The sequence below is a fragment of the Chryseobacterium cucumeris genome, assembly GCF_001593385.1.
Taxonomy (GTDB): Bacteria; Bacteroidota; Bacteroidia; order Flavobacteriales; family Weeksellaceae; genus Chryseobacterium; species Chryseobacterium cucumeris.
On sequence record NZ_LUVZ01000004.1, the window covers coordinates 1 to 57,671 of the forward strand.

A 57,671-nucleotide genomic window follows, 5' to 3' on the forward strand; every position below is an offset into this window, starting at 1 on the left:
CAAGTGCATATGAAAAATAACGTAAAATTAAAAACATACAAAAAACAAAATCAGAATAGGAAAATTCCTACTCTGATTTAAGTATATTTGAAATATTAAACTAGTCAACCTTTTTCAGGACTAGTCATTTATTTTTCTTTTTCTAACACATCCAATCTCTTCTTTATTGATTTAATTGATCTAACAAGATAAATTCCTCCAATTAATATAGCGATGTATAAAATAAAAGTTAAAGTTTGAATAATTATAACAACAGTACCTGGTGATGAAATTGTAGTTTCCATGTTAAAGATTTTAATTTGGTAAATCTATGAAAGTTGCTGAAATTATTTGACCTGCAATTAATCCAATTCCTGAATTTATTTCATTTGTTTCCACACGTTTTCTATCTTCGAATTCGTAGATAATATCTCAGTATATAAATTAGCAATACACTGACAAGACTTATAATGGAAACATAAAGAGATACTGTTAATAATTTATCATTTATATCTTCGGAAAAAGGATTCATATATCTAATGATCAGATGAATTATGAATGCTATGATAAAAACAATGCGTAATAAAAATATATACTTATTCATAATCTTATAATTTTAAAAGGAAAATGTTGAACCAATAATATTTCCATTATTAGGATTGATAATAATAGTAATTTTTATTGGGGTATCAATTGTAACATTTAAACCTTGAATACTTACACCTTTTTTCACAATTATATTTATGTTAATTTTAGCATAAACATTCCCATTACTAACATAAGGAAATGGACCATCCCATTTATTGTTAGGATCTTCATATACAAAGCTCCATAATGATGTTATTCCATACTGATTCATAACTATATCATGAATATTAAATGAGCTTGTACCTAAATTATAACTTCGTACTTTAATACTAACACCAGAATCATTAAACTTCATAAATCTTAGTTTTACTCTCGAATTTGTTATTGGATATGGATCACCTGTTTCAGCATTATTATCATTTATTCCAAGTTCAAAGAGTGAATTGCCCATTGTAAATCCATTATTCTGTGTATTAAAAAATTCTTGCCAAGAGTTATAATGTTCAGTATTATTGCTGTTTAATGAATTGTCAAAATGTATCTTAGGTGTCCCATCAGAGTTTAAAAACCAATTCTGAAACTGTTTATAAGCTGCATTAGGAGATATATTGGGATCAGCATAATTCTTAAAATAATTAATGCTCCAATGTAAAAACTGTGAATTATTTTGATTTATATTATTATAAAAATACGAAAGCAGCTGTCCTCCAAAATATTGGTTATTCTGGATATATGCATATTCATCAGGACTAAGTTCAGGAAATCCTGCCTCACCGAGCATATAATTAAAACTGTCCTGAATTGTCATTTCATTGGTAGTGCCACCACCTGTGCTACTACCTCCACCGTCATATGTTCCCATATTGGGAAATCCCTTGGGAGGCTGCCCTCCTCCTGAACATACTTCTGTAATTTCTACAATATAATAAGGTTTCTGACTTGCTGTACATTGGGCTATTTGGCTTGGACTGTGATGTTCGCCATTACATTCTACCTCAATAAGTCTGATGCTAAACGAGCAATCACCAGCTTTATTCATAGAATTCTTTGATGCAGTTACCTTATCAGGAAGTGGTGTTCCGTTAGAGAGTTCTTTCACTCCCATTGGTTTACCATCCATTGCTGTAAATTCCACAGTTCCCGTAAAGTTATCAATATGATAGTTCTTAGTTCTGTCTTCAGGAGTGTATTTTGCAGTAAACCCAATGCTTTTGTTTTCATTATCAATACTATACACCAAAACATCTGATGATCTGTCCAAATGTCTGATTACGGTACTGTAAGAAGTGACATTATTCTGAACTATAATGGTTACTGTACTTTCATCAGATAAAGCAGAAAAGAAATCTGCATTTTTATTGTAAACCTGTGAGGGATTACTTTTAGCTTCTGTAAGATAGTTTTTGAAAGCTAAAGCTTCTTTAAGCTTGACTGTTTTTCTGTAATCAGATTGGGAAATATGGGAGTCAAAATTATCAGAAAGTTCTGTCCTACATCCAAACAGAAAGAATGCTAATGCCATGAGCATTAATAATTTAGTTTTTTTCATCATGTGTTGATTTAAAATTTAATATTTCAAATATAAAATTTATCCCAGTACCTTATTGCTCTATTTTCGGGAATCTCCTCCCTTTTTTCGGGAGAAAGAATTTTTGTGAATTGGAAAGAGAGTTTTTGTTACTTTTGTTATAAATAAATTTATTACACATTGCTATGAATATTCAGATAGGAAGTAAAATAAGAAGATTGAGAGAAAATAAAGGCTTTTCGCAGGAAGAAATGGCTGAAAGATTACAAATTTCCCGTTCAGCATATAGCCGTATAGAAAGTGGTGAGACAAACTCTTGGGTTAATCATATTCAAAAACTGTGTGAAAATTTAGATGTCAAACCTGAAGATTTTTTTATTAATTCTGATAACAATATAAATACAAATCAGGATAATGCTTCTGCGGTTCAAACCAATACACATCATGATACTCATATAACCATCAACCAACTCTCGGAAAAAGTAATTGAATTATATGAAGAACGCATCAGAGAGCTAAAAGAACAGCTAGAATTCTGGAAAGCAAAAAACAGCTAAAAACCTAATGAAGATCGTTATACAAAGAGTCTCCGAAGCCAGTGTAAAAGTGGACGGAAAAATTGTTGGAGAAATCGGGAAAGGGCTTATGCTGCTGGTAGGTATAGATGAAAATGATGAAAAGACAGATGCGGACTGGCTTGTACAAAAGGTTTTAAACCTGAGAATCTTTGGAGATGAAGATGACAAGCTTAATCTTTCCGTGAAAGATATTTCAGGAGAAATTCTTTGTATCAGTCAGTTTACATTGATTGCAGATTATAAAAAAGGCAACAGACCTTCTTTCATAAAGGCTGCAAAACCGGATAAAGCGGTGCCACTTTTTGATTATTTTAAGGAAGAAATCACCAAATCCGGATTAAAAACAGAAAGCGGAATTTTCGGAGCAGATATGAAGGTTTCCCTGATCAATGACGGACCGGTTACCATTGTGATGGATTCTATCACCAAAAGCTAAGCAGAAAAAGACAAATGTGTAAAATACACCCGATACGCTTCAATTTATGAAGCGTATTTTTTTGATGAGTAAGTATCAAATATGTGCTCTTAAATCTCATAGGTTTTGAAAACCTTTGAGATAATCACTCAAAACAAAAAAAATCCCTTATATAAAAGAAAAGAGTAAAAATTTAAAAAATAAAATCACAAAAAAGTGATTTGTTTTCATTTTATTATTATTTTTGATATAAATCAAAACTGATTTACAACCATTTAACAAAATTATATGAAAACAAAAATCAACCTTTTCGCATTATTTGCGTTCTGCTCTACTCTGTCTTTCGGACAGGACAGTCAGCCCAAAATGGCTAATGATCAAAATTCAATTATTTACGTCTGCTTTTCAAAAGGCATCAATTCAGAAAAAACGGCTTTCAGCAGAAACGCTGATCTGGAAAGATTCTCAAGAGAAAACCACATTTCATTTAAGTATGATCTGGACTTTACAGACAGCAAACTTGATGAAATGGCCAGAAGCAGCAAAGCCATCGGTAATTCCGGAGAGTCTGTGGAAAAGCTGAAAAGAATCTATAAGGCTGATATTCCTCTTCAAAATAAAGAAGTTTCAGAAAAAATTATCCGTACTCTTGAGAGATTTCCAGAAATAGAATATGTATCTGTAATGAGTGCCGAGCCTATTGAACCTCCTTTGGTAAATGCTTTTGTAGCGACTCCTGATCTGGAAAGCCTGCAGATCTATCTGAATGACAATCCTGGAATCAACGCCAAATACGCATGGTCAAGAGGAATCACAGGGCAGAATATCCGTGTGCGCGATGTAGAATATGGTTTCTATAAAACTCACGAGATGCTGTCTAACCAAAATTCAATTCAACTTGAACCCGGCTACTCTCCTAATGCAGGATTGGCCAATAATAACTATCGTGACCATGGAACTGCTGTAGTAAGTATTTTAGGTTCTATAAAAGACAATATAGGACTTACCGGAGCTGCTTATAGTGCTTCTGAAATAAAAGGTTATATGGAATGGACTACTGTGGGATACAACCGAGCTTCTGCTGTAAGCAGATCTATCAATGCATCTCAGGCCGGAGATATTATATTATACGAAATGCAGACTGGTGGAAAAGACGGTCAGTATTGCCCTGCGGAATATGATAAAGTAATCTGGGATCTTACAAAAGCTGCTACTGATTCAGGAATTATTATCATTGCAGCAGCGGGTAATGGAAATCAGAATCTGGATGACCCGTTTTATGCCACCTATCTTGCGAGAGGAAACAGCGGTGCTATCATTGTAGGAGCAGGATCTCCTAATACTACCCATTCGAAATTAAGCTTCAGCACTTTTGGTAGCAGAGTGGATGTTCAGGGTTGGGGAAGCAGTGTGATGGCTGCAGGTTATGGATCTTATGCGAAATACGACAATGACAACAACAGAACTTATAATTATTTCAGTGGTACAAGTTCTGCAACACCGGTGGTTTCTTCTGCTGCTATTTTAATCCAGTCTTTCTATCGCCAGACTACAGGTCAATATTTAACACCTTCGGCGATGAAAAACCTTTTAATTTCAACAGGAATTCCTCAGGGAGGAACAGTGACGGGCCAAAAGATCGGACCTCTTCCTAATGTTAAAAATGCTATCCTTCAACTGGAAAGTAATTTTACAGCACCTGTTAAGACTTTACCATCATTAGAGGTTAAAATTTATCCTAATCCATCCAGCAGTTCCATTGCTATTCAAAGCAATGAAAATAAAAAACTGGATGTAGAGATTATTAACCTTCAGGGACGTACAGTGATTAAAAATTCCGTTCTACCAAATGAAAAGATTGATATTTCGCAACTTCCTACGGGACAGTATATCATCAATATTAACGAAGGCCAGAGGAGAGTTGTTGAGAAATTAACCAAATTCTAGAATACAAGATTTTTTATACATTTATTTCACATCAAACCCTCTTTCAGAAAAATGAAAGAGGGTTTTTATTATCAATTTTTATTGATTTTATTTTGCCGGAACGCTGCTGAAATTAAGCGCTACTTTGATGTTCATATCTGAAGAAGTCTGATTCTTCAATTCATAAACGGTTCTTACCGTTAACCCTGAACTTTTTACAATTTCGTCCAGGAATCCTGTATCATTAAGATCAAGATTTAAGCTGGAAGAATTGGTGGAGATATTGGAACGTGAAGCTACTAATCTTTCTCCTGTTCCGTTAGAAGAAACGTATATTTTTACCGTTTTGAATGCACTCAGATTTCCTCCGGAAGGAGAAGCCACAGAGATTTTCGCATCTGAAATTCTTACATCTTTAATTTTTGCATTATTATTTCCTCCGAACCAGGTCTGTACATTGGTAGCCGTTGCAGTGGAAGAAACTTCTTTATCCGCAGGAACTCCTGTAGACACTAAAACATTCGTTGTGTAGGGAAATGTATTCTGAACCAGCGACTGTACAGTTCCGCAACTTACAAGTACAGCTGAAGCGGCCATTGCTGTTAGAACTATATTTTTCATAATTTTAAATTTTAAACTTCAAAATTTAGTTTGCAGAAATTGTACCAAATTGATTGGGTCTTATTCCACAGTCACCGTAAAACTTCCTTTGGTATTTCCCGAAGCCATGTTACTTTTTCCGATAATTAACCATACTTCACCTTGTCCGGGAGTATCATAAGTAATTTCTCTTCCAAAAGGTCCGTCGTAGTTCCCGTTTGGAAGTCTGATCTGATTGAAACGGATATTAAAATCTTTCTCTTTTGTTGAAATTTTCGCTTTGATATTGGGACGATCATAACGGGTCAGTTTTAAAATCAAATCCTGATCATCCTTTGTAAATTCTTCTCCAATTGTAAAAGGCAACTGGTTGGCATCTGCCGTTCTTATGATCTGGCCGTCTTTTTCATCTCTCATTACGCCTTTGCGCAATACTTCCTTAGTGACCGGAGCGTTGTTAATAATTGAATCTTTTTTCCTTGATGCTACAGAATCTTTTTTTACCACAGAATCAGGCATTTCTGTTACCACTGTAGAGTCCTTATCCGCGACATTTGTCACAGCAGGTTCTTTTTTACAGGCAACAATTATCAAAGGAATTAACAATAAGCTTTTTTTCATAATAATTAATTTTAAGAATGGATCAGCATCTATTATGCTGAGCTCATTGAAATGCTAAAATTGTTCCAATCCGTTGAATGTTTTATTTTCCGTTTGTAATTCTTTTTCATCATTTGTTCCTGCCCATTTAAATGTAAAGTACATAAAGTTGAGCAATACTCCCATCAATAGAGTAACACCCCATGTTTTGGTATATTCCATAGGATAGATGAATCTCACCACAATATCCGAGAAGAGACCAAAGGGATTGTTGAGAATATCCCAGCTGTTCCATCTCAGAAAACGGCCAAGATAGACTCCAAAGCTGCTCATAAAAAGAAAAAGGACAACTAACCCGCTGATGATATTTCTATTCATATAATCAGAAAGCCTCTTTTCAATATCATGAAGACTTATAAAGCCACAGATCAGTCCTGTCCAGGCATAGGAAAGAATCACAATGAGGTCATACCAGATCGGTATCTCATTTCTTGCTCTGAGGTGAAAAAGATCTGTAAGAATGTAGGGAGAATTGGGAAAGAACAATATCCACACTATTACTATAAGGATCAATGAAGTTTTGCTTTTAATATTAAAGGCAAGAATAAAAGAACTTAGTAATAAAGGAATCCACGCAAGAAAAAGATTCCAGTTGAGAAACAAAAACACTTTTGTATCGCTGATATAATATCTGAAAGCTGAAAGGCTGAAACAGAATATGGTCATCATTATCAACAATAGATTAATTTTAAATCTAGAGGATTCCACTAAGTTTTTCATGATATTTTATTTGATGGTATGATAATATATGATCTTTGAAAAGAATGTTTTTGATGTTTCATTTTTCACTTTATCCTGCAAGGTCTTTTTAAGTTTCTGATCATTTTTTTCATCCGCATATTTAAGAAGTGCTTTTTCACTAAAATTGATGGAAGTTACATGATAATTGACCGCAAAATCCTTTCGTTCCATATTCTGGGAAGTAATAAAACCACCCCAGTTGAAGTAACTGCACGCGAGAACAGTTCCATAAAAAAACCAAATCATTGTATTGATAAGGAAAATGTTTCTTTTCTGTTTTTGGATTTTAATATAAGTAAGAACCAGGCCAACTAACGATAATAACAGAAAAGCAAAAACCCCCAACCTTTTATAGGTGAATGCATAATTAACAATATACTCATAGTTTTTAAGGGCTGCGGAAACCACAAGAATAGCATTGAGGAATATCCAGATTTTGGCTAAGATTTTCAACAAACCTGCTTTTGGATCAAAATTAAATCCGGCTTTAAAATAAAACATGATCACCAAAATAGCCATGACAATAGACATAATTACTGCATTTACTCTTTCATGGGTTTCTTCTGAAAGCTGAACCGGTGTTTTTATGGCTTCATAAAACTGTTCATAATTGTAAGTAATAATAAAGAACACCAATAAAACATTCAACAAGACAAAAGAGATTACTCCACTCATTCGTTCTGCAGCAAGGTCAAGAAAAGAATAAGTAGCCTTTGGAACCCGGGAATCTTTGCGGAAATCATTATCCAGAACATGATTATTTTTGTAAATGAGTTTTTCCACCGCATAATTCCAATAATTAAAAGCAATAAAAAATCCTAAAACCGAAAGACAGAATACCTGCCAAATATTAAGATCCAACTCATAATCTGTGAAAAGGGCTGCAAAATGATTACTTCCTGCGGAATAAATTCCAAAGAAAACAGAAACAAGTACCAGCGGAATCAAAATGAAAGCCAATGTCTTTTGCCATAATCCGGGAACATTCTTTTTAGGCAGCCATTCATCAAAGCTGAAAAAACGGCAGAATGAAGTACAGCAGTTTATCATAAAAACCGGAATTAAGAATAAAATTTTCAATCTTCTGTTCTTCGATTTATAGCCAAGCAAAAGCAGTGAGCTTGCCACCGCAATAAAAGAGGTAAAATCTCCGAACCACGCAAATGCAACACCAGACAGAATACTTGTTGTAAAAAGGACATATAACGTTCTGGTTTTATTTTTTTCCGGTGTTCTAAACAGCGTTAGTACGGCATAGACAATTCCCAGAATTCCAAGGTTCAGCCCTATGTCCTGATCATAAAAAACGATGACAAAAAGAAGGGCTGTAAGAAATATATAATGATGTGTTTTCATGAGGTTTATTATTTAATATTTAAAAATTTAAAGGATTGAAAGATTTAAATTTTGAGAACCGCTTCCAACCAGGGAAACTGTGTCATTATATAGAGGTATAAGGTTGTAATCGGAATATTGACAAGCAGGAGAAGGACCGAATTACCAGAAGCTTTCTGTTCTGAAACATCAGTAAGATAAATAATCAACTCGTGCAGAAGGATAAACATATTAATCACGGCAGTTACCAATACATAATAAAAGCCAAGCTCAAGAAGAAATTCTGCTCTTATCAACCAAAATGCAAACAGCAGAAGGGTTCCCAGCAGAAAAGAAACAATGAATGATCTTTTCCCTAGCGGACTGAATTTTATTTTTCCCATGATCTTTAGTTTTTAATGAAAAACTGCCGTTTCTTTTTGTTGAATAAAGTCTTTTACATGTTCAAAATTCTGCCATAGCAATTCTTCAAAGTCCCAATGATGGAAGGTTCTCATATTTTGTCCCTTTTTATAAGCTTTGATATAAATTTTCACATATTCAGGAAGGATAAGTGTTCCTAATACGATAGCTGCCAGAAGATGCGCATTGAGCTTACCGTTTCCCAGAAGCAGGTACTGCATGGCAATTTCATCTTCGAAGTTGGTTCCACAGCCCGTAATCAGGTGGTGAACATCATGGTTTTCCATCTTTGGAATCATTGAGAAGCCGTGTTTCCTGTAAAATTCACCCAGTTTTCTGCCTAAGGAATCTTCCTGAAATTCCAGCAATTGTTTTTCATTGAACTGCCATTGTCTTTTTTTCTTTTTGAAATATTTTCTGTATAACTTTTGAGTTTTATCGTACACAAAAAGCAGAAACTGAACACGTATTTTTTTCATACCGTATTATTTAAAAATTAGATATTGATGAATATTAATTATTGAAAAAAACTAAGACCTATCATGGCGTACAGAAATGCGATGGGAATATTAGCAGTCAAAATAAGTATGGCTATCATACATTCTATAAATTTTGATGTATTTAAAACACCATATATCAAAAGCCCCAATATGCATAATAAATTGACTGGCACTCCGAAAACGATCAGCAGATACCCTGCTAAGGCAAACCCGTCATTTTTTGTAATAAGAGCTCCTAAAAGACAAAGAGTTCCAATTGAAAAAAATACTCCGAATACTGTCTTGCCCAGATCTATTATTTCTGAATCTTTCATTATTATTTAGGATTAATCACAAACCAAGTTTTAGCTTCCGGCAAACGGACTCCCGAAAATCCCTACTGCTAATTCAATCCATACCAATGCTATAGTCAGCACAATGAAAATACATATCATCACTTTCTGACTTTGTTTTTTAATTCTGTTTCTGATCAGATTGATGAGAAAACCGGTTGTAAAAAGCAAAGCTCCTGCAATAAGAAAATCTGCTCCTGACCAGTTCACTTCCTTAGAAAATAGATTTCCAACCAAGGGAATACTGAGTAAAGCTAATGGAAGGGCATAAATTGTGAGTGTTTTTTGTTTTTGTGTCATCATTTTATTTAATTTTATTATATAAAGTACTTTGTAATTCAAAGTTAATTTTTAAAAAAATATAGGACTATCGCCCCAATAATTTTTCCAGTGCATTCAAATGTTCCGTAAAAGCTTGCCTTCCACTTTGTGTAACACGATAAGAGGTTTTAGGCTTCTTACCTACAAATTCTTTTTTCACTTCTATATAACCAGCTTTCTCCAGTGCATTGCTGTGGCTTGCCAGATTCCCATCGGTTATTTCGAGCAGGTTTTTCATTTCGGAAAAATCAACCCAGTCGTTGACCATAAGAACGGACATAATGCCCAGTCTTACACGGCTTTCGAATTCTTTATTGAGCTGATTTATTTTGATCATAATTTCTTAATTCTTATTAGGAAAACACTGATTTCCAATTGCACCTCCTCCATATTGAAGAGCCAAAGATCTATTTACCAAGATATATTGACATCCATTATTGTACTCTCCCCTGTTGGTACCTGCCTTTTGAAAAATATTAAAAGAAAACATTCCCATTCCACTTCTTTTAAATCCAATTTTTAAAGGCTCTCCATCTTCTACAGAGATACAATTAGCCTTATCTAATTTACTTTTTAAAACTCTAACCTCTCTTTCTTCCCATCCTACTAAATCTCTAATTTTTTTTGATTGTAAAACATTGGAACCTACATTCCAATTTTGATACATAATTTTTGTTGAATCTTTAGTTGTTATCGTTAAACGATTCAATACTTTATCACTTTTAAATTCAATATTTACAGAATAGTTTTCGGGCTTAATTGCATTATAATATTTAATTAAATCTGCGATTTCAACTTCTCTCAAGTAATACTCTTCTTTCAGTTCAGAAACTGAATAACTCTTATCAAAACTTCCAAAAGCATAACCAATCATTAAAGTCACTGCAATAAAACCTACTAAAAACAAACCTCCAATGGCACAAAGTATTATAATGAAATATTTGAATATTTTATTCATTTTACTATTTATACTTCTTATGCATGATCAATCCATAGACAATATGCAGAACACCGAAACCAATGGCCCAGAACAGCAATCCCCATCCTAAAAAGAACAAAGAAATAAGTCCTAAAATAATTTCAAGATATCCTAAATACTTTACATCTTTTAATGTATATCGTTCTGCAGCTACCAAAGCTAATCCATAAAAAATAAGAGTAGCCGGAGCAATGAAAACAAAAAGATGATGATAAAGCAGAGCGAGACAAAAGACACCGCCTGCTAACAAAGGTACTGCAAAGGTAATCAAAAGTCGCTTTGTCGTGGCATCCCAGATCTTCAAACCTTTTTTTTTGCTTTTGTGGGCAGTAAAAATATAACCACTAAGAACAGCTACAACCAAAATAGCAATCCCAATCAGAACAAGTTCTTTAACCAAGGCAGGTCCCAGAATATTTCTGTCCCCATCAAGATAGTTGATCCCTTCTCTCTGAAAAACAAAATACACATATACGACTCCAATAATAGCCGTTAAACCCGCAACAACTCCGGATAAACCACTTAGCGAAATAAATCTGGAGGACCGTTCCATCATAGAACGGATATGGGATAAGTCTTCGTGATAGTTTTTTGAATCCATAAAAAGAACTTTGAATTACAAAGTTATAATTTATTTTGAATTTCCCTACTCTTTATTTTAAATTTTAAAATATTTTTTACTAAAAACCTCATCATTACTAACAGAAGTAAAAAAAGAGAACCCTACTAAAGCAGGATTCTCAATCATATATTAAAATCTGTACGTGTTATAATGGATTCTGAACAATCAATGGGTTAGCATTGATTTCAGTTCTTGGAATCAGGAATTCCCAACGTAAGTCTGTATTAGCTACTGTCATTACATTATTAGTCACTACTGAAGAATGATTAGCTCCTGTTCTGTCCAAACCTAAATTCAATCTCTTAAGATCTAAGAATCTGAAACCTTCACCCCAGAATTCAAGTCTTCTACTGTCAAGAATTTCTGTGATATAAGCAGCACCTGTTGTGGTAGCCCCAGGATATGATGGGTTTCTGTTTTTAGCAAATACGTTGAAAACGGCTTTAGAACCAGCTTCGTCTCCAGATCTTGCCAAAGCTTCTGCTTCAATAAGATACATTTCTGCAGATCTCATATAAGGAACATCTACCCTGCTGTCTGCTTGGCTTGCAGCAAGAAACTTCTGTCCTGTATACGGGAATTTAGCATATGTTGAAGGTAAAGCAAGTGCTGTATGTGCACCCGTTGGATCAAAATTCTTAGTTCTGATATCTGTAGATGGGAATGATAAAAACAATTTACTATTAATTGCTTTAGGGGCCTGACGAATATTGGTGGAGTTAAAGTTTCTTGACATATATGCTCCAAAATTCGAAAATGTGTCTCCCTGATCTGCTATAATAGTAGCACCCCACATCCATTCAGAAACACCTGCTAAATTATTAAATCCTGCGGTATAGGTTGCATTATCCATCAGAGCAAATCCTACACGTGCTGATTGAGCTGCTGTTACAGCAGCAGCATAATTCCCCTGCGTTAATGCAATTCTGGCTTTTAATCCTAAAACTACTTTGTCATTAAAATGCGATTTTGTAGCTCTGGTTATTCCTGTAAGCCTTGTTGATGCTTCATTAAGGTCTTTATTGATCTGAGTATATACTTCTTCTACTGTGTTTCTTGCCAAAGGAATTTCATTCGCTACCAATCTGATTGGAACTCCAAGCTGAGTATTGTTTGTACCTGGCACATATCTTTTACCATAAATTTGAACTAACATATAGTAACAGAAAGCTCTGAATGCATAAGCCTCACCAATAGCTGCTTTAATGGTAGTAGCATCAGCAGCAGTAGGTGCTGGAACTGAAGGGCCATTTGCAATAACCAGATTTGCATTTCTGATTAATGCATAATAAAACTGATAAGGATAAAAATCATTAGCGGCATTATCATTTACCTGATCCTGCCATCTCACCGTTGAAATATACCAACCGTTTCCTGTAGAAGGAAATACAAGATCATCTGCTAAAGCATCCATCATGATCATAATTCCACCCTGACCATTTTGTCCCTGATTATCATTTTGTCTGAAATACATATCTCTATGCATCCCGTTTACAATAGCCATAAGGTTGGCAGCACTTGAATAAGCTGCTTCCTCAGAGGCCGCAGTCGTAGGATCCGTTTCAAGATAATCACTCTCACATGAAACCGTTCCCGCAAAGACTGAAAGAACAACAGCCCATTTTATATATTGTTTTGCTATATTTTTCATTACTTTAATTATTTAAAAAGATACATTAAATCCTATTGTCACCACTCTCGCCGGAGTATACCTGTTTGATGCCGTACCGTTGAATGCCTGAGCTGGCTCCAACCCTTTTCTTGCTGTTTTACTCCATAAATTTTCACCTGAAACAAGGATTCTTAATCCTGAAACCCCCAGCTGAGATAAAGTTTCCGGAGTAAAGCTATAACTTAAAGTAGCTTGCCTAAATGTAAGAAAATCTGAGCTTACCAGCCATCTTGATGAAGCAGCATTAGAACTTGTATATGTTGAAGAGTTCAATGCCGGAATATCTGTGATTTGTCCAGGCGTTGTCCATCTATCCAGAATATCTGTACTTAAAGCTCCTCCCTGTGAGTAACTAGACATCAAAGCAGCATAGTTGGAGTCATATGTTTTTCCACCTAACTGATAGGTAAACATTGCTGATAGTGACCATTGTTTATAGGTAATTGTAGTTCCGAAACTTCCAAACAAGTCAGGAATTGCTGTGCCAGAATAGTCATATTTTGCTTTATTGAAGTTGGTAGTAACTTTTTGACCATTTACCGTTCTGATATCTGCAGCTGTTGTATTAGCATAAGCATCAGCTACCAGGAATAAAGGTGAACCATCCGCAGGATCTACCCCATACCATTGTCTCAACCAATAATCATACACTGAGTGTCCTACAGAAATTTTCTTAGTTCCATTGATAATTTCCGTTATCCCATTGGAAAGTTCTGTAATCTGATTTTTAAGCGTAGAGGCATTGGCATTAATATTCCAGGTAAAATTTTGATTTTTAATAACATCAGCATTAATACTGAATTCAAATCCGCGGTTATACATAGTTCCTACATTTCGACTAATTGTATTATCTGGAACACCTGAAGAAACCGGAACCGGAACCGGGAAAATCAGATCTTCAGTCACTCTGTTATAATATTCTACAGACCCTGTAATTCTATTATTTAAAAAGCCAAAATCAATTCCTACATCGGTTTGTTTATTAGCTTCCCAGGTAATGGTAGGATCTGCTAAAAAACCAAATAAGATTCCAGGCTCCTGAGCATTATTATATCCTAAAGTATATGTACTTTTATACATGTAATAACTGTCTGTTCTGTCATTCCCAACTTCACCATATGACGCTCTCAATTTCAATTCACTGATAAGATTAGAATTACTTAAAAATTCTTCTCCTTTCAGTCGCCATCCTGCACCGAGAGACCAGAATGAATCCCATCTTACATCTTTGGCAAACCTTGATGAACCATCCCAGCGGATAGAACCTGAAAGTAAGTATTTTGATTTGTAATCATAATTCAATCTTGAAAATACTCCTTCTTTTCTATAGTTGTCTGAACGTGAAGTAAGTGATGATGGAGTCACAAAGTTAACCAACTCATCATTATCATCTACGATCTGACCTTTTTTATACCCATAAAGATATTCATACATGAATTTATAATTTTCATGTCCTAAAAGGAATTCAAAATTATGATCTCCAAATTTTCTTTTATAGTTTAAGAGCTGGTTCCAGGTAAAGGTTTGCTCTGTAAAGCTAAATTTTTCCGCTGAACCTCCCGGAGCTGCATCTCCAATAATTTTATTTCCATAAGTACTTCTTCTGTTATTTCTGATATCATACCCTACATTGGTAGACAAAGTAAGATAAGGATCTACTTTGATTTCAGCATAGGCTCTGGAAATAATATAATAGTTTTTAGAAAGGTCTTTATTTAAAAGTGTTTCCTGAATTACGTTTCTTCCAGCCGCCGCATCAGCACCCCTAGCACTTCCAGCATCATACATGATATTCCCGGCACTATCGTAAAGTGTAGCAAATGTAGTAGGATCATGAGCATACGGACTGTAAATAGGTCCCATTGTTCTTGTCCATCTGTATGGGTTGATATAAGCAGAATTATTATCTACACCTTCTACCGAGTTATTTCCGTTAGAAGATACTCCACTGATACTACTCCCTAATTTCAACCAGCTTTTAACCTGAGAATCTACTTTTAATCTTGCCGTAAATCTTTCAAAATCTGATTTGATAAGATATCCGGTTTCATTGGTATATCCTACTGAGGAAAAATAGGTTGTTGTATTACTTCCTCCACTGTAATTTAATTCATAATTCTGTCTGAAACCTGTATTCATCAATGGTTTTTGCCAATCCAGGTCTGTATATTTTAACTGAGCATTTGAGTTCAAAAGTCCATTGACAACCAATTGATTATCCGGCACATTAAAAACATTGGTCTTAAGAACACCTGAAATCAATTGTGTAGTAGCGTAAGCATTGGCATCCGCCACACTAGTACCTGGTACAGAAGTCATTCTACCGTTTCTTATTGCCTCCCAAACAAGAGGATAATATTGATAAACATTTACTCTGTCATATTCCGGGATTGATCTTCCTACCGCTCCGGTACTCATGCTAAAGTTAAATGCATCTTTTCCTTTTCTACCGGATTTTGTAGTGATCAAAACAACACCATTAGCAGCAGCAGAACCATACAAAGAAGTAGAAGCAGCATCTTTCAGGATATTGAATGATGCAATATCATTGGGATTAATTGCCGCAAGAGATCCGGTATACACTGTACCATCAACTACATATAACGGAGCAGTTGTAATTCCATAAGAGCCTATCCCACGGATCTGGATACTTGGTGAGCTTCCCGGCTGTCCTGTTCCGGTACTTACTTTTACACCAGCACTGGCTCCATCCAAAGCCTGCCCGATACTTGTTATCGGTCGATCGGCAAATTGTTTTGCTTTAATTTCTGTATTGGAGCCAACCATTGTTTCTCTTTTCTGGCTTCCGTAAGCAACCACTACAATTTCATCAATCTTGGTATCCTGCGGTATGGTGTCGCGCTTAGCCTTTTGGGCTTCTACCATGTGTCCTCCTACAAAGAATAGCACAGCAGTACTTAATATTAACTTCACTTTCATATTTAACATATTTTAACAGTATGAATGCAAATATATGTAACAAAAATTAATAAAAAGGCAATAAAAAAGATAATTAAATAAATTAACCGCAAATGATTTATATTTTTAATCAATTAATCAATATTAATTAAAAATATAAGTTAAAATTGAGTTAATTTAGTTTTAAAAATATTAAACAATTATTTAAAATTAGTTAAAACAATGAAAATATTATACTAAAATTGTCATTTTATTGACACAAAAAAACAATTAGATAAAATAATACATGAATAACACAATATAAAAAATACAAAGAAAAATGCTAGATTTCTATTAAAAACATTAGAATCTAAGATTAAGATAAAACATAAAAAATCCGGAAAAACAAATGTTTCCCGGATCATATTTAGACAAAATACCTTTTTTTAAAACAATTAAAAAATTACTTCACTCTTAATCTTTCTTTAATAGACTCAATATTTTTCTTTGCAGAATCTTCAAGAATAAGGCTGGCACTCATATGAATCCTTGCCGGCATCAGCTCATTAAAGTGGTCAGTTCCTTCCCATGAAACTTTTTTGATTAATGCTAGAGCATCGCTGCTTCTTGATGCTATAGTATGTAAAAACTTCTCCAGCTTTTCATCCATTTCTTCAATAGTATCTGAAACAGAATGGTAAATATTATGTTGCTCAGCCCATTCTGCAGATCTGAAATCTGCATCAATGGCCATAGCGGAGAATTGTGACTTACCTATTTTTCTTTCAACATAAGGCCCAATTACAAAAGGTCCGATGCCAAGATTGATTTCAGTAAGTGCCAGCGCTGAATCTTTAGTAGCAAAACAATAATCTGCTCCGCAGGCAATTCCTACTCCTCCACCGGTAGTTTTCCCCTGTACTCTTACCACTACAATTTTTCCGCAGTTTCTCATTGCATTTAAAACTTTAGCAAAACCTCCGAAAAATTTTGTGGAAGCCTCCAGTTCCTCAATGGCTAAGAGCTCGTCAAAACTTGCTCCTGCACAAAACGCTTTCTCACCTGCACTTTTTACTAAAATAGCCTTCACTTCTTCTTTTGCTCCTTCTTCAAGGATGGTTTCTGCCAGCTTTTCTAAAATTGCCCCCGGAAGAGAGTTGCTTTTGAGTGTTCCGAAAGTAATTTCGGCAATATTATTTTTAATTTCTGATGCTACAAATTCGCTCATTTTTATTTTTATTGGATTCTTACAAAAATACGAAATACAGCTCGTTTAGAGAAACTTAAAGTATAAATTTTCTTTTTAAACCTGCATATTTCACAACATCTATTACGTAGAAATACGGAGTTTTTAATTTGGTATTTTCTACTCTAGCACCACCCTACTATTAATCGTTCCTTTGAACTGAGAATACATAATAATCAAAAGGCGGATTCTGAAAAGCCTGCAAGAGAGTAAGAATTTAAAAAAACTAAAAACATTTTATCATGGACGAGTACATTGGAATTGTAAAATTATTTGCAGGAAATTTTGCACCTAGAGGCTGGATGTTTTGTGACGGAAGTCTGATAAGCATTTCAAGAAATTCTGCCTTATTCTCTATTTTAGGAACAACGTATGGTGGAGACGGTATTACTACTTTCGCTTTACCTAACTTAAAAGGGCGTATGGCTCTAGGAGCAGGAAATGTAAATGCCAACCAATTTTATCCTTTGGGAGTAGTGTCCGGAACTACACAAAATACACTTTTAGCATCCAACCTTCCAAGTGTGGGTGCAGGATTTCAGCTTAAGGTAGCTAATAAAAATGCTAATTCATCTACCCCTACAGCCACTTCAACAATTGCGATCTCAGGGACACAAGTGGGAAGAGATTTCAATGCAGTACCTAGTTTCGTGAATGATGCCAACCCTGATACGATTATTAATAATCAAAGTATTGCCTTCATAGGACAAAATCTGCCTGTGAACAATATGCCACCTTATCTAGGTTTAAATTATATCATCTGTGTTGAAGGTATTTATCCTCCAAGAGATTAATAGCTATACAATAACCTAACATTTAAAACAAAAATCATGAAAAGCACTACTTTTTTAGCAATCTGTAGTCTGCTCATTTCAATTTTCTCATTCGGGCAGACCAGTACGGAACAATTTGAGACAGAATCGAACGGGAGTACAAGCTTCACCGATAATGGAGTCATTTTCAATATCATTTCACATGTAAGTGTTTTTGATATTCAGGGGAATTTCCCGGGAACTGGCTGGAGTGGAACAGCTAATGATAACAGATACATTGATAATTCTAACAATACTCAATCTCCGCCATCATTCAGTATAAAAACCACTTCCAATTTGTTTAAAGTAAACAGATTCTGGATGTATCTTTCTGCATTGAACCTGGATCTTAATGTAGCAGGAACACTTACTGTAACCGGAAAACTAAGCGGTGTAACAAAATTTACGCAAACAAAAACTACCGGATTTGCAACCAGCTTAGGCAGCACAAATGGATACACCTTAATTGATCTTACCAACTTAAATGGTCAGAATTATTCAAACATTGTGATTGATGAGTTACAAATCACCGCGAACGGAGCTTTCCGATATGTAGGTTTGGATGCTTTCACTTGGGTGAAAGACAGTAATCTGGTACTGGGTACTTCAGAAACTAAAAGCATTAAAAAAGACCTGACTGTTTATCCTAATCCAACCAACGGACCTATTTCTATTACTACAGAAAAAGCCAGTGAAGCTAAAATCTATAGTCTGGATGGTAAAATGCTGAAAACTATACAAACTCAAAAAGGGAATAATGAAATCAATATTTCAGAGCTTCCAAAAGGAGTTTATATTATTAAAACAGCAACAGAATCTACGAAAGTTATTAAAAACTAATCGTAAGAAATTTCACAAGTTCCATATTCCCATAAAGATTCTAATTCATGAATGACAAATCCCTTTCGACGAAGGGATTTTGTCATTTTACCGGGTCCATTTGTGGAGATGCTCTATCCTTCCGTTTCTATTAAGTAAAGCCTGGAATCTCAATTTTAATAAGATTTTACGTCCCTCGATAGTTCTTGTGAAAACTATCTCAGATTTCCCTATCATTTTATCCCATAGTTTTTTAAAAAGTTCTGCATTTTTTTTATTTTTTGCAAAAATTTCAGGTATAGGATAATAAATATCTTTTTCCAAAAACAATAAACCTCTTTTTTGTTTCAATAGATATCTTGGGTTATCTATTTGTGATACCAATTCCTGTAAAGTTTGTATAAACTGGGCATTTTCATATTGACTTCCTCCATCCAGATAACAAAATGCATTTTTATTTCTGTCTGAAGAACTTACAATTCTAAGTTTTTCAATAGAGGTACGGATTACTTTCTCATGAATCAAGCCATATAGGATTATTTCAGCAAGGGAACTAAGCTGTCTTCCAACATTTTTACATCTTAAATACTGTTTTGTAGACCTATACAGTTTTCCGCCATAAACAACTATACCTGCAATACCAAATAGAGAAACCAATAATGAAAAACTTTTTATAGATTTAATTTCATCAATATTTCTGAGAAGCCCCATCAGAAGATCCTGACAAAATAGCAATAGGGAAGAAACCATTATTTTTGCAAAACTCCCACTCATTTTACCCAGATAATCCATCCGCATTTTCCCCATACCTGTCATATTCACTGAAGGGACCTCAATTTCTTCCACCAAAACACTTCCTTTATCAAGAGCAGTTTTCCATCGCTGAGCAAGAGCAGTTCTATCTTTTGCCCATGCAAAGAATATCTGATTAATTTCTGGTAATTCTTCTTTACATTCTATCGTTTTAATATTAAGTCGTTCAATATTATTTTCAATGGTAACCTCATCTTTGTAGGAAATCCCAACAAAAGTTTTAAATCTTTTTTTTATATTACTGAAATCCTGTCCTCCATCAATATCACAGGAATCAAAACATACCAGGTGCCAGATATTTCCTGTTTTGTTTACATTATCTTTATCCGTTCTGATAACTCTTCCTCTCATTTGATTAGAGACCACGAAAGAACTTACAAAACTGGCCAGCACAAGACTATTCATTTTGGGAGCATCCCAACCTTCTCCTAACAAAGACTTTGTACCAATTAAGACCTGAATTCCTCCACATTGAAAGATCTCAGTTACTATATGAACTACATCATGCTTTATCTGATCTGTAAGATTAATTATCAAATAACTCTGATCACATAAAAGAGCAGAAAAAGATACTCCAGATATACTCTTTTTTACACAAAGCTGATCAAACATATCCTTTGCACTCGAAGGGATGAGCACCAAACTACCTGTAAGAATTCCTATTTTTTTATTCTGTGAATTTTCTCTTCTAAGTTTTTCAAATATTGGAATTGCTCCAATCTTATCAAGATTTAATATATTCTCGGTGCTATTGTTCAGATATTCTTTTTTAATAAAATCCGTGAGAATTACCATTCTGAGATCTTCTTTAAGAACTGAAAATTCAAAATCTGCAATTTCCTTTATCCCTTGAAGCTTACCAATACTTGAATTAAGAATCTGATTTACATTTTTACTATTATAAAAACTAATTGTTCTTTGTTCAAGAAACCCCAATCTTCTGAGTCTGTTTCCTAGATCTGTCCGGTGATCTTCATATTTTTTAAAATTAATATCATCCAATAACAGATAAAAATCAAGAAGTTCTTCCATCCAGAAGAAATCAAATTCAGGAACATAATTTTGCTCATCTCCAATGATATTAAAATGGATATCTGAAATCTCTTTTCCTCTGAAATGAAGATAAACAAGTCCAGAGGTATATGATGATATATTTTCATAAATCCATTCCAAATGTAAATCAGGATTCAGGTACACAGGATGCTGTTCAAGAGCTTCAAATAATGTATCATCATTTTGAACTTCTTGGAAAAATGTAGCTGCCTGATGATGATAGTATTCAATTTTTTTCTCCTCTTCTTTTGAGGGTGAAGTAAAATAAACCAAATCCTGATGAGGGCAAAGATCTCCTTCAATCATCAATTCAGGAACAGAAATTTCTACATCTATAGGGCCATTCAGTTGAATATATTTTTGCCATTCGGAACCAGAAACATCAAAAGGAGGAGTCGCAGTAAGAGCAACAACTGTAGGACTGATCTTATTTTTCAATTCCATTAGACTTCTCCACCAGGCATTTTTCAAATGATGCGCTTCATCCAGAATAAGAGTGCCCACTTTTAACTTCTCTAGCCTTTTAACAATTTCAGCAACTGAGATTTTTGAAGTTTTTTTTATCAGATCTTCGTCTTGTTCATCCACACCAGAGGCAGAATGAATACCCTGATAAGTGGTAACAGTTAAAATTCCTGGTTTTTTAATATCAGAAGATATCCATTCAGGAATAGTTTCTGTATCCAGAAAAAGCTCACAAAATCTCTGAATCCATTGGTTTTTGATCGCCAGCGTGGGAGCAACAATCAATGTTGGCTCACCGAGTCTCAGCATTATTTCCAATCCAAGAATAGTTTTCCCAGAACCAGGAGGAGCCGAAATATGAAGATGATTATCATGCAGATAGTCATCCATATTGTCTAAAATTTTCTTCTGATAAGTTCGCCAGTCGTATTTAAAAGTTGTGTTTTTAGGGAAAACATTCATAATCACAATTTAATAAAACTAAACATACAATCTTAGAAAATCATCTGATCTCATGTTTTATTTCTGCAAAGCTAAAATGTACTTGTCTATATAAAGCTGTTTTTCTTTCAATTTGTACTGCTGGATATATCTTGGATGTTCCAACACCGTCATTGTATCAAACAATTTTGCTTCTTTATTTAATTTTGAAATAAAATCGGCATTCTTCTTACCAAGAACAAAAACTTCTGAAGTATCGAGATTAAGACTGATATGCTTATTCAGAGATTCTATCATAAAGTCTTTTACCGCTTCGAAAAGTTTTTTATCATCATAGTAATTAGCATTAAGCCATCCGTTTTTTGTTTTCCTTACGATAGCCAACGGAAATGGAGAGTTGATATAAATATCTTTGTAAAAAAGATCAGCTCCACCATAGCTCTCCATCATGTCATACATAAATACGGAAGAAATTTCATGGGTATGGGCAGATTCCATTTTGATTCCGCAGACACTTTCCAATCTTTTGGTATCGGTAAACGGAACTCCTGTTACTCCAGCTCCATGACGGCTTGGATTGATTCCAATGATAAATTTTCTTCGAGATGAATCATTATAATATTTATGATAAAACTTCTGCATTACCATCAATGTTTCAGGATTTTCCAGATACGGATTCAGAACATCAAAACCTTCAGGTAGATTCCCGATATAGTTCAGATTTTCATTGAATGTAATAACATGGTCTGCAAAAGTTGTATTCATATTTAGTTTTTAGAAAAAATAAAATTTTCAGGCTGATCATCATCAATATCCTCATCTTCATCTTCTTCACTTAAAGCCAGTTCAATATCAATAAATTGAATATATAAACCACATATCTCTCCATTGCCATCATATGCAAAATAAACAGGGTAGCTGCCGTCACCAAAGCCGCTGGCAAACATCGGAATCTGATAGTCGGTACCTGGAACCGTCCAGTTGATCCAGTCTCCTGCTTCTCTCTGATTGTTGGGATAATCTTTATAGCTTTGTGAGAAAAGCTCTGCAAAATAATCATCATAAACATTGTCGACATTTATTTCATCAACAAATTGATCTACAAAAGGAAGCACTTCTTTATCTGCAATACAACCTAAACCAGCATCCACCTCAAAACCAAAAAAATCATCATCGGTTACGCCTTCCAATTCTTCAATCCCGACCAATGCTTCTCTATAAATAACAGGTTTTTCTTTGGTAAATTCAACTTTTATAACAGCATATCTATCTCCCCAATCTTCGGATTTTACTACAGCAATAGCTACAGGAAAATTCCCTTTCGGAGCCTGAATAAAATAAGGTGATTGATTGCCATTCAGGGATACCAGCGGATCTCTTACCACCACTTTTCCGGAAGGAAGAGAAACATTTCCAATTTTCATGGTCTCCATTTTCAGCCCCATAATTTCATCAGAAATAAAATAGGTTTCCAGATCTGTAGGACAAACCAGAATATTTTTTACTTCTTCCCATTTTTGCATCCAGTTTTCGTTCATTGCTCTCGATTTTATGATTGAATTTTAAAATTAGTACTTTTTTACAAGAGAAAGAAGAAGCTGAAACTAAGAATATGTTAAAACTTAATCATTCACTTAAATAAATTATCGATCAAAAAGAAACTGAATTATCATATTTCATGATCCTCTTCCTAAGTTTTAATTCATATTATTTTTTTTATTAAATTCGTTTTCAATGAAATAGCGATTTCACCTAAAACTTTTAACCTATGATCGGAATTATCATTGAGCTTATCATTTCATGGCTTCTCCTTAAGTTTATAGCAAAAAAGGATCTTTCTGTTTTAGGATTTAAGCCTAATTCAACAAGGCTGGCTCATTGGAGCATTGGTCTTCTTTTGGCTGCTGCTATTTGCAGCCTTTATCATATCATGACAACTGCATTCATCAATAATGGCTGGATTCTGAATAAGCAGCTTACATTATCCGCTGCATTAATGGGTATATGGTGGGTTCTGAAGTCTGTATTGTTTGAAGAATTACTTTTCAGAGGAGCTTTGCTTTATCTTGCTATAGAAAAATGGGGTACGACAAAAGCCTGCCTTTTATCTGCTGCGTGCTTCGGAATCTACCATTGGTTTTCTTATAATGCATTTGGAAATCCTTTTCAGATGGGAATTATTTTTGGAATGACTGCTATCTTTGGGTGGATGCTGGCTGTATCTTTTGCTAAAACTCAATCTCTATATCTTCCTATAGGTCTCCATCTGGGCTGGAATTTGTTTAATATTATTGTATTTTCAAATGGTCCGTTAGGCAAACAGCTCTTCATGAAAGCCAATATAAACCATTTGGAAGGAATCCCTTCATTGCTTGTTTTTTTGTTTCAGATATTCGCGTTACCCATTTTAATGTACGGATATTTTAAGTTTAAGAAAAAAATATAAAAAAACTGCCAATCACGAGGAGTAGCAGCTTTGTGTATTGTTTTAAGTTAAAAAAGTCTAAGAATCCGCACAGATATAACATGCTCTGGCAATATCAGGCCATCTTCCAGGAAGACAACAGCTTCCGGGAGGACAAGGATTAAGGGTGCAAGACCAGTTTGGCCCGGCTCCTTTAAGAGATCTCAACTCATGTCTTGAAAGTTTTTTTAAGTTTTTCATAGTGGTTTGTTTTGATGTTCTCTCCTACTCTATATGCTTTTCGGATTTCGCCTATTAAAGTTAGTAATTTTTCAAACAAAAAACCATAACTAACTGAAATAATGAATATTTCAATTTATACAAGACTAATATTCTAAAGGCTTATAATTTCTAAAAACCTTATAGAGATCCTTATCATTTCCTTTGAATACTTTTTCTTCAATAACCTTAAACTTGCCTGTAGAATCTTTTTCTTCCACCACTATTTTATCAGAAACATCCACTCTGGCAAATTCTTGAAGAGAGTCTTTTCTGATTGTAAGAAAGGATGTGATAGTAGAGCCAGTTAAAATCAGTGAATTAATACAATTTAATTTAGGATTATAAGTTAAGTTTGGATAAGATTCAGAATTTTTGATGTGGATGAAATCTTTATTCTCAGGATCATAAACAAATAATGTCATCACTATATTTCCTCCTCTTCCTGCGATTCCACTTTGATAAGTCACATCATTAAAGCCATCATTATTAAAATCACCAATTTGAACATCTAAACCCGTTACTCCATCTTTGATAAATTTAAAAGTATTTTTTAATTCCCAGGTATGAAACATAGATCCTTTACTTTCCACCCAAATATCTTTTAGATCATAAACATTCAAGGTAACAAATACATCACCATTCTTAATATGTCTAAATTTTTCAAACTCTACTTTAGTTTTACCTTTTCTTCCCACATTCAGACTGTCAACAAATTTTTCTTCAGAATAATAGCCGTCTTTATCTTGTTTTAGATTTCCTGAACAGGAAAAAAGAAATAAAATTGAGAAAGCGCAAAAGACAATGTTAAAAGAAGTTTTTAATGATTTCATGATTAAAAATTTTCAAATTTTATTACTTATGTTAAGGTTTCAAACCTTGGCAGGAGTTATTAAAAAGTCCCTTTCAGTTTAAACCGGAAGGGACTCTAAATTTATATTTTATTTTGAATTAAATCAATCCAAATTGTTGGAAGTGGTGTGTAAAATGCTTTTTGTGCATCAGTTCCCACATTTCTTTATTCAGCTTTCCGAAAACGTAATTCATGTGCTCTGCCTGCGGGTTTTCCTTATAGTAGATCACAAACTTCTTCAGGTTATCCATGAATGACAGTTTTGCTGCTTCCAGATTTTTATGTTTGGGTTCCGGAAGTGAACCGTCCTGCGGAAGGAATGGAGCTGTAAATTCTTTTGGCATTGCTCTGTGGTTGTAAAGAGAATCCTGCCATTTTTCAAGATTTTCTTCTGGAGTAAAGCATTTTTCTGCTTCAGGCTCTCCAAAGCTTACCAATACCGCCTGTTCAAGATGTTCTAACATCTGCTGAGGAGACATTTTTCCCCAAAGTGCAGGTGTACTTTCTGTTAATCCATTCAGTATTTTCTGAACATTTTTCAAATTCAGATCAATGAAAGGAGATTGTTTTGCTACCAGTGTTAAAATTGTTGCCACGCAAACTACCTCATCTCTTTGGTTTACAACTTCAACCAGCCATTTTACAACACCTGAAGGAATATTTCTTCCTTTTACTCCTCTGTTGATTTTCTCTTTTGCTGTCAGATAAACAGTGATCGTATCTCCGGCATATACAGGCTTGAAGAAACTACATTCTTCTAATCCGTAATTGGCAATAACAGGCCCTTTTTTACCTGAAACGAATAATCCCGCTGCTGCTGAAAGAATGAAATATCCGTGAGCAACAGTCTTATCGAAAATAGTACCTGTTAAACTTGTAGCATCTGTATGGGCATAGAAATGATCCCATGAAACATTGGAGAAATTAACGATATCTGCGTCAGTAACCGTTCTTCCTGCTGTTTCCAAAGAATCTCCTACTTCCACTTCTTCAAAATATTTCTGGAAAGGATGTTTATCTGAGAATTTTTTCTCTGCTCCCTGCTGGTAGATCTTAGTAATAGCTTTCAACACATCCGGTGATCCCTGAATAGCTGTTTTCTGTAAGAAGAAATGAAGACCGCTAAGTCCGCCCATTTCCTCACCGCCACCAGCTCTACCAGGACCTCCGTGCATTAATGTCGGAAGTGGAGAACCATGACCTGTGCTTTCTTTGGCGTTATCTCTGTTCAATACAAAGATTCTTCCGTGCTGGGAAGCCATTTTCCATGAAGTCTCTGCGATAAAGTTCTCATCGTGAGAAACAATAGATCCTACCAGACTTCCTTTTCCTCTTTTTGCCAGTGCAGCTGCTTCTTCAGCATCTTTATACGGCATCAATGTAGATACTGGTCCGAAAGCTTCTACATCATGAGAGATATTTTTTTCAAAAGGCCTGTCGTTCAGGAATAATTTCGGGCTCATAAATGCACCATTTTCATAGTTAGCATCTATCAGTTCGTGTTTACCGTCATAGACAAGTTCTGTTTCTGATTTTAATAGGTTTACTTTTCTCAGAACTTCTTCGTACTGCTGTCTTCCCACCAAAGATCCCATTTTGGTTTCTCTGCTTAATGGGTTTCCGATTTTTGTTTGATCTAAAGCTTTAGATAAAGCATTCTGAACATCACCGATTAAATGCTCGGGAACGATGATTCTTCTGATCGCAGTACACTTCTGCCCTGCTTTTGTCGTCATTTCGTTACGAACTTCTTTGATGAACAGATCGAATTCAGGAGTTCCCGGTTTTGCTTCCAATCCAAGAATTGAACAATTCAGGGAATCTGCTTCCATGTTGAAACGAACCGCATTTCCTGCAATAGATGGCAGTGATTTTAATTTTCTTCCTGTATTGGCTGAACCTGTGAACAATACAGAATCTCCATCCTGTACATAATCTAAGATATTTCCTGGTTCTCCGCACACTAACTGAACAGCTCCTTCAGGTAATACTCCACTTTCAATCATATCCTGGAATACAGCATTGGTAAGGTAAGACCCGAAAGGAGATGGTTTTACAATAGAAGGCACACCCGCTAACAATGAAGTTGACAATTTTTCCAACATACCCCAAACCGGAAAGTTATAAGCATTGATCTGTACCGAGACTCCTTCACTAGGCGTTAAGATATGTGTTCCCAGGAAAGTTCCGTTAGCAGAAATCTTCTGGGTATCACCATCTACCCAAAATGAAGTATTCGGAAGCATTCTTTTTGCCAATCCGGAATAGGTAAAGAAAGTTCCGAAACCTCCTTCAATATCCACCCATGAATCTATGTGGGTAGCTCCCGTCTTGTATGATAAGTCGTAGTATTTTTTCTTTCTTTCCAGTAAGTAAAGTGCTACTTTTTTCAGCATTTCTCCACGGTCGTAGAAAGTCATTGAAGAAAGGTTTTTGTACCCTACGGTTCTTCCGTAGTCAAGAGCCTGTTCAAAATTAAGCCCTTCTGTATCGGAAACAGCTACCTGTTCTCCTGTAACGGCGTTGTACAAAGGAACTCCGTTTCCGGTACCTTCTACCCATTGTCCGTAGATATAGTTTTTTAACTTTTCCATAAAATATTTAATTTATCAATGTAGAAGTGTAACAGTTTACCAATAATTGTTTGCTGTGGATTTATTGTTACATTTTTACATTGGTATATTGTTACATTTATTTTTATTTCGGTTCCTGATAAGGAAACAATTTCACTAATCCTTCATACAAACTTCTGTGAAGAATGGTTGCATGATTGTCTGTTTCCATCATTTTATATTCTAATGTCCAGTTTTTCTTTCCTGCTTTTTTCAAAACATCATAGAAAACTTCTGCATCTTTTATCATTACCGGATGTTCACCTTTTCCTACAGAAACGTAGACAAACTTTTTAGTGTCCGGGGATTTTGAAAGCAGTTGTGGAGCTTGTTTTAAAAGGCTTTCATCATCCCACCACAAACTTGGACTGATAATAAAATAGTTATTGAACATTTCCGGCTTTTTTAAAAGGATTTCCGTTGCCAATAGTCCTCCCAAAGACTGACCGAAAAGGTATTTATCTGTAGTTTTAAACTGACTTTCCACGTAAGGCTTTAGTTCTTTTTCAACGAATGCAATAAACTTATCTGAATGTCCTGTTGTAGGATAGTCTTTTTGTAAGTCTTTCAAATCCGTATGAAAGGTAAAATCTCTTTTTCTGTCTACATTAGCAACTCCCACCACAATGGTTTCCGGCATGGAATACATCTGATTAAAGAATTGTACTAATCCTGTAACGTGAATAAAATCTTCGTTCATACTTCCATCTAATAAATAAATTACCGGGTATGATTTTGTTTTATCATATCCCTGTGGAAGATATATATTCAGCGTTCTGTCTTCATTTAAGGTTTTGGACTTAATGGTCCTCACTTCTCCTATTGTAAGCGGTTTTGTAGCAACAGTCTGTGCTGATAACGTACACCCCACCGCAAACATTATGCTGCATGCAAGCGCAATTTTTTTAATCATATTTAATTGTAATGGTTATTATTTTATATCATCCCAAATACTGTAATCCACAATTTTAGTTGGGATCTGCTGAACATATTCTGTAAACGGTTCGCAAGGTAGAATAGCTTCTTTTCCTTCTCTTGCCAGCTCCTGATATAATTTTGTTCCTTCTGTTTTCCAGTGAATCATTTCATCAGAAACATCACGGATCACTTTTGCAGGACTTCCTACCACCAGTTTTCTGGGTTCACATCTGAAATTGGCTGGTACAAAAGCTAATGCTCCGACAATACTTTCGTCGCCGATATAGGCTTTGTCCATTACCACAGAATTCATTCCAATCAGACAGTTTTTTCCAATGTGCCCGGAATGAATAATCGCGCCATGTCCGATGTGTGCAGATTCTTCCAGGATCGTTTCTATATTTGGGAAAACGTGAAGGGTACAGTTTTCCTGCACATTAGCTCCGTCTTTAATGATAATTTTTCCCCAGTCACCGCGAATGACCGCATTGGGACCAATATAGACTTCCTCACCTATCTCTACATTCCCGATAATGACTGCCTGCGGATGAATATAAGCAGAAGGTTTTATAATGGGACGAATCCCGTGGTATGAGTAGATGTTCATATTTTTTAATTTGAAAATCTGAGAATGGAATAATTTGAAAATTAATAATGGTTTTAAACGTTTTCAACTTCTCAAATTAACTCACTTTCAAATTCATTATACTTTTTCGATGACCATTGCATATCCTTGACCTACACCGATACAAAGGGTACACAATGCATATTTTTTATCCTGCTTCTGAAGTTCTATTGCTGCAGAACCTACGATTCTTGCTCCGGAAACTCCCAGTGGATGACCGATTGCAATTGCACCTCCGTTCGGGTTTATTCTTGCATCGTCATCTTTCAACCCAAAGCTTCTTGTTACAGCCAATGCCTGTGCTGCAAATGCTTCGTTTAGTTCAATAATGTCTATATCTTCAAGAGAAAGATTTAATCTCTTTAATAATTTCTGAGTAGCTTCTACCGGTCCGATTCCCATAATTCTTGGTTCAACACCTGCCACGGAAGATCCCAGAATTTTTGCTTTGGGTTTCAACCCATATTTTTTAACGGCTTCTTCACTTGCTAAAATCAAAGCAGCGGCTCCGTCATTCATTCCTGAGGCGTTTCCGGCAGTTACCGTTCCTTCTTTTCTGAAAGCGGGACGAAGTTTGGCCAACCCTTCCATCGATGAAGTTGGTTTAATGAATTCATCTTTTTCGAAAACGATCGGATCACCTTTTCTCTGAGGAATTTCAACTTTTACAATTTCTTCTGCCAGCCTTCCGCTTTCCTGAGCCTTAGTTGCTTTCTGCTGAGACCAAAGGGCAAATTTATCCTGATCTTCTCTGTTGATCTGGTGAATATCCGCTAAGTTTTCAGCTGTTTCTCCCATTCCATCAACGCCGTATAATTCTTTCATTTTAGGATTGATGAAACGCCAACCGAAAGTAGTATCAAACATCTGGCTGTCTCTTCCGAAAGCTGCGCTTGGTTTTGACATCACATAAGGAGAACGCGTCATATGCTCTACTCCTCCTGCAATATAGATTTCTCCTTCTCCTGCAGCAATAGAACGGAACGCATTCGCTACAGCAGACATTCCTGAAGCACACAATCTATTAACAGTCTCTCCTCCAATTTTGTAAGGAAGACCAGCTAATAAAAGCCCCATTCTGGCAACATTTCTGTTATCCTCCCCCGCCTGATTGGCACATCCGAAAATAACGTCTTCAATTTCCTCAACTGGAACTTCAGGGTTTCTTGCTACCACTTCTTTGATCACAATAGCAGCCAGGTCATCTGCTCTTACTTCTGATAATCCTCCCTGCAGTTTTGAAATGGGAGTTCTGACATAGTCTATGATGTATACGTTGTTCATTTTTATTTGATTTAGGCTTTAAGCTATATGCAGTAGGCTCTGTCAGCTTCAAAAAAGCTTACTGCCTATTGCTTCAAGCTTACTGCTTATTATAATTCTGTTACTTTTTTCCCGATTTTGTAAACTGTTCCTACAAATTTTGCAATCAGCTCTTTATTTTGATTGGTAATCTGAATGTCATAAACAGCTGTTTTCCTCGTATCATTGACCAAAACACTTTCTGCTCTGAAAACATCACCTTCCTTTCCTGCTTTGGTAAAATTGATGATACAGTTCAATGCTACAGCTGCATCTCCGGTATTATTAGAGGAAAATGCCAGCGCAGAGTCTGCAAACGCAAAGGTAACTCCGCCATGAACTGTTTTAAGCCCGTTCAGCATGTCCTTCTTAATTGGCATTTCTATTAAACAGTAATTTTCTTTTACTTCAATCATCTTAATATTCATCCACTGGGAAAAATAATCCTGATTGAACATATAATCTGCTACTTGTCTTGGATTCATTTCTGTTAATTATATGTTTATTATTTCTTCATACAGCTCATCTGATAATCTGTCGTAAACACTCATGGTTTTCCCAAGAATAATCTGCCCGTATGAAAGGTTTTCTGAGTCTGATGAATTTTCAGAGGGATAGGATTCGTTTAAATCAATTCCATTTTCGTTGGCCAGTCTTTTGATCAGCTCTTTATATTTTTCATTAAATTTTCCTAAAAGCTCAAGTCTTTCATGCTCATCAACGGAGGAAGCTTCCTGAGTTAAATACTGTTTCTCAATTAAAAGTCTGGTCTCCAGCTCTGCCCTGAATTCATCTATATTCATGATAATGACTTAATTTTACTTATTAATAATCCTATTCAAATCTTTAATTCCATTTTCATAAGATTTTTTGAAATAAAATTTAATTAAGAAATAGATTATTGTATAAAATATAGCAATTGGTAATAATAATGCTAATGCTATTGCTCCACTTTGAAAACAATTAATAATTATCGCAAAAACTGGAAGAATACCCCACACACATAATATTATTCTAAAAGTTTTATGAAATTTTGAATTCAACTTTATTATTGTCTCATATTCCTTTTGGACCAATTGACCTTCAAAAACACAAAAAGCTCCCAATGGTACTTCAGCACTTATTACTTTAAAAAAATTTTTATCTGTATATCCTCTTAAGAATTTATTAGTGCGTTTCATCGTTAGAGAATAACTTTTATCACTATTGCCATTTATATTAAATAAAATCTTTTCAACAGAGTTTAAAGATTTTATTTCATCATATCTTTTAGGAAAATATCTCATATTACATTTTCCTTAGCAAAGGGCTTTGTCTGTATCTTTCTTCCTGATATTCTTCATAAAGATTCTGAAGGGTTTCGGAGATTTTTGCATACCCGATTTCTTTCCCCCAGCTTAATAATCCTTTCGGATAGTTAACGCCTTTTTGCATGGCCAACTCGATATCTTCGTCATTGGCTACTCCTAATCTTTTTGCTTCAACAGCCTCATTGATCAACATGGAAATGATTCTTAAAAAGATCTGCTGGTATAAAGCATTGTCTTTCTGAGCTACAGGTTTTTCTGCTCCTTCGCTGTAATCGTAGAACCCTTTTCCTGTTTTTCTGCCGTGAAGTTTGGCTTCAGACATTCTTTGCTGTAATAAAGACGGCTTGTATTTCGGATCGTAGAAATAATCTTTGTACACAGTAGTTGTTACCGCAAAATTCACATCCACTCCGATAAGATCCATCAGTTCGAAAGGTCCCATTTTGAAATTCCCCAGCGTTTTCATGGCTTCATCAACCTGTTCAGGTGTTGCAATGTTTTCTTCAACAATCCTAAGGGCTTCCCCATAGTAAGGTCTGGCAATTCTGTTGACGATAAACCCGGGAATATCTTTGGCAATAACAGGAGTTTTCCCCCATTCTTTCATGAGGTTGTAAATTTTTTCTGCTAATGTTTTTTCTGTTAATAAGGATGGAATAACTTCCACTAAAGGCATCAATGGAGCCGGATTAAAAAAGTGAATTCCGATGAAACGCTCCGGTTTTTTGAGTTCTGCACCCAGAGAGGTGATAGAAATAGATGAGGTATTGGAACTGAGAACACAACTTTCTGAAACATAGTTTTCAAGCTCTGTAAACACTTTGGTTTTGATCTCTTTGTTTTCGATAATGGCTTCTATAATCAGCTCACAATCTTTGAAATCTTTCAATTCGGTAGCAATGGAAATATTAGCTAAAATTTCAGTCATTTTCTCTGCCGAAATTTTTTGTTTATCAACCAATTTGGTCAAGGTTTTTTCCAAACCTACCGTTGCCGTTTCTACTTGTTTTGCGTTGGCGTCATAAACCCATACTTTGCATCCGTTCGTTGCGGCTACTTGTGCAATGCCGATTCCCATGGTTCCGGCACCGATAATTCCTACATATTTCATAATGTAACAGTGTATCAATGTAACAATGTAACAATCATTGTCATGCTGAGCTTGTCGAAGCATCTCATTGATAAACTGCTACATTGGTACATTGTTATATTAGTTCTTATTTTCCTTTATAATTAGGTTTTCTTTTCTGTAAAAAGGCATTTACTCCTTCAATGAAGTCTTCTGTTTCTGCAGCTTCCTGCTGAAGATCACCTTCCAGTTCAAGCTGTTCTTTCAATGTGTTGTTATAAGAATTGGCAAATGCTTTTTTCGTAAGCTTGATGGCTGCTGTCGGCATGTTTGCCATTCTTTCAAGAATTTCCATAGATTTCGGCACAAATTCTTCTTCAGTGAACACTTCTGCTACAAGGCCATGCGCTTTAGATTCTTCTGCAGATAATTTTTTACCTGTAAATGCTAAATAATTGGCCAATTGTCTACCTAGAAGTTTCGGTAAGAAGTAAGTTCCTCCTGTATCAGGAATCAAACCGATATTTGAAAATGCCTGAGCAAAATATGCTTTCTCATTCGCTAAAACGAAGTCAGAGATTAAAGCCAACATTGCTCCAGCTCCTACTGCAGGACCGTTTACTAAAGCAATAACCGGTTTTTTGCAACGGGTAACTTCCATTACCAATGGATTATAATAGTCTACCACAATTTTTCTGATGATGTCATGATCATGGTGTTCTTTGCCTACTACAAAAGCTTCATCCAGATTCTGACCTGAGCAGAATGCTCTTCCTCTTCCGGAAATGGCAACACATCTTACCGTTTCGTCTTCGCTGCACTCTTTAACAAAGTCTCTAAGATCTGATAAAGCCGGTTTTGTAAGGGCGTTCATCGTTTCCGGTTGGTTAAGATATGCGATTTTCAGCTTTCCGTCAAAATGCGTTTCAATATCAAGTTGTGTATACATAGTTTTTATTAATTTATTATTTAACAACGCACTAATTTAACAATATAAATCAATGTAACGGTCTAATAATTTAACATTCTAACAATTCCTTCGTTATGCTTTGCATAGCCGTAAAATTTGTTGTGTATGGGTTGATTATTCATCAATGACATTTAAAATAATCAAATGGCTCCAGGCAGTCTAAGCATTGATAAGAGGCCTTACACAAAGTAGACCCAAATCTGCTGATCTGTTTGGTATGCTCGGAACCACAGCGCGGACATTTTTTCGGTTTTCCGATGTGGTGTTCGTCTGCTCCTTTTTCGGGAGGAGTGATTCCGTAAACACGGAGCTTTTCTCTCGCTTCATCAGTAATCCAGTCTGTTGTCCAGATCGGAAACATCTTGGTGACTACTTTTGCATCCCATCCGTTTTCTTTCATCATTTTGATAATATCCTCCTCAATGGTAAACATGGCAGGACAAGCGGAATAAGTAGGTGTAATGATCACTTCACAGGTATTTTCACCTGTAATCTGTGCATCTCTTACAATTCCTAATTCCACAATATCAATGACCGGAATTTCCGGATCGGGAATGGTTTTTAATAAATCTAAAAGCTGATTCATATTTTATTTTTTATCAGAATCAAGGATTATTTTCATTGCTTTCTGATAATCTAAATTATCTGTTATGCCGTTGTGATACTGATCTTTTAATACAATCAGACGATCACCTTTTTTAAAGTTATTTTTAAGTTTTAAAGAGGCTTTATAGTTAATAACTTCATCTTTATCACCGTGAAAAATAACGACTGGTGACTTAACGGTTTTTAAATATTCACAAGTCTCAAAATTATATTTCAGTAAAAACTTTGGAAGGAGTGAAAATTTCTGATTCATTTCATCTTCCATACTGTAATATGGTGCCTGTAAAATCAATAATCCTGCATTATGCATGGATGCTAATTTTGCAGCTAATCCTGTTCCTACAGAATATCCCAAAATAATAATTCTATTCTCAGGATATCGTTTTAAAAGCTCTTTGTAAGCATTCTCAACATCCGAAAAAAGCTGGTCTTTACTGTTAATTTTATCTTCGCTTTTTCCATATCCTCTGTAATCAAGTATAAACGTATCATAGTTCATACTCCGATATAATGGAGCTACTTCTCCCCAACCTTTTATCGATCCTCCGTTTCCATGAAGATAAAAGATGACTCCTTTTGGGTTTTGTGCTTTGAATAAAACAGAGCTCAAATGCTTTCCATCCTGCATTTTAATGGGTGCTTCTTCAAAGTCACCATCAAATGTAAACTTGTAATTTTCGGGTAACTTTTCAGGATAAAAAATAATTTTCTCCTGATAGAAATAGATTCCAACACATAGTATCACATAGGCTGCAAGAAAAAAAGCCAATATCCCAAGAAGCAACTTCTTCATAATTTACTACCACGTACAGCCAGGATACGCTCTCTGCATATACTGAAGCTCACAAAGGATATATCCGAAATACTCTGTATGATATCCTGTTCTTGATTTGGGCTGCATGAAATGATTTTCCGGATATTCTAAACCAAAATCTGCAAAATCTTTCTTGGTAATCGCAAGAAATTCTTCGTAAAGCGCATCTGAATTGGGAGCAATATTCAAGGCAACAAGATCATCTTCACCTTCTGCTTTAGCAAAAAGACCTTTCGTATATTCCCAGATATTTTCTATAGCTTTTACCAGACGGGACTTACTTTCTTCTGTTCCCTGAGCAAAGATTTTCATCCAGGATGCAGCGTGTGTATAGTGATATCTTACTTCTTTCAGTGATTTTTGAGCAATGGCAGCCAATTCTTCATTAGCAGAGTTTGATAAAGCCTCATACATCAGTTTCTGATAGACAGATAATACGTATACTTTAAGAATAGTCTGTGCATAATCTTCATTAGGAAGTTCTACCCAATGGGCATTCACATATTCATGCTCATATCTTAAAAATGCGATATCATCTTCACTTTTTCCGTTGTCAATCACTCTTGAAGCGTAAACGTAAAAGTTATTCGCCTGACCTAGTTCATCCAACGCAATATTTGTCAATGCAATATCTTCCTCTAAGTAAGGACCTTCACCGCACCATTCAGACAGACGCTGTCCCATAATGAAACTGTCGTCTGCAAGTTTTAATAAATAATTATATAATGGGTTCATTGTTTAGTAGATTTCAGATTTCAGATGCTAGATTTCAGATTGACAAAAAAGTCTAGTATCTGAGATCTCACATCTCGAAGTCTTTATTAATTACATATTTTTTACGTCGTTAGGAATCTCGTAGAACGTTGGGTGACGGTAAAGTTTATCATCAGCCGGATCAAAGAATGCTTCTTTATCTACTCCTTCCGAAGTCACAATATATTTACTTGGAACAACCCAAACAGAGGTTCCTTCTTTTCTTCTTGTATAAACGTCTCTTGCGTTCTGCAAAGCCATTTCTGCTGTTGGTGCCTGTACAATTCCAACGTGTTTGTGAGATAATCCCGGTTTAGTCTGAATAAACACTTCCCACATATCTAATTGACTCATTATCTATTTTTATTTTTTTAATTTAATTTGATATTGAAGCTATCTTCAACATATTTTAAAATTTTCATGAAACTTTCATATTCATCAATCCCTGGGTACTTATCTAAATAGACTTGGGGACTAAGATAATGAAACTCATTCTGTCTATTATAAGACTTATATTTCACTAAGAAATCTGCACCATCTAAGACACTCATCTCCTGCGACATTAAAACAAAATCTTTTTCATCCTCATCAAAAATAACTTCTCGTTTTGATTTTTTATAATTAAAAAATGTTTCTTTCGGAAGATCTCCAATATTTAATGCTTCAAGATTTAAAAAGACTTCTTTTAATGGAATCTTTGATTTTGGCTTTGTTACAATAGGAGGAATTGATTGAAATTCATCTTCACTTATCTTTTTTGGAAAAAACCATTGTACTAATTCGACATTCCATTTTTTATTTTCGTTAAGATAAATTCTAAAAACTTTTCCACTGTTTGTAATTCCATTACCAACGTAAATTCTTACTTCATTTTCTCTTTCAAGTTTTAAGGGTATGTTTGCAAGTATATCAACACTTTGACCTTTAAAAAAAGAAATAGCCAATAATAAAAATATCTGAAGTAAGGTTTTCACTGATTTTCTAGTTTACTTTTTCGTTCTGTTTTTCTGCAAAAGCCGCCGCAGCTTCTTTTACCCAAGCATTCTCTCTTTGAGCTTTTCTCTTCGTTTCGATACGCTTTTTGTTGCAAGGACCGTTTCCTTTTAAGATTTCCATGAATTCATCCCAGGGAAGTTCTCCGAAATCGTAATGCTGTCTTTCCTCATTCCATTTCAGATCTTTATCCGGAATGGTTAATCCTAAGAATTCAGCCTGAGAAACGGTAACATCGATAAATCTCTGACGAAGACTGTCATTACTTTCTCTTTTTACTCTGTAATTCATAGAGATTTTAGAGTTGGGTGAGCTGTCATCATTAGGTCCGAACATCATCAGAGCTGGCCACCAGAAACGGTTTAATGAAGCCTGAGCCATTTCTTTCTGTTGTTTTGTTCCACGGCACAATGCCATAAGAATCTCATACCCTTGTCTTTGGTGGAAAGATTCTTCCTTACAGATTTTCACCATCGCTCTTGAATAAGGACCGTAAGAGTTCCCCATCAGCATTACCTGGTTCATAATAGCAGCACCGTCTACTAACCAACCGATGGCACCGATATCAGCCCAGCTTAGGGTAGGATAGTTGAAAATACTTGAATATTTTGCTTTTCCTTCCAGCATATCATCATAAGTAGCATCTCTGTCTGCTCGGATGCTTCCGTCTCCCAAAGTTTCGGTGGCAGAATAAAGATATAAGCCGTGGCCTGCCTCATCCTGAACTTTCGCTAAAAGAGCCATTTTTCTTCTCAATGAAGGTGCTCTGGAGATCCAATTGGCTTCCGGCAGCATTCCTACAATTTCGGAATGGGCGTGCTGTGAAATCTGACGAACCAGTAGCTTTCTGTAATCATCTGGCATTACATCTTTTGGTTCTACTTTATTTTCTTCGTGAACGTATTGAACAAATTTTTCTAAGTCCATAATTTTTTCAATTTAACAATGTATTAGTCTAGCAATGTACCAATGATTGTTATATTGATACATTGTTATATTGTTACATTAATTTTTAAACATCATAATTAAGCATCACCACATTCGTTGTAGGGTGACATTGGCAGGTAAGAACATAGCCTCTGGCTACTTCTTCTTCGGTAAGCGCATAGTTTTTCTCCATGAAAACCTCTCCTTCCAGAACTTGTGCTTTACACGTACAACAAACACCTCCTTTACATGCAAAAGGTACAGGAAGGTTGTCTTTCAATGCTTTATCTAAGATACTCTCTTTTTTAGAATTAAGGTGGAACGAATATTCATCATCATCAATGATAACCGTTACCATACTTTCAATATTGGCAATGGCTTTGAATTCATCGCTCATTTCCTCCGTATTTTCTTCATCCGGAGCGGTGAAATATTCAAATAAAACCTGAATAGCAGGTACTTTTTTATCTTTTTTCAGATAGTCTGCAATCCCTTTAATCATTTCTGAAGGGCCGCAAATAAAATAAGTAGCTTCTTTTACATCAATATCTGTATATCTTTCAAACAGCTGCTCTAATTTTTCTGACGAAATTCTTCCTTCAAAAACAGGGTCCTCGTGTTTCTCACGGCTTACCAGGTAAATCACTTTAAGTCTTCCGTTGAAGTGCTCTACAAGTTTATCAATCTCTGCCTTTCTTAAAACATGATTCATGCTTCTGTTACTGTAAAACAGATAAGCGTTACTGTTAGGTTCCTGATAAAGGCTTTCTTTAATATTGGATAATACAGGCGTAATTCCGCTTCCTGCAGCCAGGCCAACGTAAGTTTTCACATTGCTTGGGTGATATGAAGTATTGAAACCACCCATCGGAGGCATTACTTCCAGCACTTCATCCATGTGAAGGTGTTCATTGAAATACCCTGACACCTTTCCGCCTTCCAGCAATTTCACCAATACTTCCAGCGTGTTGCCTTTTTCACTTGGAGCATTACAGATAGAGTAAGAACGTCTTTCTTCATTTCCGTTGATCATCATTCGGAAATTCAGATATTGTCCCTGCTTGAACCTGAACTTATCTTTCAGTTCTTCAGGAATTTCTACCGCCACATTCACTGCTTCGGAAGTATCTTTCTGAACTTTAACTGTTTTAAGTTTATAAAATGAATTCATTATTTTTTAAGTATTCTATTAATTTTTCCACCTTCGCACTTTGGCAGGCTGTCCTGAGCATGAACTTTTACTTTCGTTGTGATTCCTACTCTCTTTTTTATTTCGTTTTCTATATTTTTCCCAAAGTTGCCGACAAAATTAAAATAATCATCGGTATTTGATTCTATTTTTTGAGATTTTACCAATTCATCATCGATTTCAACATCAATATCCAAAGCAATACACATATGTTCTTTCTCTACAGGCGTAAGATAGTAGTTTGGAACCACTCCTTTTACATAAGAAAAAGCATCTTCAATCTGACTTGGATAAACATTGACTCCTCTTACGATCAGCATATCATCTGCTCTCCCGACAATGGGTTTCATTTTTACCATGGTTCTTTTGGCATTTTCATCGTAGTAAAGGCTTGTGATATCATTTGTCCAGTAACGTAAAAGCGGCATTGCTTTTTTGGTTAAAGTGGTAATCACCAATACTCCTTCATCTCCGAAAGGAACCGGCTGTTTGGTCACCGGATCTAAAATTTCCGGATAAAAATGATCTTCCCAGATATAAGCGCCTCCCTTCTCTTCAAAATCCTCCATGGAAACTCCGGGACCGATAATTTCACTTAATCCATAGATATTGGTTGCATGAACGCCTAATTTTTCTTCAATATGGCCTCTGATAATTTCCGTCCATGGCTCTGAGCCTAACACAGCATATTTGAGACTGATCTCTTCTGCAGTAATTCCTCTTCTGGCAAATTCATCCGCAATCGTTAAAGCGTATGACGGTGAACAACAGATCACTTCAGGTTTGAAATCTATAATCAGGTCTACCTGTCTTGCCGTCATCCCTCCGGAAATAGGAAGAACACTCATCCCCAACATCTCGGCTCCGTAATGAAGGCCTAAACCTCCTGTAAAAATTCCGTAGCCATAAGCATTGTGCAATTGCATTCCCGGTCTTGCTCCAGCAGCATGTAAAGATCTTGCCACCACTTCACTGAAAATATCTACATCTTCTTTGGTATACCCTACCACAGTCGGTTTTCCTGTTGTTCCGCTTGAGCAGTGTATACGCTGAAGCTCATTTTTAGGAACGGCAAATAGTCCGAACGGATAGTTATCTCTTAAATCCTGTTTGTAAGTAATAGGAAGTTTAGCGATATCCTCAATCGACCTTATATCCTGTGGAGATATTTGCAATTCATCAAATTTCTTTTTATAAAATTCCGACTTCTCTCCCAAATAGCTGATCAGGCTGATCAACCGGCCGGATTGAAGCTGTCTCAACTGACCCAGCTCCAGATATTCAACTGAAAAATCCATAAAACTAACTAACATTTGTTAGGTGTAAATTTAAAAAGATTTCGGAAGCTGGCAAAATTTTTATGACTTTTGTCATATTTTGAATGATTCTAAATAAGAAAGACGGTTAAAATTATGTCCAATGGTCACTCTGAGCGGAACGAAGTGTAGCGAAGAATCTTTAATCTGATCATTTGGTACGAAAATTCATCCTTCGTCAGAAATCGAAGATTCGACGTAGTCAATGACAAACGGAGTGCTTATTTTTTCTGGTTTCCAAGCAGGCCGAAAAGAATTTTCTCTCTGATTTCTTCGGTAATTTCATCCGTAGAATCGCTGCTTCTTTTGAACCAGAAATAGGAATTATTTAAAGTATGAAGGATAAATCTAGTGGTAAATGATGGTGATTTCAGTTCCCAGTTTTCTGCTTTGTAGATCTCAGAAATCAGTTCTTCTACTTCCTGCTGGTAGTTTTTCCTTAATTCTACAAATTCGGGAAGCCTTTCTTCAAGATGTTTCCATTCATTGGAATAGATATGGGTAACATCACGATTTTTAAGAACAACAGATAAGTGTTTATCCAATAAGAGATTCAGTTTTTCTCTGGGAGCGATATTGGTATTTTTTACTTCCTGAAGTTCATCGAAAAACTCCTGGGCAATACCGAAACAAATCCATTCCAGAATTTCTTCCTTTGAACGGATATGTGCATACAGTGATGCTGCTTTGATATTGAGTTTCGTAGCCAGGTCTCTTACTGAGCTCCCCATATACCCTTTCTCTTTGAAAAGTTCTACGGCTACTTCTAATATTTTTCTCTGTTTTTCTTTTAGTTCCATCTGGTAAAATGCAAAAGTAATTATTCTGAATTAAACTGTTCATTTTTTGAGCATAAAAAGAAAAAAGACCCATCGCCTAGAGTCTCAAGCTTTAGTTATTTTCTGTTACTATGACTTTTTGTTCATGGATTTCCAAGAAATAATTACGAAATCGGAAATTCTGTCAAGTTAAATTTCCGTTAAAAATACAATATCCGGAAAATTTGTCCTATTTTTTTGTAAATTTAATAATTGAATAGTTTTTGCGATACAGTCATCGAATAAATGATTAAATAATTGATGGCATTAAGAAACTAAGCCTCAGAATTTGGTTTCTTGATGTTTTTAAAAACTAAACTTTAAACAAACCATTACCAAAAATATATAAAAATATGAACTTAAACCAATATACCGTAAAATCACAGGAAGCCATCCAGGCAGCACAACAGGTTGCTATGGAACTGGGCAATCAAAGTATCGAACCTCAACATCTTCTTGAAGGAATCTTCCAGGTAGATGAAAATATATCACCTTTCTTATTAAAAAAATCTGAAGCAGATGCTAATTTAGTAAGAGAGCGCAACCGTGAAAATTTAGAAAAACTTCCAAAAGTACAAGGAGGAAACATTTATCTATCACAATCTGCCAACAAAGTATTGCTGGATGCACCCAACATCGCTAAGAAAATGGGTGATGAATATGTAACGATTGAACATTTATGGTTATCCCTTTTGGAAACCACTTCTGAAGTATCAAAAATGCTGAAAGATATGGGTGTGACCAAAAATCTTTTGGAAGGTGCTATCAAAGAATTAAGAAAAGGAAGCAAAGCAACTTCTGCCAGTTCAGAGGAAACTTATCAATCCTTAAATAAGTATGCTAAAAACTTCAACGAGTTGGCAGCAGAGGGCAAACTGGATCCGGTGATCGGGCGTGATGAAGAGATCAGAAGGGTTTTACAAATCCTTTCCAGAAGAACCAAAAACAACCCCATCCTTATTGGAGAACCAGGTGTGGGTAAAACAGCGATCGCGGAAGGAATTGCCCATAGAATTATCAGTGGTGACGTTCCTGAAAACCTGATGGATAAAACTTTATTCTCGTTGGATATGGGAGCTTTGATCGCCGGAGCAAAATATAAAGGTGAATTTGAAGAGCGTTTAAAATCCGTTGTGAATGAGGTAATTAAGTCTGATGGTCAGATTATTCTTTTCATTGATGAGATCCACACTTTGGTAGGAGCCGGAGGTGGTGAGGGAGCAATGGATGCTGCCAATATCTTAAAGCCTGCTTTGGCAAGAGGAGAATTAAGAGCGATTGGTGCCACGACATTGAATGAATACCAAAAGTATTTTGAAAAAGATAAAGCGTTGGAAAGACGTTTCCAGAAAGTAATGGTGGAAGAACCGGATACTGAATCTGCAATTTCCATCCTTCGTGGGATTAAAGATAAATATGAAGCGCACCACAAAGTAAGAATCAAAGACGAGGCAATTATTGCTGCGGTGGAAATGTCTCAAAGATACATTTCAGACCGTTTTTTACCGGATAAAGCGATTGACCTTATTGACGAGGCTTCTGCAAAACTGAGAATGGAAATCAATTCCAAGCCGGAAGAGCTGGACGTGCTGGACAGAAAACTGATGCAGATGGAAATTGAGCTGGCCGCTATTTCAAGAGAAGGCAACCAGACTAAAATTGATCACCTCAAAGAAGATATTGCCAAAATATCCGAACAGAGAAATGAGATCAATGCCAAATGGCTGAAAGAAAAACAGAAAAGTGAAGATCTTACCCAGATCAAAAAAGATATAGAATCTCTGAAACACGAAGCAGAAAGAGCTTCCAGAGCCGGAGATTATGCAAAAGTAGCGGAGATCCAATACGGAAAGCTTCGTGAAAAAGAGGAAGAACTTACCAAGGTTGAACTTGAAATGCAGAATCATCAGAATGAGCTGATCAAAGAAGAAGTTACTGCTGAAAACATCTCTGAAGTAATTGCGAAATGGACAGGTATTCCTGTCACCAAATTGCTACAATCAGAAAGAGATAAGTTATTGAATCTTGAAACTGAGCTACACCACAGAGTTGTAGGACAGGATGAAGCTATTCAGGCAGTTGCTGATGCGATCAGAAGAAACAGAGCCGGTTTAAGTGATGATAAAAAGCCAATTGGATCTTTCTTATTCCTGGGAACAACCGGAGTCGGTAAAACCGAGCTGGCAAAAGCACTGGCAGAGTTCTTATTCGATGATGAAAACAATATGACCAGAATTGATATGAGTGAGTATCAGGAACGTCACAGTGTGTCGAGATTGGTAGGAGCGCCTCCAGGATACGTAGGTTATGATGAAGGTGGACAATTGACTGAGGCAGTAAGAAGGAGACCTTATTCTGTAGTGCTTTTAGACGAGATTGAAAAAGCACACCCTGATGTTTTCAACACATTGCTTCAGGTTCTGGATGATGGACGTCTGACGGATAATAAGGGGCGGGTAGTGAATTTTAAAAATTCTATCATCATCATGACTTCTAATTTAGGTTCACACCTGATTCAGGAGAATTTTGAAAACCTTACAGAGGAAAACCAGGATGAAATTGTGGATAAAACAAAAGATGAAGTTTTTGATCTTTTAAAACAGACCCTGCGTCCGGAATTCCTGAACAGAATTGATGAAATTGTACTTTTCCAGCCTCTAAGAAAAAAAGAAATCGGAAAAATTGTTCAGTATCAGCTGAGAGGGTTTAATGAAATGTTGTCTAAACGAAACATCATTATGACTTTCACTCAGGATGCGGTAGATTATCTGATGGATAAAGGTTATGATCCTGCTTTCGGAGCAAGACCATTGAAAAGAGTAATCCAACAGGAAGTTCTAAACAAATTATCTAAAGAAATTCTTGCCGGAAATGTGAATGACGGAGACAGAATTACGCTTGATTATTTTGTAGAAACAGGATTAGTTTTCCGACCTACCGAACAATAAAATAGTTTTTTTCATATACATTATTTTTGTGAATAAGTGCTGCAGAATACTCTGCAGCACTTATTTTTTTTACTTTTTATCCTAATTAAGTGAAATAAACTTATCTTTACTATACTAATAACTAAAACAGAATCAGTATGAAAAAGCTAAAAAGAAATGATTTGAAGAAAATTGATGGCGGTCTTATCACTCCTATCATTATGTGTGATGAAAATATGAATTGTCCGGTCAATTTATGTTGTACATCAGGATACATTTGCAGGGACTGGAGAAAGTATCCATGCATTTAAAGAATAGGCGGAGAAAGGTATTTTCTCCGTTTTTTTTGTAACATCCATACAGATTTCAATCGCATGAAAGCTGTATTCTTTACATACAATCCGTAAAAACACGGTAAAAATAACAGTGTAATTCCCAATTAGCAAATACATTTTCTATAATATTTTTTACGAGATTTGCATATTAATTGAGTTTTACCGTAAACCACTAAGCTATGAATACAGAATCAAACAACCCATTACAGCCTGGCACTATGTCAAAAAGCCTTATCCAGGCTCTGATTGACAACTACCGTCAAAATCATCTAAATGTTATTAACACTGCTTTAGGGACACAAGATGCTCATTCCATCTGGTTTGACCTTCCGAAATTAAAAAATTTCATTGCTACTATTGAAGCTGAAGCTGCAAAAGTGAATCCGGATGTATCTACGGAAGATTTAGGAATAAGATTTTATTATGCTGCTTATCCAAAAGAAGACAACTGGTCTATAATGGACTCTCACCCTGTTCCTACCGAATATGCAGGAAAGCATACATTAGTAATGATTCCGACGTTAAAAAAAGCTGATGAAACAGGAGAGTTTCATGATTACGATTTCAATCAATCTCCAGATATCGATGGCAAACCTTTAGCATTAAATGCACGATCTGCCAAAGGTATTGGAGGAGAAGAAGATGATGATACAGGTCTTGGAGAAAATAATGGACAACTAACGCCTCCCAAGAACTCGTTTGGTGAATTATATTAATAATTAAATAACAAATACATGACGGATTTCCAAGAGTTTGCAAGCAAAAGCATGCTTTGGGCTGAGGGACTTGCTGCGTTTGTTGGCCTTTTGTATTACAATCGTATAAGAAAAGAATATTGGAAATTTTTTGTATTTTTCTTAGTTTTTATCTTTCTTAGTGAAGCATATGGCAGATGGGGAAAATTTGCTTATTTTTCTAAAGCCTATTTTTATAATTATTTTTTAATGCCTATCCAGTTTATTTTTTTTTACTGGTTATATGCAGCCAAATCCTTAGGAAAGCCAAAGCTTTTTTACGGATTATCCATCCTTTATCTTCTTTCATTTATTCCCAATGAATTGTATTTTTCGGGCAATAAAATTGTATTTGCTTTTAACTATACTTTTGGATGCCTCATCTTAATGCTTTTGGTAGTGATGGAATACTACAAACAAATTAACTCCCAGGATATTCTTCACTTTAATAAAAACAGAATGTTTTATATTAATTTAGGTATAACACTTTCTTATATAGGAACGCTACCTTTTATGGCATTTTATTCAATTCTGTTGAATTATATGGAAATCTGGGATATTTATTTTAGTTATTTTCTAATGTCAGGTGTGGTCATGTATATTTTATTTGCAAGTTCTTTCATATGGGGAAAACAGAGCTCTTAATTGTTATCATTCTATTCAATTTACTTTTTGTAATGTTTGTAACAGCGGTATTAATTTATATCAGAAGTTACAAACAACGCAAAAAGGAACATCTGAATGAAATTGAAAGAAAAAATGAACTTCATCAGAGAGAACTTCTGTCTACCCAATTGGAAATACAACAAGCCACCATGCAGCAGATTGGTCGGGAACTGCATGACAATATCGGCCAGAAACTTACCCTCGTAAGTCTGTATGTACAACAGATGCTTTATGAAAACAAAGTTTCTGAAGCAAGTGAAAGAATTGATCAGGTTTCACAGATTATTAATCAATCTCTGCAGGATCTTAGAAGCTTGTCAAAAACATTGACAGATGATAATATCAACCAGAAGGAAATTGTAACTTTGATACAGGAAGAAGTTGATAACACCAATTCCTTCAAAAAATGTCATGTAAGTTTTGAACACAATTTCAAACAACTGGATCTGGGCTTTGTTCATAAAAATGTTTTACTAAGGATTACTCAGGAATTTATTCAAAACAGTATAAAACATTCCCATTGTAAAAATATTTTTATAAACCTGAATACTTCAGAAGATACTCTTTGGGAGCTTGACATTCGTGATGATGGAATCGGGTTTGACACCTCACAGATCAAGTCCAACGGAATAGGACTCACGAATATGAAAAACAGAGCTGAAATCATAGGAGCAAGTTTCTGTATGGAAAGCCAGGAAAATGCAGGAACACAAATCAATATTATTTTAAAAAAACAGTTATGAAAAAATCTATTGTCATTGTTGACGACCATATACTTATTGCAAAAGCTCTGGAAGGAATTATTGGTAACTTTAGTGAATTTGAAGTAATCTATGTAAGTGAAAACGGAAAAGATCTTATCCAGAAATTCGAAGAAGGCAATACCATTCCTGATATTATTCTTTTGGATATCAGCATGCCTATTATGGACGGTTTTGAAACCGCAGCCTGGCTTAGCAAAAATCATCCTGATATTAAAATCATGGCTCTCAGTATGCAGGGAGATGACAATAGTGTGATTAAGATGATTAGGAGCGGTGCCAAAGGTTATCTGCTAAAAAACACCCATCCAAGAGATCTTGAAACTGCACTTACCCGTCTCAATAGTGATGGCTTTTTTTATCCGGACTGGGCTTCAAAGATCATATTCTCCAATCTTAACAAGGAGACAGAATCTGAGATCGCAATAAGAATTTCGGACAGAGAAAAAGAATTCCTGAAATATACAGTCACTGAACTCAGTTATAAAGAAATTGCAGATAGAATGTGCTGCAGCCCAAGAACAGTAGAAAGTTATCGTGATCAGCTATGTGAAAAGCTGGATCTTAAAACCCGTGTAGGGCTTGCCGTTTTTGCCATTAAAAATGGTTTCGCAAATTAGACTCTACCATAAAAAAATTCTTTCAAAAGCAAATTTAAACGAAAAGTATTCTTATAAAATAATTAAAACTAAGATCATATTAGTATACTATTTCAAATTAATTAAAATTCAATACATTTCAAAAAACATTAAATTAAAACCAACAACACTCAACAATATTTAACAAAATCACAAATAAAATAGAAAATCATTTGCATATTAATTTTAAATAATATAATTTCACATTCTCAACCTAAATGATTTTGATATGAAAAAACTATTATTTGGAGCTTTTATGCTCACTGTAATGGCTGCATGTAACAATGACAGCATTACCAATCAAAATGAAAACAAAACCGACGAAGCTGCAACTCTTGCAGGTTTAGCTCAAAGAGGCTGTGCTTCTGAGGAGATCAGACAGGAAGCATTGAAAAAAAGCCCTGAACTTCAACAAAGATTTGCGGCATTAGAAAGCAATACAGAAAAATTCGCCAATGATGTGAAATTCGGAAAAGTTCTTGCTGATGGTACTGTAGAAATCCCTGTTGTCGTGAATGTTATCTACAAAACTACAGCTGAAAACGTTTCTGATGCAAGAATTGCAGAGCAAATTGCAGTATTGAACGCAGACTATGCGGGTACGAACAGTGATATTAATAAAATTCCAACCGAATTCCAACCCGTAAGTTCTGGTGATACAAAAGTAAAATTCAGACTGGTAAACACCGTTAGAAAATCCACTTCAAAAACAAGCTGGGCAACTAATGATGATATGAAAAAAGCCTCTAAAGGAGGAATTGATGCTACTAACCCTACCAATTATTTAAACTTATGGGTTGTGGGCAAAATGACCAGCCAGGGACGCACTATTCTCGGATATGCCACTTTCCCTGAATCTGCAGGTTTATGGAATGATGGTGTTGTAATAGCCGCTCCATATTTTGGAAAAACCGGAGCTTCTTCTCCTTTCAACCTGGGAAGAACTGCAACACATGAAGTAGGTCACTATCTGAACTTAAGACATATCTGGGGTGATGCCAATTGTGGAAACGACCAGGTAAGTGATACACCTACACAAACTACTGCTAATTATGGAAAACCTTCTTACCCGCTATACAATACCTGTAGCGGTGTACAAAGATCTGTAATGTTTATGAACTACATGGATTATGTGGATGACGCAGCTATGTTTATGTTCTCTGCAGGACAAAAAACAAGAATGCAATCTGTAGTAGCTTCTTCTGGAGCAAGATCCGGCTTAAGAGTGTATTAAAAATAAAATCTTTTTGCATATTTAAAATCTGTCTCAAGTTTGAGACAGATTTTTTTCTATCCGTCCTCAAATGAAAAATACTAAAATCAATGGTTTCTTGTTTTTAAAACCTGTATCAGCCGGATTTATTATAAAAAACATTCTACAAAAAACATAAAAACGATAAAATTATTTACCATTAAAATACACTTGAATGTGAAATATAAAATAAACAATAGATTTTAACTAAAATTCAATACATTAATAATTCAATTAATTTTAATTCAAATAAATCAATCAAAGCTTGTTTATTTGTTAAATATTTGCGAAAATAATTTGCATATTAATTTCAAATGATATAATTTCACGCCCTCAACCAAATTATATTATAACGATATGAAAAAATTCTTATTTGGAGCCCTGATTCTGGGCCTTATGTCGGCATGCAACAACGACAGCTTAACCAACCAAAATGAGACTTCTCCGGATCAGGAAAACATTGTTCCGAGTGCTCTTAAAAGAGGTTGTCCATCAGAAGAAATCAGACAGGCAATGCTTCTGAAAAACCCTGCATTAAAACAAAAAATGGCTGATATTGAATTCAGTACTGAAAAATTTGCAGAAAATCTTAAAGTGGGAAAAGTTCTTGCAGACGGAACTGTTGAGATCCCTGTTGTTTTTAACGTAATTTACAACACTTCTGCTCAAAATGTTTCCGATGCAAGAATTGCAGAACAAATTGCAGTCCTTAATGCCGATTATGGTGCTACTAATTCTGATATCACGAAAATTCCTTCTGCATTCCAACCTTCAGCAGCAGGTGATGTAAAAATCCGTTTCAAATTAGTAGCTACCAACCGTAAGCAGAGCACGAAGACAGGTTGGAGATCTGATCTGGAACAAATGAAAAAAGCCAGCACTGGAGGTATTGATGCTACTGATGTAAATAAAAACATGAATATTTGGGTTGTTAATTCAATTCTTGACGAAAACAACCAACCTGGAACTCTAGGCTACGCTTATTATCCTGAAAATGCCGGGCAATGGTATGATGGTCTTGTAATTGGATATCAGTATATCGGAAAAACAGGTGCATCTGCTCCATTCAATTTAGGAAGAACAGTAACGCATGAAGTAGGACACTATCTAAATCTTCCTCACCTTTGGGGATCATCCGATGCGGGTTGTCAGACAGATTACTCTAATGACACTCCTACCTCTCCTGGTCCTAACTATGGAAATCCGACCTATCCTCTAAACAGAGTTTGCGGAGGGGTAAGCCGTTCTCAGATGTTCATGAACTATATGGATTATGTGGATGACAAATCTATGTATATGTTCTCTGCGAATCAAAAAACAAGAATGCAGGCTGTAGTATCCGCATCAGGGCCAAGAGCTGGATTAAGATAACCAACAACCTCGATTAGAAAATTATAAAAATATTAAAATAGTCTATCTCAATTTTTGAGATAGATTTTTTTTATATTTTTATGCGATTTAAATTTCAACACCACTAAGATGAAAAAAATAGCATTAGCATCAGGAATACTATTGCATTTATACTTTATTAAAGCTCAGGATACGATCAAAATTAAAACACTGCTGGATACCATCCCATCCAGAAATCTCAAAGAAGATCTGGCAATTATCAATTCAGGATATTCTATTCAGGAGAAAACTCCTTTTTTTCAAAAAGAATGGGTAAAAAAATCTGTAGCTCCAGCTATTCTTTTTACTGCTGCTGCTGCAACATGGGGAGAAAAAGAAAATATACGTGAAGTAAGAAACCGCTATCTTCCCAACTTCAAAGTGAAATATGATGATTATCTGCAATATGCTCCTGCTGTAGCTGTTTACGGGTTGAAACTAGCAGGTATAAAGGGGCGTAACAATATAGGAAGAGCAACTTTATCTTATGGTACAAGTTTAGCCATCATGGCCATTTTAGTTAATTCCATTAAATACACAACAAAAGTAGAACGTCCGGATGGATCCAAAAACAACTCTTTTCCATCAGGACATGCGGCAATGGCTTTTACCAATGCCAGTTTTCTGCATAAAGAATATGGTTTGGTAAATCCAGCCTACAGTATTGCGGGCTATGGTTCTGCAACTCTTACAGGACTTGGACGAAATTTAAATAACAGACACTGGGTTCCGGATATTCTGGCTGGTGCGGGTATCGGGATTATATCAACAGAACTGGGATATTTCTTTATTGATAAAATTTATAAGAACAAAGGAGATAATTTAAGCATCTTATCAAGAATACAGGGAAATGATTACCCGTCTTTTCTTGCACTGAAAATGGGAACTGCTTTAGGAACCACCAATTTCCTGAAGGAATCTGAACTGGATGATAAAAAACAAATTGGTTTCGAGGGAGGACTGGAAGGTGCTTACTTCTTTTCAAAAAAATGGGGTGTGGGTGCCGATGTATCCTTCAGCAGCTTCCCTATTAAATCCCAAAGAATAACATTTGATGACGAACAGGATTTTGGCAATCACGAAATCAAAACACAATCTATGGGATTTCTTTCTGCAGGCATCGGACCTTATTTTTCTCATGAACTATCAAAAAAATGGCAGCTTACTTTAAAGGTAACCGGAGGATATGCTGCAACAGCAAGTGGAAAAGTATTTTTAAAAGGAAACGATATTGATGCTCCCAACAACGAACTTCAGATCGCCAGATACAAACCCAGACCGGCTTTCCGCTGGAATACAGGGGCTTCCATGACCTACAAGTTCAATCCGGGATTAGGCCTTACTTTCTATACAGATTATAATAAGATCAACTCCACAATTCAATATTCCTTCAGCGATGAGATCAAGGAAAGTGAAGAACTGGATCAGGAACTGAACAACCTGATTGCTAAAGAAAAAATCAGTTATATTACATTAGGCTTAAGATTAACTGCCTATTTCTAAAAACAAAAAAAACCTTCGTATTCTGAAGGCTTTTTTTTATAACTTTTTACGATTATCATCCGGAGTATAATCCATAAAGATATCTCCATCCAGCTGTACAGATTTTACTTTCTTTTTAATAGGAATCACCAGATCAGTCAGTTTCTGATCTTTTTCCCAAACTGAAGGAGAAAAATGAATTTTCTCCGTAGTTCCATTATCATAAGACAATATAGCATCAAACGGAATGGCAAAACCTCCTACATTTGCAACGTTTATGGTAAGCATGTCATTCATCTGTGATGCTCCTGTTACTTTTAAGTCAATATAATTATTGGTATAAAACCAATTCTGGAAGAACCAGTTCAGATTTTTTCCTGATCCTGTATTCATAGAATTAAAATAATCCCATGGAACAGGATGTTTTCCCTTCCAGTTGTCCATATAATGGTGCAATGCTTTTTTGAAGAGTTCATCTCCCAAATAATCTTTCAAAGCCAGATAAGACAATGATGATTTTACATAAGAGTTGTTTCCGTATCCGGCGCCACTTACCTGCGTACTCATCGTGATCACTGGTTGATCCTGCTCAGCAGAAGGATCATTGATCCATTTTTTAACACGGAAGTTTTTATAAAATTCTTTAGCTGCAGCCTCACCTTTTTCATCAATTCCTATAAGATATTCCAGCGTGGTTGCCCAGCCTTCATCCATAAATGCATATCTTGTTTCATTGATTCCCATATAGAAAGGGAAATAAGTATGGGCAATTTCATGATCTGCCGTCAACCTGGCATCATTAAGATCATCAGGAATACTGGTATCATTAATCATCATAGGATATTCCATATCTGCATATCCCTGAATAGCCGTCATTACATTGTAAGGATATTCTACACCCGGCCAGTTTTTTGAAAACCAATCCAGATTATAGCGCATCCAGTCTACATAATGTTCAAAATCTTTCGCTCCGTTTTTATATCCTGCCTGAACGCTGGCTCTTTTTGTTTTTAACTCAACACTGGCAGCATCCCACACATAATGGTTACTCATTGCAAAACAGAAATCTGTAATATGATTTGCTTTAAATTTCCAGATATTCCACTTGTTCTGCTTGGTTACTTTTCCGGACTTCATTTCCTGCTCTGTGGCAATATGCATCAGCTTATCACTTTTCAGGGAAGCTTTATACCTTTTTAAATATTCCGGCTGAAGAACAGCTTCCGGGTTCAGAAAATCTCCGGTTGCCCAAACTACATAATTTTTTGGTGCAGTGATGGCAAAACTGTAATCATTGAAATCATTGTAAAATTCCTGTCTGTCTGAGTGCTGAAGCATATCCCATCCATTATAATCATCATACACGGAAATTCTTGGAAAAGAGTATGCCACATAGAATGTTTCAGGATCAATCTGCCCTTCTCTTCCACTCTGAACTGACAATGGATATTCCCACTCTATTTTAACCTCAGCTTTTGATTTAGATTTTAAAGCAGATTTTAATTGTACTTTTTCAACAGTACTCCAGTCATCACTGTTGATCTCATATTTTATGTTGTTTACAGTAAAGGATTTAATTTTCAGTCCGGATGAAAGGAAATCTTTGGATACAAATCCTGATCTTGGCGACTGTGGTTTGTGAAGGTTATTCACAAATCGTATAGCCAGTTCATTCAGATTATCCGGGCTGTTGTTGGTATAAACAATAGTTTCTTTTCCGGAAACTATTTTTGTAGCAGCATCTACTTTCACCTCTACATTATACACTCCTTTATTCTGCCAGTAGTTTTTTCCTGGCGCTCCGGAGATATCACGTGTTCCTCTCTCGTACGCTTTTTTGATATTCCTCGGCATATACAATTCCTGAGCTGACAATTGCAGTAAACAAACTGCAATCAGCATTCCGGAAAAAATTTTCTTCATAGCAATCTTTTTAAAGATAAGCATCAAAAATAGCGAAAATGTACCATCAGACGATTATTCTTTCGCGATAATATTTCACTGTAATAAACTTTTACATTAAAATATTCTACAATCGATCCTGTTCAGCGGTCTTCTTAATTGTTTTTGCATTTTTAACCGATTGATTTCCAAAGTTGAATTTCAATGAAAATGTTACTCCCTGAGTATCGATATAATCAAGAAAATAATTATCCTGATTTGCATATTTTGTACTGACTTTCTGCTCTGTAGATCTGAAAATATCGCTAAAAATAAGGCTGGCTTCCAGTTTTTTACTAAAGAATTTTCTATTCATTACAAAATAGGCTGACCATAAAGAAGATATTCTGAAAGTTCCCTGTATGCCTGGAGAATAGTAACGGTGTCCCATTTCCATTTTCCAGTCGCTGCTTTTATCCAGCGTAAAGCTTGTTGAGATGTTAGATACCCAGTTCCAGACTTTATTTTTATACAACATTCCATCAATTCCTTTGAAATAATTTTCATTATGCTCAAGATTTTCAGAAAGGATAATATTCCACCAGGATTTCACCTGGAAATTTTTGTACAAGCTTACTCCAAAAGCTTCTCCTTTCTCAATATTGGTAAAATAATAAATCAAACTGTTAGTACTTGGTTCCTGATAGGAGATTTCCATGGAAGGATATATTTCTTTTCTGTAATACAAATCCAGATTCCAGTCTTTCCAGGAATAAGTAAGATTGAGATTATGAGTAATTGTAGCTTTTAATTTTGGATCTCCCTGATAATAGGAAAAAAGATTATAATAAGATTTTGCAGGATTCAACCATGAATAGGAAGGTCTGCTGATTCTTTTCCCATAGGAGAACCCAAATTCCTGTTTGTTTTCTGTGGTATATTGTGCATAAAAAGTGGGAAAGAATTTCCAATAGTTACTTTTATTCAATTCATGAGGTTCTGAAACCACCCCTTCAAGATTTGTCATTTCCGCACGAAGTCCACCTTTGAAGCTCCATTTCCCGACATTGTAGGCTAACGAAGAATATAGGGCAAAATTGTGTTCTTTATAATCAAAAACACTGCTTTTTTCCGGCCTGTATTGTAATGCTCCGTTCTCATTATCTGAGAAATCAAGCTGACTGCTTGTCTTTACAAAACTATATTTTGTACCGGATTCAAGTTCAAACTTATCATCTTTCCACTGATAATCGAATTGGGTAGAATACAGCTGAACATCCGCTTTATTCTCAGTGAGGAAATTATCTTCTTTCGGTGGCTGTCCTGCAAAGTTTAAGTATGTAATAACATTTTGGTATTTATCCACATTATTTCCGGTAAAATAATTGATCCATGAAAGACTGCTTTTCTTATTCAGCTTGCGATCTATCTGAAAACTTACCGAGTTATTGATGGAACGGGAACGGTGATCATTGATTGTTGTATAATCAGATTCCACTATATCCTGCTGGTTATAGATCAATGTAGGAACATTATAAGTTCCGAAGGACTTTGGAGAAAAATACCCTGAGTAGTTGAGGCTTAGATTGGTTAAACTGTCCAGTTCATATTCCGCATTAAAATTCAGGGTATTCTGGTTATTGTTTTTATCCTTCCTGTTCATCGTACTTACCCATCGGGTTTGGCTTTCCGGATAGTTTACATAATCTGTTCCTTCCCGGTAGTACGTTCCCAGCCCTTTATAATAGCTTCCCATTAAGGAAAGTTTATCTTTTTTATAATATTGAGAGAGACCAAATACACCTTTCGCATATTGTGTCTGCACATATTTGGATGAAAGAATACCACGGTAGCCTTCAATTTTATTCTTTTTCAGAACGATATTCAGTACTGCGCTTCCTGAAGCTTCATATTTGGCAGGCGGATTGGTAATCACTTCTACAGATTTCACTTCATCTCCCTGTGTATTTTCCAGAAGATTTTTAAGCTCATCCCCTGTCAGCATTACTTTTTTATCATTAATCGTCACCAGAATTCCGGTACTTCCCTTTACACTCAATACACTGTTGTTAATGGTAACACTGGGTGTATTTTTTAGAATTTCCCAGGCATTGAGTGAGGAAATATTACTGTTTTCCACATTAAATTCAAGACGGTCTACCTTTCTTTTCACCAAAGGTTTACGTTTCGTCATGACTACTCCTTCTATTTCCTGAGATTCTTTTTTAAGAACAATGTTCAGAGGTTCAGACTCTGTTAAATCCACTTTTTTCTCAAATAAAGAATATCCCTGATTTTTAATGACCAGCTTTATATATTCCTCTGCAATATCCTCCAGTACAAATTTCCCATTGTCATCCGTTTCTAATTCTTTAATTAATTTATCCTGAGTATTATACACTTTCACTTTTACAGATGAGAGCTTTTCGTTTTCAGTATTCACCACTGTTCCTCCAGCTTTTTGTTTCTGGGCAAGAATCAAAATGGGAAAACACAAAAGAAAAAGAATTTTATACATGGTTATTTTTTTATCCTTTCCAACAAAAACTGCTGTTCTGTTCTATGGGGACAAAATTCCAATTTGACTGGAAAAAATACGGTTAACAGAAGGTTAATGATGGGTTAATGTCTTTTCTGGTTTCAAAACATCCAGATTCAGACAGAAGGATAAATCTTTATTTTGGAAGATTCAAAACTATGGTTAATGGAAGGTTAATAATAAAATAATCATTTCCTGAAAATGGCTAAAGTTTTATCTTTGTTTTAATGATAGCCAAGAGTAAAATTCTCATCCCGGTTTTTGCCGCTCTATTCCTGCTTTTACTGGGAATTCAGGTTTATTTTATGTATAAAACCTATCAGGTAAAAGAGAGGGACATCTACAGATCTGTGAATGATGGGCTTACCAATTACACAGATAATCTTGAGGACATTCAGGAGGCTAAAGAAAGAAATGATGATTCTCTTCAGGAAATCATTATACAGTATCATAATAAGGAGATCAGCAAAAAAGATTTTCTCCGCTATTTCATAGAAAACAGAAAATCTGCCAGAGAAAGGCTGATTCATTATATCGACAGCCGCTACCAAAAAGACGGTTACGAAATCTCTGCAAGAATACGGTATCTTTCCATTGTTCATCTACCGGACAGCTCAAAAGTGATTACCGAACCTATTGTCATTTTTGAAACGCAGGATAAACTAAAAAATCCACGCATTGCCAGTAACGGAAGCTGGGAAACCTCAACCACTAAAAGAGATGATACGGAAACAGGGCAAGTTGAAAAAAAGAATACTTTTCTTGTGAAAACCCAGACCGATTTTGAAATCAGAAATATAAAAAGCATTGTTTTCAAAGAGCTTACCTTATTGATCATTTGTTGCATTATTCTTCTTTCAGGAGTTCTTCTGCTTTATATTTTCACGATAAGAAATCTTATTCAGCAGCAGAAGCAGGTGGAAGTTCTCCACAACATTGTGGATAACATTTCACATGAGTTTAAAACGCCTATCGCTACTTTAAAAATAGCTTCGAAAGCATTAAAAAAAGAATGGAATCCTGAAACGCTTCCTCTTATTGACAGACAGATTTCACGTCTTGAAAGCCTAATGTTTCAGCTTCATAAAGATGAAATTCCTGATGATATGACCGCCATACAACCTGAAGACTGGAACTTTTTTATTCAGGATCTTTCCGTTACTTATTCAACTACAGATTTTAAGCTTGAAAATACAGTTTCACAAGAGCTTCCTTTTGATAAAAACTTAATGGAAACGGTCATTAAAAACCTTTGTGAAAACAGTGTAAAATATGGAGCATCGGTTATTACAATACATGTGCGAAACGTTTCTCAACAATTAGAATTTGAAGTTTCCGACAACGGTCAGGGCATGGAAACAAAAGAGCTGAATAATATTTTCGAAAAATTTTACAGAATACAGAATAACAATATTCACAATAGCAAAGGTCTTGGTCTGGGCCTCTATTTCGTAAAAAAAATCATTACAAACTATGGTGGAAAAATAGAAGTTTCCAGCCATCTTCATACAGGCAGTACTTTTAAAATATTAATTCCTTATGAAAACTAAAATCCTTCTGGCAGAAGATGATCCGGATTTCGGA

General features: G+C 35.5%; 58 protein-coding genes (1 of these 58 running past the window's edge). 17 read left to right on the plus strand and 41 right to left on the minus strand.

The window, feature by feature from the left end; genetic code table 11:
- Positions 1–128 precede the first annotated feature (128 nt).
- Both A1704_RS24425 and A1704_RS07660 read right to left on the minus strand, forming a co-directional pair.
- On the minus strand, positions 129–284 hold the full coding sequence (locus A1704_RS24425; protein WP_157885760.1) for a hypothetical protein: 156 nt from the start codon (positions 282–284) through the stop codon (positions 129–131).
- A 311-nt stretch (positions 285–595) separates the two neighbouring features.
- Positions 596–2,119, minus strand: coding sequence for a hypothetical protein (locus tag A1704_RS07660; RefSeq protein WP_062672147.1), 1,524 nt, complete (start codon positions 2,117–2,119; stop codon positions 596–598).
- Positions 2,120–2,280: 161 nt separating this feature from the next.
- On the opposite strand from A1704_RS07660, the gene A1704_RS07665 reads away from it, so the two are divergent.
- The 3 genes from A1704_RS07665 (at position 2,281) to A1704_RS07675 (ending at position 5,035) form a co-directional block, all read left to right on the plus strand.
- The gene (locus A1704_RS07665; RefSeq protein WP_062672149.1) at positions 2,281–2,652 is read left to right on the plus strand and encodes a helix-turn-helix domain-containing protein; all 372 of its coding nucleotides are present in this window, start codon (positions 2,281–2,283) and stop codon (positions 2,650–2,652) included.
- A 7-nt stretch (positions 2,653–2,659) separates the two neighbouring features.
- Entirely contained in the window at positions 2,660–3,109 is a 450-nt protein-coding gene (gene dtd / locus A1704_RS07670) for a D-aminoacyl-tRNA deacylase (RefSeq protein ID WP_062672151.1), read from the plus strand.
- Positions 3,110–3,376: 267 nt separating this feature from the next.
- Positions 3,377–5,035: a S8/S53 family peptidase gene (locus tag A1704_RS07675; RefSeq protein ID WP_062672152.1), complete on the plus strand. Its 1,659-nt coding sequence runs from the start codon at positions 3,377–3,379 to the stop codon at positions 5,033–5,035.
- An 87-nt stretch (positions 5,036–5,122) separates the two neighbouring features.
- On the opposite strand, the gene A1704_RS07680 is transcribed toward A1704_RS07675, so the two are convergent.
- The 14 genes from A1704_RS07680 to A1704_RS07745 all read right to left on the minus strand — a co-directional run bounded on the left by A1704_RS07680 (position 5,123) and on the right by A1704_RS07745 (position 17,304).
- Positions 5,123–5,635 carry a hypothetical protein gene (locus tag A1704_RS07680; protein ID WP_062672154.1) on the minus strand — a complete coding sequence of 171 codons (513 nt, stop codon included), beginning with the start codon at positions 5,633–5,635 and terminating at the stop codon, positions 5,123–5,125.
- A 60-nt stretch (positions 5,636–5,695) separates the two neighbouring features.
- Entirely contained in the window at positions 5,696–6,235 is a 540-nt protein-coding gene (locus A1704_RS07685) for a hypothetical protein (protein WP_062672156.1), read from the minus strand.
- Between the two features lie 54 nt (positions 6,236–6,289).
- On the minus strand, positions 6,290–6,994 hold the full coding sequence (locus A1704_RS07690) for a DUF1361 domain-containing protein (RefSeq protein WP_062672157.1): 705 nt from the start codon (positions 6,992–6,994) through the stop codon (positions 6,290–6,292).
- A gap of 6 nt (positions 6,995–7,000) precedes the next feature.
- Positions 7,001–8,371 carry a DUF4153 domain-containing protein gene (locus tag A1704_RS07695; RefSeq protein WP_062672159.1) on the minus strand — a complete coding sequence of 457 codons (1,371 nt, stop codon included), beginning with the start codon at positions 8,369–8,371 and terminating at the stop codon, positions 7,001–7,003.
- Positions 8,372–8,415: 44 nt separating this feature from the next.
- Entirely contained in the window at positions 8,416–8,733 is a 318-nt protein-coding gene (locus tag A1704_RS07700; RefSeq protein ID WP_062672161.1) for a hypothetical protein, read from the minus strand.
- Between the two features lie 12 nt (positions 8,734–8,745).
- Positions 8,746–9,231: a Coq4 family protein gene (locus A1704_RS07705; RefSeq protein WP_062672163.1), complete on the minus strand. Its 486-nt coding sequence runs from the start codon at positions 9,229–9,231 to the stop codon at positions 8,746–8,748.
- A 38-nt stretch (positions 9,232–9,269) separates the two neighbouring features.
- Positions 9,270–9,566: a hypothetical protein gene (locus A1704_RS07710; RefSeq protein WP_062672165.1), complete on the minus strand. Its 297-nt coding sequence runs from the start codon at positions 9,564–9,566 to the stop codon at positions 9,270–9,272.
- A 30-nt stretch (positions 9,567–9,596) separates the two neighbouring features.
- The gene (locus A1704_RS07715; RefSeq protein WP_062672167.1) at positions 9,597–9,887 is read right to left on the minus strand and encodes a hypothetical protein; all 291 of its coding nucleotides are present in this window, start codon (positions 9,885–9,887) and stop codon (positions 9,597–9,599) included.
- Positions 9,888–9,951: 64 nt separating this feature from the next.
- Positions 9,952–10,242: a winged helix-turn-helix domain-containing protein gene (locus A1704_RS07720; RefSeq protein WP_034695841.1), complete on the minus strand. Its 291-nt coding sequence runs from the start codon at positions 10,240–10,242 to the stop codon at positions 9,952–9,954.
- 6 nt (positions 10,243–10,248) lie between these two features.
- A complete protein-coding gene (locus A1704_RS07725; protein ID WP_131797487.1) occupies positions 10,249–10,863 on the minus strand; it encodes a hypothetical protein in 615 nt (204 codons plus the stop codon).
- Between the two features lie 4 nt (positions 10,864–10,867).
- Positions 10,868–11,485, minus strand: coding sequence for a hypothetical protein (locus tag A1704_RS07730; RefSeq protein ID WP_062672171.1), 618 nt, complete (start codon positions 11,483–11,485; stop codon positions 10,868–10,870).
- A gap of 166 nt (positions 11,486–11,651) precedes the next feature.
- A complete protein-coding gene (locus tag A1704_RS07735; RefSeq protein ID WP_062672173.1) occupies positions 11,652–13,157 on the minus strand; it encodes a RagB/SusD family nutrient uptake outer membrane protein in 1,506 nt (501 codons plus the stop codon).
- Positions 13,158–13,169: 12 nt separating this feature from the next.
- Entirely contained in the window at positions 13,170–16,118 is a 2,949-nt protein-coding gene (locus A1704_RS07740; RefSeq protein ID WP_062672304.1) for a SusC/RagA family TonB-linked outer membrane protein, read from the minus strand.
- Positions 16,119–16,539: 421 nt separating this feature from the next.
- Complete coding sequence (locus A1704_RS07745; RefSeq protein ID WP_062672175.1) at positions 16,540–17,304, minus strand: enoyl-CoA hydratase/isomerase family protein; 765 nt, start codon at positions 17,302–17,304, stop codon at positions 16,540–16,542.
- Positions 17,305–17,564: 260 nt separating this feature from the next.
- Between A1704_RS07745 and A1704_RS07750 the strand changes: the two genes are divergently transcribed.
- Positions 17,565–18,116 carry a phage tail protein gene (locus tag A1704_RS07750; protein ID WP_062672177.1) on the plus strand — a complete coding sequence of 184 codons (552 nt, stop codon included), beginning with the start codon at positions 17,565–17,567 and terminating at the stop codon, positions 18,114–18,116.
- 36 nt (positions 18,117–18,152) lie between these two features.
- Entirely contained in the window at positions 18,153–18,974 is an 822-nt protein-coding gene (locus tag A1704_RS07755; protein WP_062672179.1) for a T9SS type A sorting domain-containing protein, read from the plus strand.
- Positions 18,975–19,061: 87 nt separating this feature from the next.
- On the opposite strand, the gene A1704_RS07760 is transcribed toward A1704_RS07755, so the two are convergent.
- The 3 genes from A1704_RS07760 to A1704_RS07770 are packed head-to-tail and all read right to left on the minus strand — an operon-like array spanning position 19,062 to position 23,263.
- Positions 19,062–21,746 (minus strand): DEAD/DEAH box helicase family protein, encoded by a 2,685-nt coding sequence (locus A1704_RS07760; protein WP_062672181.1) that lies wholly within the window; start codon positions 21,744–21,746, stop codon positions 19,062–19,064.
- Between the two features lie 57 nt (positions 21,747–21,803).
- On the minus strand, positions 21,804–22,490 hold the full coding sequence (locus tag A1704_RS07765; RefSeq protein ID WP_062672183.1) for an SMUG2 DNA glycosylase family protein: 687 nt from the start codon (positions 22,488–22,490) through the stop codon (positions 21,804–21,806).
- 2 nt (positions 22,491–22,492) lie between these two features.
- A complete protein-coding gene (locus A1704_RS07770; RefSeq protein ID WP_062672185.1) occupies positions 22,493–23,263 on the minus strand; it encodes a DUF4241 domain-containing protein in 771 nt (256 codons plus the stop codon).
- Positions 23,264–23,493: 230 nt separating this feature from the next.
- On the opposite strand from A1704_RS07770, the gene A1704_RS07775 reads away from it, so the two are divergent.
- Positions 23,494–24,171 (plus strand): CPBP family intramembrane glutamic endopeptidase, encoded by a 678-nt coding sequence (locus A1704_RS07775; RefSeq protein ID WP_062672187.1) that lies wholly within the window; start codon positions 23,494–23,496, stop codon positions 24,169–24,171.
- A gap of 57 nt (positions 24,172–24,228) precedes the next feature.
- Here the strand turns inward: A1704_RS07775 and A1704_RS24430 are convergent, their stop codons facing one another.
- From A1704_RS24430 to A1704_RS07870, 20 genes are all read right to left on the minus strand, one after another.
- Positions 24,229–24,390 (minus strand): bacteriocin-like protein, encoded by a 162-nt coding sequence (locus A1704_RS24430; RefSeq protein WP_157885761.1) that lies wholly within the window; start codon positions 24,388–24,390, stop codon positions 24,229–24,231.
- 125 nt (positions 24,391–24,515) lie between these two features.
- Complete coding sequence (locus tag A1704_RS07780) at positions 24,516–25,241, minus strand: XAC2610-related protein (protein ID WP_062672188.1); 726 nt, start codon at positions 25,239–25,241, stop codon at positions 24,516–24,518.
- Positions 25,242–25,359: 118 nt separating this feature from the next.
- Positions 25,360–27,855 (minus strand): phenylacetic acid degradation bifunctional protein PaaZ, encoded by a 2,496-nt coding sequence (paaZ, locus tag A1704_RS07785; RefSeq protein ID WP_062672190.1) that lies wholly within the window; start codon positions 27,853–27,855, stop codon positions 25,360–25,362.
- A gap of 103 nt (positions 27,856–27,958) precedes the next feature.
- A complete protein-coding gene (locus A1704_RS07790) occupies positions 27,959–28,786 on the minus strand; it encodes an alpha/beta hydrolase (RefSeq protein ID WP_062672192.1) in 828 nt (275 codons plus the stop codon).
- Between the two features lie 18 nt (positions 28,787–28,804).
- A complete protein-coding gene (locus A1704_RS07795) occupies positions 28,805–29,398 on the minus strand; it encodes an acyltransferase (RefSeq protein WP_047373921.1) in 594 nt (197 codons plus the stop codon).
- A gap of 96 nt (positions 29,399–29,494) precedes the next feature.
- Positions 29,495–30,700 (minus strand): 3-oxoadipyl-CoA thiolase, encoded by a 1,206-nt coding sequence (pcaF, locus tag A1704_RS07800; RefSeq protein ID WP_062672194.1) that lies wholly within the window; start codon positions 30,698–30,700, stop codon positions 29,495–29,497.
- Between the two features lie 89 nt (positions 30,701–30,789).
- A complete protein-coding gene (locus tag A1704_RS07805) occupies positions 30,790–31,203 on the minus strand; it encodes a PaaI family thioesterase (protein WP_034695815.1) in 414 nt (137 codons plus the stop codon).
- A 9-nt stretch (positions 31,204–31,212) separates the two neighbouring features.
- Positions 31,213–31,521 carry a hypothetical protein gene (locus tag A1704_RS07810; protein WP_062672196.1) on the minus strand — a complete coding sequence of 103 codons (309 nt, stop codon included), beginning with the start codon at positions 31,519–31,521 and terminating at the stop codon, positions 31,213–31,215.
- A gap of 15 nt (positions 31,522–31,536) precedes the next feature.
- The gene (locus A1704_RS07815) at positions 31,537–32,004 is read right to left on the minus strand and encodes a hypothetical protein (RefSeq protein ID WP_062672198.1); all 468 of its coding nucleotides are present in this window, start codon (positions 32,002–32,004) and stop codon (positions 31,537–31,539) included.
- Between the two features lies 1 nt (position 32,005).
- Entirely contained in the window at positions 32,006–33,139 is a 1,134-nt protein-coding gene (locus A1704_RS07820) for a 3-hydroxyacyl-CoA dehydrogenase NAD-binding domain-containing protein (RefSeq protein WP_062672199.1), read from the minus strand.
- A gap of 106 nt (positions 33,140–33,245) precedes the next feature.
- On the minus strand, positions 33,246–34,046 hold the full coding sequence (locus A1704_RS07825; protein WP_062672201.1) for an enoyl-CoA hydratase/isomerase family protein: 801 nt from the start codon (positions 34,044–34,046) through the stop codon (positions 33,246–33,248).
- 142 nt (positions 34,047–34,188) lie between these two features.
- Entirely contained in the window at positions 34,189–34,653 is a 465-nt protein-coding gene (paaD, locus tag A1704_RS07830; protein ID WP_034695803.1) for a 1,2-phenylacetyl-CoA epoxidase subunit PaaD, read from the minus strand.
- A 3-nt stretch (positions 34,654–34,656) separates the two neighbouring features.
- Complete coding sequence (locus tag A1704_RS07835; RefSeq protein ID WP_062672203.1) at positions 34,657–35,466, minus strand: alpha/beta hydrolase; 810 nt, start codon at positions 35,464–35,466, stop codon at positions 34,657–34,659.
- A gap of 6 nt (positions 35,467–35,472) precedes the next feature.
- Complete coding sequence (gene paaC, locus A1704_RS07840; protein ID WP_062672205.1) at positions 35,473–36,222, minus strand: 1,2-phenylacetyl-CoA epoxidase subunit PaaC; 750 nt, start codon at positions 36,220–36,222, stop codon at positions 35,473–35,475.
- A 90-nt stretch (positions 36,223–36,312) separates the two neighbouring features.
- Positions 36,313–36,594: a 1,2-phenylacetyl-CoA epoxidase subunit PaaB gene (gene paaB, locus A1704_RS07845; protein ID WP_062672207.1), complete on the minus strand. Its 282-nt coding sequence runs from the start codon at positions 36,592–36,594 to the stop codon at positions 36,313–36,315.
- A gap of 17 nt (positions 36,595–36,611) precedes the next feature.
- Positions 36,612–37,214: a hypothetical protein gene (locus A1704_RS07850; protein ID WP_062672208.1), complete on the minus strand. Its 603-nt coding sequence runs from the start codon at positions 37,212–37,214 to the stop codon at positions 36,612–36,614.
- A 7-nt stretch (positions 37,215–37,221) separates the two neighbouring features.
- Positions 37,222–38,160 carry a 1,2-phenylacetyl-CoA epoxidase subunit PaaA gene (gene paaA, locus A1704_RS07855; RefSeq protein ID WP_062672210.1) on the minus strand — a complete coding sequence of 313 codons (939 nt, stop codon included), beginning with the start codon at positions 38,158–38,160 and terminating at the stop codon, positions 37,222–37,224.
- 85 nt (positions 38,161–38,245) lie between these two features.
- Complete coding sequence (locus tag A1704_RS07860; protein WP_062672212.1) at positions 38,246–39,331, minus strand: 2Fe-2S iron-sulfur cluster-binding protein; 1,086 nt, start codon at positions 39,329–39,331, stop codon at positions 38,246–38,248.
- Positions 39,331–40,647 carry a phenylacetate--CoA ligase family protein gene (locus tag A1704_RS07865; protein WP_062672214.1) on the minus strand — a complete coding sequence of 439 codons (1,317 nt, stop codon included), beginning with the start codon at positions 40,645–40,647 and terminating at the stop codon, positions 39,331–39,333. Before A1704_RS07865 ends, A1704_RS07860 begins: the two co-directional genes overlap by 1 nt.
- Before the next feature lie 239 nt (positions 40,648–40,886).
- Positions 40,887–41,465 (minus strand): TetR/AcrR family transcriptional regulator, encoded by a 579-nt coding sequence (locus tag A1704_RS07870; protein WP_062672216.1) that lies wholly within the window; start codon positions 41,463–41,465, stop codon positions 40,887–40,889.
- A 371-nt stretch (positions 41,466–41,836) separates the two neighbouring features.
- Between A1704_RS07870 and clpB the strand changes: the two genes are divergently transcribed.
- The 9 genes from clpB (at position 41,837) to A1704_RS07910 (ending at position 51,688) form a co-directional block, all read left to right on the plus strand.
- The gene (gene clpB, locus A1704_RS07875; RefSeq protein WP_062672218.1) at positions 41,837–44,431 is read left to right on the plus strand and encodes an ATP-dependent chaperone ClpB; all 2,595 of its coding nucleotides are present in this window, start codon (positions 41,837–41,839) and stop codon (positions 44,429–44,431) included.
- Between the two features lie 137 nt (positions 44,432–44,568).
- A complete protein-coding gene (locus A1704_RS24435) occupies positions 44,569–44,721 on the plus strand; it encodes a hypothetical protein (RefSeq protein WP_157885762.1) in 153 nt (50 codons plus the stop codon).
- 203 nt (positions 44,722–44,924) lie between these two features.
- On the plus strand, positions 44,925–45,461 hold the full coding sequence (locus tag A1704_RS07880) for a hypothetical protein (protein ID WP_062672220.1): 537 nt from the start codon (positions 44,925–44,927) through the stop codon (positions 45,459–45,461).
- Between the two features lie 18 nt (positions 45,462–45,479).
- Entirely contained in the window at positions 45,480–46,124 is a 645-nt protein-coding gene (locus A1704_RS07885; protein WP_062672222.1) for a hypothetical protein, read from the plus strand.
- A gap of 32 nt (positions 46,125–46,156) precedes the next feature.
- Positions 46,157–46,888, plus strand: coding sequence for a sensor histidine kinase (locus A1704_RS07890; protein ID WP_238590588.1), 732 nt, complete (start codon positions 46,157–46,159; stop codon positions 46,886–46,888).
- On the plus strand, positions 46,885–47,526 hold the full coding sequence (locus tag A1704_RS07895; RefSeq protein WP_062672226.1) for a response regulator transcription factor: 642 nt from the start codon (positions 46,885–46,887) through the stop codon (positions 47,524–47,526). Before A1704_RS07890 ends, A1704_RS07895 begins: the two co-directional genes overlap by 4 nt.
- Before the next feature lie 247 nt (positions 47,527–47,773).
- Positions 47,774–48,778: a zinc metalloprotease gene (locus A1704_RS07900; RefSeq protein ID WP_062672228.1), complete on the plus strand. Its 1,005-nt coding sequence runs from the start codon at positions 47,774–47,776 to the stop codon at positions 48,776–48,778.
- Between the two features lie 375 nt (positions 48,779–49,153).
- A complete protein-coding gene (locus tag A1704_RS07905; RefSeq protein WP_062672230.1) occupies positions 49,154–50,167 on the plus strand; it encodes a zinc metalloprotease in 1,014 nt (337 codons plus the stop codon).
- Between the two features lie 108 nt (positions 50,168–50,275).
- Entirely contained in the window at positions 50,276–51,688 is a 1,413-nt protein-coding gene (locus tag A1704_RS07910; RefSeq protein WP_062672232.1) for a phosphatase PAP2 family protein, read from the plus strand.
- Positions 51,689–51,724: 36 nt separating this feature from the next.
- On the opposite strand, the gene A1704_RS07915 is transcribed toward A1704_RS07910, so the two are convergent.
- Both A1704_RS07915 and A1704_RS07920 read right to left on the minus strand, forming a co-directional pair.
- The gene (locus A1704_RS07915) at positions 51,725–53,590 is read right to left on the minus strand and encodes a M1 family metallopeptidase (protein WP_062672306.1); all 1,866 of its coding nucleotides are present in this window, start codon (positions 53,588–53,590) and stop codon (positions 51,725–51,727) included.
- A 106-nt stretch (positions 53,591–53,696) separates the two neighbouring features.
- Complete coding sequence (locus A1704_RS07920) at positions 53,697–56,066, minus strand: outer membrane beta-barrel family protein (RefSeq protein WP_062672234.1); 2,370 nt, start codon at positions 56,064–56,066, stop codon at positions 53,697–53,699.
- 248 nt (positions 56,067–56,314) lie between these two features.
- Between A1704_RS07920 and A1704_RS07925 the strand changes: the two genes are divergently transcribed.
- Entirely contained in the window at positions 56,315–57,637 is a 1,323-nt protein-coding gene (locus A1704_RS07925) for a sensor histidine kinase (RefSeq protein WP_062672236.1), read from the plus strand.
- Positions 57,627–57,671, plus strand: partial view of a response regulator transcription factor gene (locus tag A1704_RS07930; RefSeq protein WP_062672238.1) — the 5' portion only. Its footprint extends 642 nt past the window's final position; 45 of the gene's 687 nt are visible here — the first part of the coding sequence; its start codon is at positions 57,627–57,629; its stop codon lies off the right edge, out of view. Before A1704_RS07925 ends, A1704_RS07930 begins: the two co-directional genes overlap by 11 nt.

Excerpts from the sequence above, each read along its gene's own strand:
- A1704_RS24425 (WP_157885760.1), bottom strand. The coding sequence starts at position 284 with ATGGAAACTACAATTTCATCACCAGGTACTGTTGTTATAATTATTCAA.
- A1704_RS07660 (WP_062672147.1), bottom strand. The coding sequence starts at position 2,119 with ATGATGAAAAAAACTAAATTATTAATGCTCATGGCATTAGCATTCTTT.
- A1704_RS07665 (WP_062672149.1), top strand. The coding sequence starts at position 2,281 with ATGAATATTCAGATAGGAAGTAAAATAAGAAGATTGAGAGAAAATAAA.
- dtd (WP_062672151.1), top strand. The coding sequence starts at position 2,660 with ATGAAGATCGTTATACAAAGAGTCTCCGAAGCCAGTGTAAAAGTGGAC.
- A1704_RS07675 (WP_062672152.1), top strand. The coding sequence starts at position 3,377 with ATGAAAACAAAAATCAACCTTTTCGCATTATTTGCGTTCTGCTCTACT.
- A1704_RS07680 (WP_062672154.1), bottom strand. The coding sequence starts at position 5,635 with ATGAAAAATATAGTTCTAACAGCAATGGCCGCTTCAGCTGTACTTGTA.
- A1704_RS07685 (WP_062672156.1), bottom strand. The coding sequence starts at position 6,235 with ATGAAAAAAAGCTTATTGTTAATTCCTTTGATAATTGTTGCCTGTAAA.
- A1704_RS07690 (WP_062672157.1), bottom strand. The coding sequence starts at position 6,994 with ATGAAAAACTTAGTGGAATCCTCTAGATTTAAAATTAATCTATTGTTG.
- A1704_RS07695 (WP_062672159.1), bottom strand. The coding sequence starts at position 8,371 with ATGAAAACACATCATTATATATTTCTTACAGCCCTTCTTTTTGTCATC.
- A1704_RS07700 (WP_062672161.1), bottom strand. The coding sequence starts at position 8,733 with ATGGGAAAAATAAAATTCAGTCCGCTAGGGAAAAGATCATTCATTGTT.
- A1704_RS07705 (WP_062672163.1), bottom strand. The coding sequence starts at position 9,231 with ATGAAAAAAATACGTGTTCAGTTTCTGCTTTTTGTGTACGATAAAACT.
- A1704_RS07710 (WP_062672165.1), bottom strand. The coding sequence starts at position 9,566 with ATGAAAGATTCAGAAATAATAGATCTGGGCAAGACAGTATTCGGAGTA.
- A1704_RS07715 (WP_062672167.1), bottom strand. The coding sequence starts at position 9,887 with ATGATGACACAAAAACAAAAAACACTCACAATTTATGCCCTTCCATTA.
- A1704_RS07720 (WP_034695841.1), bottom strand. The coding sequence starts at position 10,242 with ATGATCAAAATAAATCAGCTCAATAAAGAATTCGAAAGCCGTGTAAGA.
- A1704_RS07725 (WP_131797487.1), bottom strand. The coding sequence starts at position 10,863 with ATGAATAAAATATTCAAATATTTCATTATAATACTTTGTGCCATTGGA.
- A1704_RS07730 (WP_062672171.1), bottom strand. The coding sequence starts at position 11,485 with ATGGATTCAAAAAACTATCACGAAGACTTATCCCATATCCGTTCTATG.
- A1704_RS07735 (WP_062672173.1), bottom strand. The coding sequence starts at position 13,157 with ATGAAAAATATAGCAAAACAATATATAAAATGGGCTGTTGTTCTTTCA.
- A1704_RS07740 (WP_062672304.1), bottom strand. The coding sequence starts at position 16,118 with ATGAAAGTGAAGTTAATATTAAGTACTGCTGTGCTATTCTTTGTAGGA.
- A1704_RS07745 (WP_062672175.1), bottom strand. The coding sequence starts at position 17,304 with ATGAGCGAATTTGTAGCATCAGAAATTAAAAATAATATTGCCGAAATT.
- A1704_RS07750 (WP_062672177.1), top strand. The coding sequence starts at position 17,565 with ATGGACGAGTACATTGGAATTGTAAAATTATTTGCAGGAAATTTTGCA.
- A1704_RS07755 (WP_062672179.1), top strand. The coding sequence starts at position 18,153 with ATGAAAAGCACTACTTTTTTAGCAATCTGTAGTCTGCTCATTTCAATT.
- A1704_RS07760 (WP_062672181.1), bottom strand. The coding sequence starts at position 21,746 with ATGAATGTTTTCCCTAAAAACACAACTTTTAAATACGACTGGCGAACT.
- A1704_RS07765 (WP_062672183.1), bottom strand. The coding sequence starts at position 22,490 with ATGAATACAACTTTTGCAGACCATGTTATTACATTCAATGAAAATCTG.
- A1704_RS07770 (WP_062672185.1), bottom strand. The coding sequence starts at position 23,263 with ATGAACGAAAACTGGATGCAAAAATGGGAAGAAGTAAAAAATATTCTG.
- A1704_RS07775 (WP_062672187.1), top strand. The coding sequence starts at position 23,494 with ATGATCGGAATTATCATTGAGCTTATCATTTCATGGCTTCTCCTTAAG.
- A1704_RS24430 (WP_157885761.1), bottom strand. The coding sequence starts at position 24,390 with ATGAAAAACTTAAAAAAACTTTCAAGACATGAGTTGAGATCTCTTAAA.
- A1704_RS07780 (WP_062672188.1), bottom strand. The coding sequence starts at position 25,241 with ATGAAATCATTAAAAACTTCTTTTAACATTGTCTTTTGCGCTTTCTCA.
- paaZ (WP_062672190.1), bottom strand. The coding sequence starts at position 27,855 with ATGGAAAAGTTAAAAAACTATATCTACGGACAATGGGTAGAAGGTACC.
- A1704_RS07790 (WP_062672192.1), bottom strand. The coding sequence starts at position 28,786 with ATGATTAAAAAAATTGCGCTTGCATGCAGCATAATGTTTGCGGTGGGG.
- A1704_RS07795 (WP_047373921.1), bottom strand. The coding sequence starts at position 29,398 with ATGAACATCTACTCATACCACGGGATTCGTCCCATTATAAAACCTTCT.
- pcaF (WP_062672194.1), bottom strand. The coding sequence starts at position 30,700 with ATGAACAACGTATACATCATAGACTATGTCAGAACTCCCATTTCAAAA.
- A1704_RS07805 (WP_034695815.1), bottom strand. The coding sequence starts at position 31,203 with ATGAATCCAAGACAAGTAGCAGATTATATGTTCAATCAGGATTATTTT.
- A1704_RS07810 (WP_062672196.1), bottom strand. The coding sequence starts at position 31,521 with ATGAATATAGATGAATTCAGGGCAGAGCTGGAGACCAGACTTTTAATT.
- A1704_RS07815 (WP_062672198.1), bottom strand. The coding sequence starts at position 32,004 with ATGAGATATTTTCCTAAAAGATATGATGAAATAAAATCTTTAAACTCT.
- A1704_RS07820 (WP_062672199.1), bottom strand. The coding sequence starts at position 33,139 with ATGAAATATGTAGGAATTATCGGTGCCGGAACCATGGGAATCGGCATT.
- A1704_RS07825 (WP_062672201.1), bottom strand. The coding sequence starts at position 34,046 with ATGTATACACAACTTGATATTGAAACGCATTTTGACGGAAAGCTGAAA.
- paaD (WP_034695803.1), bottom strand. The coding sequence starts at position 34,653 with ATGAATCAGCTTTTAGATTTATTAAAAACCATTCCCGATCCGGAAATT.
- A1704_RS07835 (WP_062672203.1), bottom strand. The coding sequence starts at position 35,466 with ATGAAGAAGTTGCTTCTTGGGATATTGGCTTTTTTTCTTGCAGCCTAT.
- paaC (WP_062672205.1), bottom strand. The coding sequence starts at position 36,222 with ATGAACCCATTATATAATTATTTATTAAAACTTGCAGACGACAGTTTC.
- paaB (WP_062672207.1), bottom strand. The coding sequence starts at position 36,594 with ATGAGTCAATTAGATATGTGGGAAGTGTTTATTCAGACTAAACCGGGA.
- paaA (WP_062672210.1), bottom strand. The coding sequence starts at position 38,160 with ATGGACTTAGAAAAATTTGTTCAATACGTTCACGAAGAAAATAAAGTA.
- A1704_RS07860 (WP_062672212.1), bottom strand. The coding sequence starts at position 39,331 with ATGAATTCATTTTATAAACTTAAAACAGTTAAAGTTCAGAAAGATACT.
- A1704_RS07865 (WP_062672214.1), bottom strand. The coding sequence starts at position 40,647 with ATGGATTTTTCAGTTGAATATCTGGAGCTGGGTCAGTTGAGACAGCTT.
- A1704_RS07870 (WP_062672216.1), bottom strand. The coding sequence starts at position 41,465 with ATGGAACTAAAAGAAAAACAGAGAAAAATATTAGAAGTAGCCGTAGAA.
- clpB (WP_062672218.1), top strand. The coding sequence starts at position 41,837 with ATGAACTTAAACCAATATACCGTAAAATCACAGGAAGCCATCCAGGCA.
- A1704_RS24435 (WP_157885762.1), top strand. The coding sequence starts at position 44,569 with ATGAAAAAGCTAAAAAGAAATGATTTGAAGAAAATTGATGGCGGTCTT.
- A1704_RS07880 (WP_062672220.1), top strand. The coding sequence starts at position 44,925 with ATGAATACAGAATCAAACAACCCATTACAGCCTGGCACTATGTCAAAA.
- A1704_RS07885 (WP_062672222.1), top strand. The coding sequence starts at position 45,480 with ATGACGGATTTCCAAGAGTTTGCAAGCAAAAGCATGCTTTGGGCTGAG.
- A1704_RS07890 (WP_238590588.1), top strand. The coding sequence starts at position 46,157 with ATGTTTGTAACAGCGGTATTAATTTATATCAGAAGTTACAAACAACGC.
- A1704_RS07895 (WP_062672226.1), top strand. The coding sequence starts at position 46,885 with ATGAAAAAATCTATTGTCATTGTTGACGACCATATACTTATTGCAAAA.
- A1704_RS07900 (WP_062672228.1), top strand. The coding sequence starts at position 47,774 with ATGAAAAAACTATTATTTGGAGCTTTTATGCTCACTGTAATGGCTGCA.
- A1704_RS07905 (WP_062672230.1), top strand. The coding sequence starts at position 49,154 with ATGAAAAAATTCTTATTTGGAGCCCTGATTCTGGGCCTTATGTCGGCA.
- A1704_RS07910 (WP_062672232.1), top strand. The coding sequence starts at position 50,276 with ATGAAAAAAATAGCATTAGCATCAGGAATACTATTGCATTTATACTTT.
- A1704_RS07915 (WP_062672306.1), bottom strand. The coding sequence starts at position 53,590 with ATGAAGAAAATTTTTTCCGGAATGCTGATTGCAGTTTGTTTACTGCAA.
- A1704_RS07920 (WP_062672234.1), bottom strand. The coding sequence starts at position 56,066 with ATGTATAAAATTCTTTTTCTTTTGTGTTTTCCCATTTTGATTCTTGCC.
- A1704_RS07925 (WP_062672236.1), top strand. The coding sequence starts at position 56,315 with ATGATAGCCAAGAGTAAAATTCTCATCCCGGTTTTTGCCGCTCTATTC.